This is a genomic window from Ruegeria sp. D4 (genome assembly GCF_056534475.1).
On sequence record NZ_JBQFPJ010000003.1, the window covers coordinates 227,498 to 284,981 of the forward strand.

At 59.0% G+C, this 57,484-nt stretch carries 50 protein-coding genes (2 of these 50 cut by a window edge); 13 read left to right on the plus strand and 37 right to left on the minus strand.

Annotated elements, in window-relative coordinates:
* The 4 genes in view from ccoP to ccoN are tightly spaced (at most 14 nt apart) and all read right to left on the minus strand, a layout consistent with a single transcriptional unit that may run on beyond the window.
* Positions 1-247, minus strand: partial view of a cytochrome-c oxidase, cbb3-type subunit III gene (gene ccoP / locus ACR0MI_RS07005; RefSeq protein ID WP_170613587.1) — the start only. It extends 617 nt beyond the left edge of the window; only the first 247 of its 864 coding nucleotides appear in the window; its start codon is at positions 245-247; its stop codon lies beyond the left edge, outside the window.
* A complete protein-coding gene (locus ACR0MI_RS07010; RefSeq protein ID WP_170613588.1) occupies positions 244-429 on the minus strand; it encodes a cbb3-type cytochrome c oxidase subunit 3 in 186 nt (61 codons plus the stop codon). The genes ccoP and ACR0MI_RS07010 overlap by 4 nt, the downstream gene beginning before the upstream one ends.
* 12 nt (positions 430-441) lie before the next feature.
* Positions 442-1,170: a cytochrome-c oxidase, cbb3-type subunit II gene (gene ccoO, locus ACR0MI_RS07015; RefSeq protein WP_170613590.1), complete on the minus strand. Its 729-nt coding sequence runs from the start codon at positions 1,168-1,170 to the stop codon at positions 442-444.
* Positions 1,171-1,184: 14 nt separating this feature from the next.
* Complete coding sequence (gene ccoN, locus ACR0MI_RS07020) at positions 1,185-2,792, minus strand: cytochrome-c oxidase, cbb3-type subunit I (protein WP_170613592.1); 1,608 nt, start codon at positions 2,790-2,792, stop codon at positions 1,185-1,187.
* A gap of 197 nt (positions 2,793-2,989) precedes the next feature.
* On the opposite strand from ccoN, the gene ACR0MI_RS07025 reads away from it, so the two are divergent.
* Positions 2,990-3,829, plus strand: a complete 840-nt coding sequence (locus tag ACR0MI_RS07025; RefSeq protein WP_170613594.1) for a universal stress protein — start codon at positions 2,990-2,992, stop codon at positions 3,827-3,829.
* 57 nt (positions 3,830-3,886) lie between these two features.
* Here the strand turns inward: ACR0MI_RS07025 and ACR0MI_RS07030 are convergent, their stop codons facing one another.
* Positions 3,887-4,141: a GlsB/YeaQ/YmgE family stress response membrane protein gene (locus ACR0MI_RS07030; protein ID WP_170613596.1), complete on the minus strand. Its 255-nt coding sequence runs from the start codon at positions 4,139-4,141 to the stop codon at positions 3,887-3,889.
* A 26-nt stretch (positions 4,142-4,167) separates the two neighbouring features.
* A complete protein-coding gene (fnrL, locus tag ACR0MI_RS07035) occupies positions 4,168-4,911 on the minus strand; it encodes a transcriptional regulator FnrL (protein ID WP_170613598.1) in 744 nt (247 codons plus the stop codon).
* A 61-nt stretch (positions 4,912-4,972) separates the two neighbouring features.
* On the opposite strand from fnrL, the gene hemN reads away from it, so the two are divergent.
* Both hemN and ACR0MI_RS07045 read left to right on the plus strand, forming a co-directional pair.
* A complete protein-coding gene (gene hemN, locus ACR0MI_RS07040; RefSeq protein WP_170613600.1) occupies positions 4,973-6,328 on the plus strand; it encodes an oxygen-independent coproporphyrinogen III oxidase in 1,356 nt (451 codons plus the stop codon).
* 181 nt (positions 6,329-6,509) lie between these two features.
* Entirely contained in the window at positions 6,510-8,438 is a 1,929-nt protein-coding gene (locus tag ACR0MI_RS07045; RefSeq protein ID WP_170613602.1) for an elongation factor G, read from the plus strand.
* Between the two features lie 20 nt (positions 8,439-8,458).
* Here ACR0MI_RS07045 and ACR0MI_RS07050 read toward each other — a convergent pair whose 3' ends face one another.
* The 5 genes from ACR0MI_RS07050 to ACR0MI_RS07070 all read right to left on the minus strand — a co-directional run bounded on the left by ACR0MI_RS07050 (position 8,459) and on the right by ACR0MI_RS07070 (position 14,830).
* Positions 8,459-10,036, minus strand: a complete 1,578-nt coding sequence (locus ACR0MI_RS07050; RefSeq protein WP_170613604.1) for an ABC transporter ATP-binding protein — start codon at positions 10,034-10,036, stop codon at positions 8,459-8,461.
* Entirely contained in the window at positions 10,033-11,139 is a 1,107-nt protein-coding gene (locus tag ACR0MI_RS07055; RefSeq protein WP_170613606.1) for an ABC transporter permease, read from the minus strand. The genes ACR0MI_RS07050 and ACR0MI_RS07055 overlap by 4 nt, the downstream gene beginning before the upstream one ends.
* Positions 11,140-12,234: a microcin C ABC transporter permease YejB gene (locus tag ACR0MI_RS07060; RefSeq protein ID WP_170613608.1), complete on the minus strand. Its 1,095-nt coding sequence runs from the start codon at positions 12,232-12,234 to the stop codon at positions 11,140-11,142.
* Position 12,235: 1 nt separating this feature from the next.
* Positions 12,236-14,146 carry an extracellular solute-binding protein gene (locus tag ACR0MI_RS07065; RefSeq protein ID WP_170613610.1) on the minus strand — a complete coding sequence of 637 codons (1,911 nt, stop codon included), beginning with the start codon at positions 14,144-14,146 and terminating at the stop codon, positions 12,236-12,238.
* Positions 14,147-14,320: 174 nt separating this feature from the next.
* Positions 14,321-14,830, minus strand: a complete 510-nt coding sequence (locus ACR0MI_RS07070; RefSeq protein WP_170613798.1) for a c-type cytochrome — start codon at positions 14,828-14,830, stop codon at positions 14,321-14,323.
* Between the two features lie 119 nt (positions 14,831-14,949).
* On the opposite strand from ACR0MI_RS07070, the gene ACR0MI_RS07075 reads away from it, so the two are divergent.
* The gene (locus ACR0MI_RS07075) at positions 14,950-15,783 is read left to right on the plus strand and encodes a prephenate dehydratase (protein WP_170816766.1); all 834 of its coding nucleotides are present in this window, start codon (positions 14,950-14,952) and stop codon (positions 15,781-15,783) included.
* Between the two features lie 18 nt (positions 15,784-15,801).
* Here the strand turns inward: ACR0MI_RS07075 and ACR0MI_RS07080 are convergent, their stop codons facing one another.
* Genes ACR0MI_RS07080 through ACR0MI_RS07120 form a run of 9 tightly spaced genes read right to left on the minus strand, consistent with a single transcriptional unit; the run spans position 15,802 to position 25,195 of the window.
* Positions 15,802-16,182 carry a phosphotransferase-like protein gene (locus ACR0MI_RS07080; protein WP_170613614.1) on the minus strand — a complete coding sequence of 127 codons (381 nt, stop codon included), beginning with the start codon at positions 16,180-16,182 and terminating at the stop codon, positions 15,802-15,804.
* A 42-nt stretch (positions 16,183-16,224) separates the two neighbouring features.
* Positions 16,225-17,496 carry an aminotransferase class III-fold pyridoxal phosphate-dependent enzyme gene (locus tag ACR0MI_RS07085; protein WP_170613616.1) on the minus strand — a complete coding sequence of 424 codons (1,272 nt, stop codon included), beginning with the start codon at positions 17,494-17,496 and terminating at the stop codon, positions 16,225-16,227.
* 1 nt (position 17,497) lies between these two features.
* A complete protein-coding gene (locus tag ACR0MI_RS07090) occupies positions 17,498-18,601 on the minus strand; it encodes an enolase C-terminal domain-like protein (protein WP_170613618.1) in 1,104 nt (367 codons plus the stop codon).
* Entirely contained in the window at positions 18,598-19,704 is a 1,107-nt protein-coding gene (locus ACR0MI_RS07095) for an enolase C-terminal domain-like protein (RefSeq protein ID WP_170613620.1), read from the minus strand. The genes ACR0MI_RS07090 and ACR0MI_RS07095 overlap by 4 nt, the downstream gene beginning before the upstream one ends.
* The gene (locus tag ACR0MI_RS07100; protein WP_170613622.1) at positions 19,701-19,985 is read right to left on the minus strand and encodes a cupin domain-containing protein; all 285 of its coding nucleotides are present in this window, start codon (positions 19,983-19,985) and stop codon (positions 19,701-19,703) included. Before ACR0MI_RS07100 ends, ACR0MI_RS07095 begins: the two co-directional genes overlap by 4 nt.
* The gene (locus ACR0MI_RS07105; RefSeq protein WP_170619175.1) at positions 19,982-21,088 is read right to left on the minus strand and encodes an enolase C-terminal domain-like protein; all 1,107 of its coding nucleotides are present in this window, start codon (positions 21,086-21,088) and stop codon (positions 19,982-19,984) included. Before ACR0MI_RS07105 ends, ACR0MI_RS07100 begins: the two co-directional genes overlap by 4 nt.
* Positions 21,085-21,663, minus strand: a complete 579-nt coding sequence (locus tag ACR0MI_RS07110) for a dimethylsulfonioproprionate lyase family protein (RefSeq protein ID WP_170613626.1) — start codon at positions 21,661-21,663, stop codon at positions 21,085-21,087. Before ACR0MI_RS07110 ends, ACR0MI_RS07105 begins: the two co-directional genes overlap by 4 nt.
* Positions 21,660-22,742 carry an alcohol dehydrogenase family protein gene (locus ACR0MI_RS07115; protein WP_480440651.1) on the minus strand — a complete coding sequence of 361 codons (1,083 nt, stop codon included), beginning with the start codon at positions 22,740-22,742 and terminating at the stop codon, positions 21,660-21,662. Before ACR0MI_RS07115 ends, ACR0MI_RS07110 begins: the two co-directional genes overlap by 4 nt.
* Complete coding sequence (locus tag ACR0MI_RS07120) at positions 22,742-25,195, minus strand: FAD-dependent oxidoreductase (protein WP_480853992.1); 2,454 nt, start codon at positions 25,193-25,195, stop codon at positions 22,742-22,744. The genes ACR0MI_RS07115 and ACR0MI_RS07120 overlap by 1 nt, the downstream gene beginning before the upstream one ends.
* 68 nt (positions 25,196-25,263) lie before the next feature.
* On the opposite strand from ACR0MI_RS07120, the gene ACR0MI_RS07125 reads away from it, so the two are divergent.
* The 5 genes from ACR0MI_RS07125 to ACR0MI_RS07145 all read left to right on the plus strand — a co-directional run bounded on the left by ACR0MI_RS07125 (position 25,264) and on the right by ACR0MI_RS07145 (position 29,324).
* Positions 25,264-26,151 (plus strand): MurR/RpiR family transcriptional regulator, encoded by an 888-nt coding sequence (locus ACR0MI_RS07125; protein ID WP_170613630.1) that lies wholly within the window; start codon positions 25,264-25,266, stop codon positions 26,149-26,151.
* Positions 26,148-27,236, plus strand: coding sequence for an aromatic ring-hydroxylating oxygenase subunit alpha (locus ACR0MI_RS07130; protein ID WP_170613632.1), 1,089 nt, complete (start codon positions 26,148-26,150; stop codon positions 27,234-27,236). Before ACR0MI_RS07125 ends, ACR0MI_RS07130 begins: the two co-directional genes overlap by 4 nt.
* Before the next feature lie 64 nt (positions 27,237-27,300).
* Positions 27,301-28,119 carry an aspartate racemase/maleate isomerase family protein gene (locus ACR0MI_RS07135; protein WP_170613634.1) on the plus strand — a complete coding sequence of 273 codons (819 nt, stop codon included), beginning with the start codon at positions 27,301-27,303 and terminating at the stop codon, positions 28,117-28,119.
* A 52-nt stretch (positions 28,120-28,171) separates the two neighbouring features.
* Entirely contained in the window at positions 28,172-28,912 is a 741-nt protein-coding gene (locus ACR0MI_RS07140) for a sulfotransferase-like domain-containing protein (RefSeq protein WP_170619176.1), read from the plus strand.
* Between the two features lie 28 nt (positions 28,913-28,940).
* Positions 28,941-29,324: a carboxymuconolactone decarboxylase family protein gene (locus tag ACR0MI_RS07145; RefSeq protein WP_170613638.1), complete on the plus strand. Its 384-nt coding sequence runs from the start codon at positions 28,941-28,943 to the stop codon at positions 29,322-29,324.
* 52 nt (positions 29,325-29,376) lie between these two features.
* On the opposite strand, the gene ACR0MI_RS07150 is transcribed toward ACR0MI_RS07145, so the two are convergent.
* The 4 genes from ACR0MI_RS07150 to ACR0MI_RS07165 all read right to left on the minus strand — a co-directional run bounded on the left by ACR0MI_RS07150 (position 29,377) and on the right by ACR0MI_RS07165 (position 37,048).
* Positions 29,377-31,023 carry a tetratricopeptide repeat protein gene (locus tag ACR0MI_RS07150; RefSeq protein WP_170613640.1) on the minus strand — a complete coding sequence of 549 codons (1,647 nt, stop codon included), beginning with the start codon at positions 31,021-31,023 and terminating at the stop codon, positions 29,377-29,379.
* Positions 31,024-31,100: 77 nt separating this feature from the next.
* Entirely contained in the window at positions 31,101-35,519 is a 4,419-nt protein-coding gene (locus tag ACR0MI_RS07155) for a serine/threonine-protein kinase (RefSeq protein WP_480440648.1), read from the minus strand.
* 15 nt (positions 35,520-35,534) lie between these two features.
* Positions 35,535-35,999: a hypothetical protein gene (locus ACR0MI_RS07160; RefSeq protein WP_170619178.1), complete on the minus strand. Its 465-nt coding sequence runs from the start codon at positions 35,997-35,999 to the stop codon at positions 35,535-35,537.
* Between the two features lie 113 nt (positions 36,000-36,112).
* Positions 36,113-37,048 carry an adenylate/guanylate cyclase domain-containing protein gene (locus tag ACR0MI_RS07165; RefSeq protein ID WP_170816764.1) on the minus strand — a complete coding sequence of 312 codons (936 nt, stop codon included), beginning with the start codon at positions 37,046-37,048 and terminating at the stop codon, positions 36,113-36,115.
* A 423-nt stretch (positions 37,049-37,471) separates the two neighbouring features.
* Between ACR0MI_RS07165 and ACR0MI_RS07170 the strand changes: the two genes are divergently transcribed.
* Positions 37,472-39,295: a BCCT family transporter gene (locus tag ACR0MI_RS07170; RefSeq protein WP_170816763.1), complete on the plus strand. Its 1,824-nt coding sequence runs from the start codon at positions 37,472-37,474 to the stop codon at positions 39,293-39,295.
* Between the two features lie 213 nt (positions 39,296-39,508).
* Here ACR0MI_RS07170 and ACR0MI_RS07175 read toward each other — a convergent pair whose 3' ends face one another.
* From ACR0MI_RS07175 to ACR0MI_RS07205, 7 genes are all read right to left on the minus strand, one after another.
* Complete coding sequence (locus ACR0MI_RS07175) at positions 39,509-41,077, minus strand: trimethylamine methyltransferase family protein (protein WP_170613654.1); 1,569 nt, start codon at positions 41,075-41,077, stop codon at positions 39,509-39,511.
* A 25-nt stretch (positions 41,078-41,102) separates the two neighbouring features.
* Positions 41,103-42,278 carry an aromatic ring-hydroxylating oxygenase subunit alpha gene (locus tag ACR0MI_RS07180; protein WP_480440645.1) on the minus strand — a complete coding sequence of 392 codons (1,176 nt, stop codon included), beginning with the start codon at positions 42,276-42,278 and terminating at the stop codon, positions 41,103-41,105.
* Positions 42,279-42,310: 32 nt separating this feature from the next.
* Complete coding sequence (locus ACR0MI_RS07185) at positions 42,311-44,377, minus strand: oxidoreductase (RefSeq protein ID WP_170816761.1); 2,067 nt, start codon at positions 44,375-44,377, stop codon at positions 42,311-42,313.
* Positions 44,378-44,467: 90 nt separating this feature from the next.
* On the minus strand, positions 44,468-45,523 hold the full coding sequence (locus tag ACR0MI_RS07190; RefSeq protein WP_170816760.1) for an extracellular solute-binding protein: 1,056 nt from the start codon (positions 45,521-45,523) through the stop codon (positions 44,468-44,470).
* Positions 45,520-46,635 (minus strand): ABC transporter ATP-binding protein, encoded by a 1,116-nt coding sequence (locus ACR0MI_RS07195; RefSeq protein ID WP_170806013.1) that lies wholly within the window; start codon positions 46,633-46,635, stop codon positions 45,520-45,522. Before ACR0MI_RS07195 ends, ACR0MI_RS07190 begins: the two co-directional genes overlap by 4 nt.
* Positions 46,636-46,654: 19 nt before the next feature.
* Positions 46,655-47,449 carry an ABC transporter permease gene (locus ACR0MI_RS07200; protein WP_170613663.1) on the minus strand — a complete coding sequence of 265 codons (795 nt, stop codon included), beginning with the start codon at positions 47,447-47,449 and terminating at the stop codon, positions 46,655-46,657.
* Complete coding sequence (locus tag ACR0MI_RS07205) at positions 47,446-48,309, minus strand: ABC transporter permease (RefSeq protein ID WP_170613665.1); 864 nt, start codon at positions 48,307-48,309, stop codon at positions 47,446-47,448. The genes ACR0MI_RS07200 and ACR0MI_RS07205 overlap by 4 nt, the downstream gene beginning before the upstream one ends.
* Before the next feature lie 190 nt (positions 48,310-48,499).
* Here ACR0MI_RS07205 and ACR0MI_RS07210 point away from each other — a divergent pair, with 190 nt between their 5' ends.
* A complete protein-coding gene (locus tag ACR0MI_RS07210; protein WP_170613667.1) occupies positions 48,500-49,141 on the plus strand; it encodes a TetR family transcriptional regulator C-terminal domain-containing protein in 642 nt (213 codons plus the stop codon).
* Positions 49,142-49,421: 280 nt separating this feature from the next.
* Here ACR0MI_RS07210 and ACR0MI_RS07215 read toward each other — a convergent pair whose 3' ends face one another.
* Positions 49,422-49,895: a cupin domain-containing protein gene (locus ACR0MI_RS07215; protein WP_170613669.1), complete on the minus strand. Its 474-nt coding sequence runs from the start codon at positions 49,893-49,895 to the stop codon at positions 49,422-49,424.
* An 86-nt stretch (positions 49,896-49,981) separates the two neighbouring features.
* Here ACR0MI_RS07215 and ACR0MI_RS07220 point away from each other — a divergent pair, with 86 nt between their 5' ends.
* On the plus strand, positions 49,982-50,560 hold the full coding sequence (locus ACR0MI_RS07220; protein ID WP_170613671.1) for a TetR/AcrR family transcriptional regulator: 579 nt from the start codon (positions 49,982-49,984) through the stop codon (positions 50,558-50,560).
* Between the two features lie 119 nt (positions 50,561-50,679).
* On the opposite strand, the gene ACR0MI_RS07225 is transcribed toward ACR0MI_RS07220, so the two are convergent.
* The 5 genes from ACR0MI_RS07225 to ACR0MI_RS07245 are packed head-to-tail and all read right to left on the minus strand — an operon-like array spanning position 50,680 to position 57,004.
* Positions 50,680-51,762, minus strand: coding sequence for a sn-glycerol-3-phosphate ABC transporter ATP-binding protein UgpC (locus tag ACR0MI_RS07225; RefSeq protein WP_170613673.1), 1,083 nt, complete (start codon positions 51,760-51,762; stop codon positions 50,680-50,682).
* A 3-nt stretch (positions 51,763-51,765) separates the two neighbouring features.
* On the minus strand, positions 51,766-53,421 hold the full coding sequence (locus tag ACR0MI_RS07230; RefSeq protein ID WP_170613676.1) for an alpha-amylase family glycosyl hydrolase: 1,656 nt from the start codon (positions 53,419-53,421) through the stop codon (positions 51,766-51,768).
* Between the two features lie 9 nt (positions 53,422-53,430).
* Positions 53,431-54,579, minus strand: a complete 1,149-nt coding sequence (locus ACR0MI_RS07235; protein WP_170613678.1) for a carbohydrate ABC transporter permease — start codon at positions 54,577-54,579, stop codon at positions 53,431-53,433.
* A 3-nt stretch (positions 54,580-54,582) separates the two neighbouring features.
* A complete protein-coding gene (locus ACR0MI_RS07240) occupies positions 54,583-55,590 on the minus strand; it encodes a carbohydrate ABC transporter permease (protein WP_170613680.1) in 1,008 nt (335 codons plus the stop codon).
* 55 nt (positions 55,591-55,645) lie between these two features.
* Positions 55,646-57,004 carry an ABC transporter substrate-binding protein gene (locus ACR0MI_RS07245; protein WP_170816759.1) on the minus strand — a complete coding sequence of 453 codons (1,359 nt, stop codon included), beginning with the start codon at positions 57,002-57,004 and terminating at the stop codon, positions 55,646-55,648.
* A gap of 209 nt (positions 57,005-57,213) precedes the next feature.
* Here ACR0MI_RS07245 and ACR0MI_RS07250 point away from each other — a divergent pair, with 209 nt between their 5' ends.
* Positions 57,214-57,484 carry the 5' end (the start) of a substrate-binding domain-containing protein gene (locus ACR0MI_RS07250; RefSeq protein WP_170613684.1) on the plus strand. The gene runs 761 nt beyond the window's last position, so the window shows 271 of its 1,032 coding nt (coding positions 1-271); the start codon lies at positions 57,214-57,216; the stop codon falls past the right edge of the window.

Genomic DNA, 57,484 nt, shown 5'->3' on the forward strand with positions numbered 1-57,484 from the left:
CTTCTTCGAACGCAACCATCTCCTGCTGAACCAGCGCCCGAGAAGACCAGCCCATGACACCGGCGGTTGCCGACTGTACCAGAGGCCATGCCGGATACATGATCGTGTAGATCACACCCCAGACGATGGTGGCGTAGAAGGTCCACAGCCACCAGCGCGGCATCGGATTGTCGAATTCCTCAATCCCGTCCCAGCTGTGGCCGGTGGTGTTCGGATCACCCGGCTGTTTTTCAGGTGTCTTGCTCATTGCCGCGCCTCCTTGGATGTGGCGGGTTTGTCTTGATGCCGGAAGGGGATGTTGGCGGTGTCATTGTATTCCTTGCTGGCACCGGGGCGGAAAACCCAGATGATGATGCCCACAAAGAAGACAAACAGCACAAGCAGCATCCAGCTGTCCGCGAACTGCCTGAGAAGGGTGTACTCTTCCATCACGATCCTCCCTTAGCGGCTTGCGTCCGGGGTGAAGGTCGAGAAATCGACCAGCGTTCCCAGCATCTGCAGATAGGCGACCAGCGCATCGGCTTCGGTCAGTTCGGGCTGACCGTCGAAGTTCCGCACGTTGACCTTGTCGCCATAGCGTTCCAGCAGCCCGTCATAGTCGCTGTCCGGATCGGCCTGAGCGCGGAAGTCCGCCACGGCGTTTTCCAACATCTCGTCGGTGTAGGGCGTGCCGACCATCGCGTTCGCTTTCATGATGTCGCCAATGTATTTGCCATCGATCTTGCGATGCTCGAGGAAGCCGTATTTCGGCATCACCGATTCCGGCACCACCGACTGCGGATCACGCAGGTGGTCCACCTGCCACTGATCCGAATACCGGCCGCCGACACGGGCCAGATCGGGCCCGGTGCGCTTCGACCCCCACTGGAAGGGATGGTCATACATCGATTCAGCCGCCAGCGAGTAGTGGCCATAGCGTTCGACCTCGTCCCGCATCGGACGGATCATCTGGCTGTGGCAGGTATAGCAGCCTTCGCGGATGTAGATCTCACGCCCCGCCATCTCGAGAGGGGTGTAAGGACGCATGCCCTCCACCTTCTCGATGGTGTTCTCAAGGTAGAACAGGGGCGCGATCTGCACGATGCCGCCGATGGTCACGACCAGAAAGCTGAAGATCAGCAGGAGGGTCGCGTTGGTCTCGAGGATCTTGTGTTTGTCGAGAATTGCCATAGCTCCGGCCCTCCTTATTCAGCCGGGACCGAGACGGTCAGGCTGGCCTCTTTGGCCGGCGCTTTCCGCACAGTCATCCACAGGTTGTAGCACATGATCACAGCGCCAGCGACGAACAGAACGCCACCCAGAGCACGAACCACATACATCGGGAACTTGGCGGCCACGGTGTCGGCGAACGAGTTCACTAGGAAGCCGTTGGCATCCACTTCACGCCACATCAGGCCTTCCATGATACCGGTCACCCACATCGACGCGGCGTAGAGCACGATGCCGATAGTCGCGAGCCAGAAGTGCCAGCTGACCATCTGCAGCGAGTACAGGCGTTCCCGCTTCCACAGAACAGGCACCAGGAAGTACAGCGCACCAAAGGTGATCATGCCGTTCCAACCCAGCGCACCCGAGTGCACGTGACCAATGGTCCAGTCGGTATAGTGAGACAGGCTGTTCACGGCGCGGATCGACATCATCGGGCCTTCAAAGGTGGACATGCCGTAGAAACCGACCGAGATCACCATCATGCGGATCACCGGGTCTGTACGCAACTTGTCCCATGCACCCGACAGGGTCATCAGACCGTTGATCATGCCACCCCAGGACGGCATCCACAGGATCACCGAGAACACCATACCCAGCGTCGACGCCCAGTCAGGCAGCGCCGTATAGTGCAGGTGGTGCGGACCGGCCCAGATATACAGGAAGATCAGCGCCCAGAAGTGGATGATCGACAGCTTGTACGAGAACACGGGGCGCTCGGCCTGTTTCGGGATGAAGTAGTACATCATGCCCAGGAAGCCCGCAGTCAGGAAGAAGCCCACGGCGTTGTGGCCATACCACCACTGGATCATGGCGTCCTGAACACCCGACCAGACGATGACCGATTTCGAACCCCAGATGCTGACAGGGATGGTCATGTTGTTCACCAGGTGCAGCATTGCGACAGTGACGATGAACGCCAGATAGAACCAGTTGGCCACGTAGATATGGGGCTCTTTCCGCTTGATGATCGTGCCCAGATAAACGGCCAGATAGGCGACCCAGACAATTGTCAGCCACAGGTCAACATACCACTCGGGTTCGGCGTATTCCTTGGATTGCGTACCGCCAAGGACATAGCCGGTTGCCGCCAGCACGATGAACAGCTGATAGCCCCAGAAGACGAACCACGCCAGATTGCCACCCCACAGGCGCGCGGCGCTGGTGCGCTGCACAACATAGAACGAGGTTGCGATCAAGGCGTTGCCACCAAAGGCAAAAATCACCGCCGATGTGTGCAGCGGACGCAAACGGCCGAAGTTCAGATATCCTTGGGCCCATTCGAAATTCAGTGCCGGAAAGGCCAACTGAAACGCAATGAAAGTTCCTGCAATAAACCCGACCACGCCCCAGAAGGCAGTTGCGATCACGCCATAGCGGATCACGTCATCCATGTACTCGGCCGAGCGGTCTACGAGAATATCTGGCTCATCTGTGTTTCGAAGCGTCCAGATGAACAATCCAACGGCGATCAGCATCACCAGAATCGCGTGCACCTGATACGCCAAATCCCGTGCATAGTTGGACCCGATCGCGGCAAAAATCACGATCAGACCAAGCACGATCAGCTTGATGTAATTTGACATATTGCGTCCCTTTGCATGCCCCGTGCGATTCTTGACGCCGCACGAAACCCATTTGACTGGCCGCTGTTCTGTCTGACAAGGGCCATAGCTGCTTTGATCTGTGTCAAGACAATAGCCTGTTTTCCGTGGCAGTGATAAACAATTGAGTGGGTTAACTGGTCGCAGCTTGCCCCCCGCGCACATCGAGTGAGGTCAAAATGGCTTACAAATCCCTTCTAACAGTCATGACAGAGACAAAGCAGGCGAACGCGGCACTGGCCCAGCTTGTAGCTCTGGCAAACGCGCAGGACGCGCATGTCGAAGCGCTGTGTCTCGGCGTTGATCGTAGCCAGACCGGCTACTATTACGCTGGCGCAAACGCCTTGATCCTTCAGGAGACGCTCAGCCGCGCCAATGCCGATTCCGACGCTGTTCTGGAGTATGCAAAGAACTACCTGGGCAAAACCGGGATCCGCTGGTCCGCGGAAAACGGCGTGGCCCAGATTGCCGATATCGGCCGCCACGTGGCCCATCGCGCACGGTTTTCCGATCTGGTTGTGCTGCCGCAGCCTTATGGCGAAGATCGCGCGGCCGAGGCCGAGCCCATCATAGAAGCCGCCATGTTCGAAGGCCACGCACCGGTTCTGGTTGTGCCCGATGATGTGACGCCGTTCGAGAAACCCAAAACCGTTCTGATCGGATGGAATGAAAGCGTCGAGGCCATGCGGGCCATCCGCCGCGCCCTGCCCTTCCTGAAACAGGCGGACCTGGTGCGCATCGTCGTCATCGATCCGCCGCGCCACGGACCAGACCGCTCGGACCCGGGCGGATTGTTGTCACAAATGCTGGCCCGGCACGGGGTGAAATGCGAAATTGACGTGCTGAGCAAAACCATGACCCGCGTCTCGGACATCCTCAACCGCCATGCTGGCGATACCGAGGCTGACCTGATCGTCATGGGCGCTTATGGCCATTCGCGGTTCCGCGAGGCCATTTTGGGCGGTGCCACCCGCAACATGCTGGAACAATCCGTTGTGCCGGTCTTTTTGGCCCATTGATCCGAAGGGACGTGCGGCTTGCAGATACTGCCCCTTTCATTGGGGCAGTATTCTAAACTAGTTGCGCCGGATCAGGCCGATCACGAACAGCAGGATCACCGCACCGATGGTTGCGAAAAAGATCGACGAGAATAGCCCACCGCCAACCGAAAAGCCCAAGGCCGGGAAAATCGCGCCCGCAAGAAACGCGCCGACGATCCCGATGATGATATTGCCGAACAGGCCAAAACCCCGGCCTTCCATGATCTTGCCTGAAAGCCATCCGGCGATTGCGCCGATGAACAGCATTGCAAGCAGGCTGGTGAACTCCATCCGAATCTCCTTTTGCGTATCGGGTGTCAGACCAGAAAACCGCCGTCCGCATCATCGCCGGCCTCATCCATGAGGCGCGCCATGTCCGGAATGGTCACGTGGCGTTTTCCGTCCAGTGTAATGACGCCGTCTTTTTTCAGCGCCGACATCTGACGGCTGACCGTTTCCAGTGTAAGCCCCAGATAGTCCGCCATCGCCTCACGCGTGAGCGGCAGATCAAACACCATTGGACCGGAGTTGCTTTTCTGGGCCACCGAAGCATCGCGCCGCGCGATGATCGACAACAGGCTGGCAATCTTCTCGCGCGCGGTTTTGCGCCCAAGGACAAGCATCCACTCGCGGGCCGCGTCCAGCTCATCCAGCGTCATCTGCAGCAGCCGGTGCGCGATATGCGGGGTTGTGCTCATCAATTCTTCGAACGGTTTCTTGCGGAAACAGCACATCACCAGATCAGTTGTGGCCTGAACGTCATAGGGCGCAGTTTCGCGTCCCGGACGGCCCACAAAGTCGCTGGGCAGCAACAGGCCCACCATCTGGGTCCGGCCATCTTCCATCGTCTGCGTCAGCGAGGCGATGCCCGAAACCACGGAGCCGACAAAATTCATCTGATCGCCGGACCAGATGATTGTCTGCCCGGCCTCGAAACTGCGGTAGAACTTGATCTCTTCCAGTTCCACAAGCTCGTCGGGTTCGCAATGGGCACACACGGCACGGTGCCGGATCGGGCAGTCCGCACAATTCGAGTGGTCAAATTGGGAATTCAGGTTCATTCGCGTTTCCACTTGATCTCAGTCAAGGTCTTGTTGAAGGCCGTCCCTTAACGGTATCGCCATGATAGTGAAACCACAATTAGCACAGCTTGGACTATTTGACGCTAAAGTTCCGCGTTACACAAGCTACCCGACAGCGCCCCACTTCAGCAACGATGTGGGATCAGGCATGTTTGGCGACTGGATTTCGGGCATTCAGCCCGGAAGCGCCGTGTCCCTTTACATCCATGTCCCCTTTTGCCGCAGACTGTGCTGGTTCTGCGCCTGCCGAACCCAGGGAACACAGACCGACAACCCCGTCATCGCTTATGTTGACGTTCTGAAGGCCGAGCTTGATCTGCTGGCCGCGCGCCTGCCCGAGGGCGTCACCCTGTCGCGGCTGCACTGGGGCGGCGGCACGCCAACCCTGCTGAACGCCGATTTGATGCGCGATCTGGCAGCGCGGATTCTGGACATCGTGCCGCTGGGCCCGGACGCCGAGTACTCGGTCGAGATCGACCCGAACGAAATCGACGAAGCACGGCTGGACGCCCTGGCCGAGGCCGGCATGAATCGCGCCTCGATCGGGGTGCAGGATTTCGACGACGAAATCCAGAAAACCATCGGCCGCATCCAAAGCTATGACACCACGCGCAAGGCAATCGACATGATCCGCGCACGCGGCATCACCAGCCTGAACGCCGATATCCTGTATGGGCTGCCGCATCAGACCAAGACCCGGATGACCGAAAGCGTACAAAAGCTGCTGTCGCTCAGCCCGGACCGCGTGGCGCTCTATGGCTATGCCCATGTGCCTTGGATGGCCAAACGCCAGCAGCTTATCCCCTCGGACGCGCTGCCGACGCCGGAACAGCGGCTTGACCTGTTCGATACCGCGCGCCGGCTGTTCATGTGGGACGATTACGCCGAGATTGGTATCGACCATTTCGCGACGCAGGATGACGGGCTGACCCGTGCACTGCAGACCGGAAAGCTCAAACGGAACTTTCAAGGCTATACCGACGATCAGGCCGAGGTTCTGATCGGCGTTGGTGCCAGCTCGATCTCAAAGTTTCCGCAAGGGTACGCCCAGAACGCGCCAGCGACGTCAGCGCATACCAAGGCCATCCGGAACGGCCAGTTCTCGACCTCGCGCGGGCACCTGTTCAAGGGGCAGGACATCCTGCGCGCCCGCCTGATCGAGGCGCTGATGTGTGATTTCCGGATCGATTCGGCTGAAATCCTGCGTGACCACGACATCTCGGTCGGGGAACTGCAGGGCATGTTCAACACGGCCAACGATGCGTTCGACGGGTTGCTGCAGGTGACCGGGGACGGTCTTTTCATCCCGCCCGAGGCCCGTGCCCTGACCCGGATGATCGCCCGCAGCTTTGACGCCTATGACCTCAGCAAGGCAGGCCACAGTTCGGCCATCTGATTGACTTCGGACAGAGGGGGGGTTGACGCAGACAGGGGGTATTCCGCAAACTTAAGAACGCGGGCGGCAAGCCGCCCCAACCCCGAGGCAGATCCGTTTTCAGGCAATTGACCCCTGCGCGTCAGCGCAAGGCAGCCGATATCGCGCAGTCGTTCTTAAACCTGAAAGAGGGACAGCACTCATGCGCGTTTTCACCGTCCTCGGCCCCAGTCAATCGGGCAAATCCACCCTGGTCGAGGCCATCAGCCGCCTTGATGGTCGGCCAACGACATTCGACGTATCCGGAACCGTGCATCTGCACGGTTTTTCTTATTTGGACGAGCCGTGGTGCGCCATCGACGTGGATGGCGGCGGGGATTCCCTGGCCTATGTCGGTCCTGCCATGGCAATCTCGGACGCGGCGGTTGTGGTGGTTCCGCCTGACCCGGACGCCGCGGTGCTGTGCGCCCCCTATCTCAGACTGGTCGAAGAAGCAGGGATTCCCTGCTTCCTGTTCATCAACCGGATGGACAACCCCAACGGCCGCATCCGCGATATCATCGCGGCCCTGCAAACCTATTGCACCCATCATATCGCGCTACGGCAGGTGCCCATTCGCGACGGCGAGGCCATCATCGGCGCGGTTGATCTGATATCCGAGCGGGCGTGGAAATATCAGGAAGGCCAGCCCTCGGCCCTGATCGAACTGCCTCAATCGGTCGAGGACCGCGAACAGGAAGCGCGCACGGAATTGCTAGAAACCCTGTCCGACTTCGACGACAAGCTGCTGGAACAGCTGATTGAGGACAAGCAGCCCCCCAACGAAGAGGTTTTTGAACTGGCCGCACAGGTTCTGCAGAACCACCAGCTGATCCCCGCTTGCCTGGGCGCCGCCAGCCACGGCAACGGCCTGACCCGCCTGATGAAAGCCCTGCGCCACGAAGCGCCCGAGTTCGACATCGCCGCCGGGCGGGATGAGGCCGCAGACAATGCCCGCGCCATTGCCGGGTTCGCCGACGTGAAAAAACACATTGGCAAGATCATCGTGCTGCGCGGCCTTGGCGAAGGCGTCACCGCGCATGAGGCGTTGGGCGGCGAAACCGTCGGCAACCTGACCACGCTGGACGCCAAGACCCAGATCGGCGCGCTTGAGGCCGGTCAGATCGGTCTCGCCGTCAAGTCCGATCACCTCAATCCGGGCAACATTTACGACAGTTCCTCCGCCACGCCTCTGCCGGACTGGGCCACCTCGCGTCCCGCGGCGCATCGGCAGATCGTCTCACCGGCGCATGAACGGGACGACGTACGCCTGTCCAACGCGCTGAGCCGCCTGGTCGAAATCGACCCCGGCCTGACCCTCGAACAGGACGAACTGAGCGGTCACGCGATTCTAGGCTCGCAGGGCCCTCAGCATATGCGGCGCGTCACCGCCAAGCTGGCAGAAGACTTCGGGATCGAAATCGAGGCGGATCAGGTCGAAACTGCCTATCGCGAAACCATCCGGACACCGGTTGAACATCGTCACAGACACCGCAAGCAATCGGGCGGTGCCGGTCAGTTCGCTGACGTCGTGATCACGGTCGCGCCCATGCCGCGCGGATCGGGCTTTCAGTTCGAAGAGGTTGTCAAAGGCGGCGCGGTCCCAAAGAACTACATTCCGTCGGTTGAACACGGCGCGAAAGACGCGCTGGTTGAAGGCCCCGAAGGCTTTCCCGTTGTCGATGTCAAAGTCACGCTGAGCGATGGCAAGCACCACAACGTGGACAGTTCGGACTATGCCTTCCGCACTGCGGGCAAGAATGCCGTGCGCGAGGCACTGCCGCAGGGCAAACCCGTTGTCCTGCAACCGATCCTGAACGCCGAGATCCACCTGCCGTCGGATTTTGTGGGCGACCTGGTGCCGACGATCAGCTCGCTCCAGGGGCAGGTTCTGGGTTTCGAAGGCAACCCAAATGCCTCGGGCTGGGAGATCTTCAACGCCCAGCTTCCCGCCGTGGCCGAGGATGAGCTGCACCGCACCCTTGCCAGTGCCACGCGCGGTACCGGCTGGGTCAAACTCAGCTTCGATCACTATCAGGAACTGCGCGGACCGGTGCCGAAATCGGCATCGCGTGAAACGGCCAACGCCTGACGCACCTTTGCGGGCTGCTCTCAGCCCGCCGCCGCGATCAGTTCTCGGGTGTAATCGGTCTGGGCATTCTCGAACAGGTCCTCGGCCCGGCCCATCTCGACCACGTCGCCATTTCGCATAACGATAACGTTGTGCGACATGGCGCGCACCACCTTCAGGTCGTGACTGATGAACAGATAGGCCAGCCCGTATTTCTTTTGCAGATCGCGCAGCAGATCGACGATCTGCACCTGCACCGTCATGTCCAGCGCGCTGGTCGGCTCATCCAGCACCAGCAGTTTGGGCCGCAGCACCATGGCCCGCGCGATGGCGATGCGCTGACGCTGACCGCCGGAAAACTCGTGCGGATACCGGTCCATCGCCGCCGGGTCCAGACCGACTTCGGTCATCACTTCGGCCACCAGTTCGCGCGGCGCGCGGTGCGGGTCAACGTTGTGGATCGCCAAGCCCTCGGCAATGATCTGCTGGCAGGTCATGCGGGGGCTGAGGCTGCCGAACGGGTCCTGAAACACGATCTGCATATCCTTGCGCAGACGGCGCAATTCACGCGTGGACCAGCGGCGCACGTCCTGATCGCGGAATGTAATCCCGCCTTCAGAGGCAATCAGCCGCATGATCGCCAGTGCCAGCGTGGTCTTGCCCGACCCGCTTTCGCCCACGATCCCCAGCGTCTCACCCGCGCGCACCGACAGCGTCGCATCGTTGACGGCCTTCACATGGCCCACCGTCCGCTTGAAGAACCCGCGCTGAATCGGAAACCACACTTTCAGGTGGTTCGTCCGCGCCACTTCCTCGGCATCGGCGGCCACCGGATCGGGTTCGCCCGACGGTTCCGCCGCCAGCAGCTTGCGCGTGTAGGGGTGCTGCGGGTTGTCGAAGATTTCGGCGGTCACGCCGGTTTCGACAATCTCGCCGTCCTTCATCACGCACACCCGGTCGGCGATCCGCCGCACGATACCCAGATCGTGGGTGATGAACAGCATCCCCATGTTTTCGGACTTCTGCAGGTCAGCCAGCAACTCCAGGATCTGCGCCTGAATTGTGACATCCAGCGCGGTTGTCGGCTCATCCGCAATCAGGATGTCCGGCTTGTTGGCCAGCGCCATCGCGATCATCACCCGCTGGCGCTGTCCGCCGGACAACTGGTGCGGATAACTGTCCAGCCGATCCCTCGGGTCGCGGATGCCAACCTTGATCAGCAGTTCCACAATCCGTTCGCGCGCTTCGTCGCCGGTTACACCCTGATGCAGGGCCAGCGACTCGGCCATCTGCTTCTGGATCGTGTGCAGCGGGTTGAGCGAGGTCATCGGCTCCTGAAAGATGAAACTGATATCGTTGCCGCGCACATCCATCAGCCTGTCCTCGGACGCGCCGATCATTTCCTGACCTTCATACGTGACCGAACCTTCGACAATCGCGCTGTCACCCAAAAGTGAAACCGTGCTCAGCGCCGTTACAGACTTGCCCGACCCCGATTCCCCAACCAGCGCGACCGTTTCGCCCCGGTCGACGGTGAAGGACACACCCCTGACCGCCGCGGAAACCTGCCCGTCCTGCCGGAACGAGACCCTGAGGTTATTCACATCCAACAAGCTCATGAAAACGTCTTTCTGGGGTCAAACGCATCCCGCACGCCTTCAAAGATGAAAACCAGCAGCGACAGCATGATGGCAAAGGTGAAGAACGCGGTGAAGGCCAGCCACGGCGCCTGCAGGTTCTGTTTTGCCTGCAAGGTCAGTTCGCCCAGTGACGGGGCCGAGGACGGCAGGCCGAAACCCAGAAAATCAAGGCTGGCCAGCCCCGCGATGGTGCCGGTCACGATAAATGGCATGAAGGTCAGCATGGCCACCATCGCGTTGGGCAACATGTGCCGGAACATGATCGTCATGTTGCCGACGCCGAGCGCCTTGGCCGCGCGGACATATTCAAGGTTGCGCGCACGCAGGAATTCCGCCCGCACAACCCCGACCAGCCCGGTCCAGCTGAACAGGATCATCAGGATGACCAGCAACCAGAAACTTCGCCCGAGAACCGCAAACATGATTATGATGACATAGAGCGACGGTGTCGCGGACCAGATTTCGATGATCCGCTGAAAGATCAGATCCAGCCAGCCGCCGAAATAGCCCTGGATGGCCCCTGCAAACACCCCGATCAGGCTGGCCGCGCCGGTGACGACCAGCGTGAACAGGATAGACAGCCGGAACCCGTAGATTACGCGCGCCAGAACATCACGTTTGGTGTCGTCGGTGCCCAGCAGATTCTGCCCGTTCGGCGGCAGCGGTGCCGCACCCGGCCGGTCGACACTGGTATTGTAGGAGTACGGAATTGGCGGCCAGATCGCCCAGCCCCGCTCGAACCCGTCCGCCTGAAAAGTGCCGGCATCGATTTCTTCGATGATCCGCTCGGGATCGTCAAAACACTGATCAAGACCACCGCTGTCGATCAGGCATCTCACCTCGGGGTCGCGATAAATGGCTTCGGTCTGGAAATCCCCGCCAAATTCGGTTTCGGCGTAGAAATTGAACACCGGCGTGAAGAACTCGCCCCGGTATTTCACCAGAATCGGTTTGTCGTTGGCGATGAACTCGGCGAACAGCGACAGGCCGAACAGAACCGAGAAGATGATCAGCGACCAGAACGCGCGACCATTGCGCCGGAAGTTGCGCCAGCGGCGCTGGTTGAGTGGGGACAGCGCCATTTACCCCTCCCGCTTTTCGAAATCGATGCGCGGGTCGACCACCACGTACATCAGATCGCTGATGATGCCGACCACCAGCCCCATCAGACCAAAGATGAACAGCGTGCCGAATATTACCGGGTAATCACGCGCCACCGCGGCCTCGAACCCCAACCGTCCCAGCCCGTCCAGCGAGAATATGGTCTCAATGATGATCGAGCCGCCAAAGAACACCCCGATGAACACCGCCGGAAAGCCCGCAATCACGATAAGCATCGCATTGCGGAACACATGACCGTACAGAACCTTGCGCTCGCTCAGGCCCTTGGCGCGGGCGGTCATCACATATTGCTTCTTGATTTCATCCAGGAACGAGTTCTTGGTCAGCAGCGTCAGCGTTGCAAACGCCGAAATCGTCAGCGCAATGATCGGCAGGGCAATGTGCCAGAAATAGTCCGCAATCTTGCCAATCAGGCTGAGGCTGTCCCAATTGTCCGATGTCAGCCCCCGCAGCGGGAAAATCTGCCAGTAGGATCCGCCCGCAAACAGCACCAGCAGCAGGATGGCGAACAGGAAACCGGGAATGGCGTAGGCCACAATGATGGTTCCGCTGGTCCAGGTATCAAAGGTCGATCCGTCCTTGATGGCTTTGCGGATGCCCAGCGGGATCGACACCAGATAGGCGATCAGGGTCGACCAAAGACCCAGCGAGATCGAAACCGGCATCTTTTCCAGCACCAGATCGATGACGCTGATGGACCGGAAATAGCTCTCGCCGAAATCCAGCGTCAGGTAGTTGCCCATCATGCTCAGAAAGCGCTGGAGCGGAGGCTTGTCGAAGCCGAACTCTTTCTCCAGTTCGGCAATGAATTCAGGCGGCAGCCCCCGCGCGCCGACATATTTGTCGTCAAAGGCGCCCCCGGCAGGTTCCGAGGCCGCCCCGGAATCGCCACCGCCTGCAAATCCGGCAAACACATCGCCCTGCCCTTCGATCTGGGCGATGATCTGTTCAACCGGCCCGCCCGGCACGAACTGCACCAGCGTGAAGTTAACAATCATGATGCCCAGAAGGGTCGGAATGACCAGCAACAGGCGTCTTAGAATATACGCGCCCATGTTATCGCAGCGCGCCTTTCGCTTTCAGAGCCGCCTCTTTTTCCGGATTGATCCACCACAAATCCAGATAACCAAGGCTGAACGGAGGCAGGTTTTCCGGGTATTCATACATGTCGTAGTAAGCCGTCCAATAGTCCGCAACGTATCCATCCGGGATCACGAAAAACTCATACCGCAACACGCGGTCAAGCGCCATCAACGCCGCGTCCTGTTCTGCCTGATTCGTGGTATCGAACGAGGCTTCGATCACCGCATCCACCAATGGGCTGGCCAGACCGGCCGGATTGAAAAGGCTGAACGCAGCCTCTTTCGAGCCGTACATCTGGCTGAGCCCGCCACCCGTGGACAGGAATGCCCCGTACTGGGTGGAATGGATCATGTCATAGTCCCGCTCGCGCCGGCGCAGCGTGTATTGCGACGGATCCACCTTTTCCGCCGTTGCATCCACACCAATGGCCTGCAGGTTCTGAACAAAGGTCTCGATCATCGTCGCGGTCGAGGTCGGAATGCTGGAAGAATAAGGAATGTTCACCTTCAGCGTCTGACCCTGTTCGTTTCGGCGCAGATTGCCATCTCCAACCGGCCAGCCAGCCTCATCCAGCAGCTTCGAGGCCGCCCGCATGTTTCGCCGATCGTTCAGGCGCGCCGAACTGGACTCGTGCATTACCAGGGCCGGTTCGCTCAGAACCTCATCCGGCACGATATCGCCAAGGTTTTCCAGAAAGGCCAGTTCAGCCCCCTCCGGCGGCCCCTTGGCCTCAATATGGGTGTCCTGAACAAAGGAATTGCGCGGTGCGTTCAAGCCGAACATCAGCGATTCATTGGCCCATTCAAAGTTAAAGGCCAGCGCCAGCGCCTGCCGCACCTTTTTGTCTTCGAATTGCGGTTTACCCAGATTGAACACAAACCCGGAAGGCGTCGGAGGGCTGCCATCCGCAATCTCATCGCGGACGACCGTTCCTTGGGTCAGCTTCGGAAAATCATAGCTCGAGGCCCAAAGCTTGGGGTCACTTTCGATCCGCATGGTGTATTCACCAGCCTTGAACCCCTCGAACGCGGCAGTCTGATCGGCGAAATACTCGATACGAATGGTGTCGTAGTTGTTGCGGCCAACGTTGATCGGCAGATCCTTGCCCCAGTAATCGTCCCGGCGTTTGTAGACGATGCGCCGGTTGATGTCGTAACTGTCCAGTTTGTAAGGCCCGGACCCCACGGCAACCTCAAGCCGGGGCTCGTCCAGACGGCGGGATTCGTCAGCCTCGAACCAGGCTTTCGAGAATACCGGCGTCGACCCGACCGTTTCGATCAGCCCGCGGCGCGTCACTTCCGGGCTAAAGGAAAATTTCACCGTGTAATCGTCCAGCGCTTCGGCCCCTGTCACCATGCGACCGACGGCCTGCGCATAAGATGGCAACCCCTGCTCGATGAACAGGCGATGGCTGTAGACCACATCCTCGGCTGTCACCGGTGTTCCATCCCAAAACGTCGCCTCCGGTCGCATGTGGAAAATCACGTAATTGCGCCCTTCATCATACTCCATGCTGTGTGCAAGCAGACCGTAATACTGCCCCACACTGTCTGACGCGCTGTCGATCAGCGCATCATACTGGATCGACGTCAGCGCCCCGGCGCGGCCCTTGCGCGAATAAGGATTAAGCGAGTCGAAGGTGCCAGACCCCGCCAGCGACAGCTCGCCCCCCTTGGGGGCTTCGGGATTGACATAGTTCAGATGCGGATAATCGGGCGGGTAGTCGAGATTGCCAAAATAGGAATACCCGTGGCTGCGCGTCACGCCCTCCTCAACGGCCCCGGCCAGATTCGCGGCCCCCACGACCAGAGCGGCAGAAACCCCCACAACGGCAGCCCAGGACCGGGCGTGCAATTTGAGATTACTGGACAGAAGGGATTTCATGGTGCTCATCCTCTTGGTCGTTTCCGTCTTCATTGTTGTGACCGACAGCTAAAAGGCCAGAACTGTAAGTTGCAAGTTTAGAACGCGTGAACGGATTGTGAAGTTGTCCTTAGACAAAAAATAAAGCCGCTGCACGGGGCAGCGGCTTTGAATTCGGTTCATCCGATCGGCCGATCAGTTGCCGATGGTCTGCAGATAGGCAATCAGGTCGGCACGTTCCTGCGGCTTCTTCAGGCCGGCAAAGCTCATCGAGGTGCCGGAAATGTAGCTGCTGGGTCTTGTCAGGAAGGCATCCAGCGCCTCTGGCGTCCAGTTGCCGCCATGGGCCTGCATGGATGCGGAATAGCCGGTAAAGCCCTTGGCGGACGCAACCGGACGATCCACAATCGCGTACAGATATGGGCCAGTGCCGTTGGCGCCGTCTTCCAGCTTGTGGCAGGCGGTGCACTTGCGGAATACCTTCGCACCCTTTTCAGGATCGGCCGCTGCCAGCATGTCCTCGAATACCACTTCTTCGCCGTCGGCGCTTTCGCCCGAGCTTTCGGTTTCGATGACATAGGCGGCTTCGGCGCCATGGGCATCTACACTATAGAGAACATCTGCCCCCCATTTGGCCAGAAGAAGCACCAGGAAGGTGCCGAACAGGCCTGCGGCGGCCTTGGTAACTGTCATCGTGTCGAACATTGATCGCGAGTCCATTTCAGCTGTCTGCGGGGTGTCTAAGGCTTCCCCTTGCAAGAGGCAAGGTATAGACACCGCGACTAAACGCCCAAATCAAGAACTTGTTGCACGGAATCGACCAAATGACCAATCGCATCGCATTTCAGGGTGAGCCCGGCGCCTACAGCCACGAAGCTTGCCGCAACGCGCGCCCCGATATGGAGGCCCTGCCTTGCCGCACTTTCGAGGATGTGATCGAATCGGTTCGCGCCGGTGACGCGGATCTGGCGATGTTGCCGGTCGAGAACACGACCTATGGCCGGGTGGCCGACATTCACCGGCTGCTGCCGCACAGCGGGCTGCACATCATCGATGAGGCCTTCGTGCGCGTCCACATCAACCTTTTGGGCGTTCCGGGCGCAAAGCTTGAAGACATCACCGAGGCGCATTCGCATCTGGTGCTGCTTCCGCAATGCGCGGAATTTCTGAAGGAACATGGCATTCGCGGCCGCGTCAGCCCCGACAACGCCCGTGCCGCGCGCGAGGTTTCAGAACAGGCCGAGCTGCATTCGGCGGCCCTTGCCAGCGAGCTTGCGGCAGAAATCTACGGCCTGAACGTGCTGGCCCGCCATATCGAGGACCGCGACAACAACACCACCCGGTTTCTGGTCATGTCTCGGCAGTCCGACCTGACGCCACGCGGGGATCACGGCATGATCACCAGCTTCGTGTTTCAGGTGCGCAACATCCCGGCCGCCCTTTACAAGGCGATGGGCGGTTTTGCGACAAACGGCATCAACATGACCAAGCTGGAAAGCTATATGATCGACGGCTCGTTCACCGCGACCCAGTTCTACGCCGACATCGTTGGGCACCCCGAGGACCGCAACGTGCAATTGGCCATGGACGAGCTGGAACACTTCACGACCAACGTTGAAATTCTGGGCGTCTACCCGGCGGCACAGCCGCGCGGCTAAACGTCAAGCCCCCCAACGCTAGATCGCGAATTCTGATTTGCGCGTGCCGCTGCGCCACGCCGCAAGGATCGCGTCCACGTTGGCATCCACCCCGTCCATCGCGTCGACCTCCAGATCGTATTGCCGGCCTTTGTGAATTGTCCGCTGGTCCTGTTCCGCGCTGCCGGGCGGACGGTCACCGCGGGCTGCCTCTCTGCGGATCAGCTCAGGCACCGGGCAGTGCACGCCGACAAACAGCATGTCATGGTGTCTCAGCCCCTGTTTCATGGCTTCGGCCCAGTCCGGCGGGTGCAGAATATGATCTGCGACATTTCTGGGGACCAAGCTTGTTGGGTTCGATCCTGAAGAGCGGTATCCCGGGACACCACTCAGATGCGACTTGCGCAGAACACCGGCCATTGCGCAAGCCCGGGCAAACCTGATCGCAGGACGCCAAAACCCTTAGACGATGGCCGCAACCGCCTTTGCCACCGCCGCACGTGTGTGTTCCAGATCAGCCTCGGTCACGGCCAGCGACGGGTACAGCTTGCCCGGCGCCTTGAAGATACCCGCCTCGCGCAAGGCGGCGTTGTAGACGACGTTGCGCTGGGGATCATCATGTTTCGCGCTGCGGTAGTCCCGGCAAGTGTTGGCGGTGAAATAGATGTCGAACAGTGTCTCATCGCCGCAAATCCGGTGTGGGATACCGGCGGCGCTCAGCGCTTCAGACTGCATGGTCTGTAGCGCCTTTCCGGTTGCGCGCAGCTTGTCATAGACACCGTCGCGGCGCAGAACCTCCATGGTTTTCAAACCGGCCACGGACGCGATCGGATTGCCGGACAGCGTGCCCAACTGCATGAGCCAGCCCTCTTCGCCCACCTTCGCCTTGTCGAAATGCTTCATGATCTCGGCGCTGGCACCAAGAGCCGCCAGGGGAAAACCGCCACCGGTGATCTTGCCCAGCGTGCAGATATCGGGCGTCACACCGTATTTCTCCTGCGCACCGCCATAGGCCAGACGAAACCCGGTCACGATCTCATCGAAGATCAGCAGAACACTGTGCTTGTCGCACAGATCGCGCAGCCCCTGCAGATATCCCGGTTCAGGCGGGATGATCCGCTGCAGCGGCTCGACCATGATGGCCGCAATGTCGTCATGTTCATTCAACAGGTTCGACACCGCCTCCAGATCATTGAAAGGCGCGATCAGCATCTGGTCGGCCACGCCCTGCGGGATACCGGCGCTGTCGGGCACGGCCTGTGGGAAGTTGACCTCGCGGCTGGGTGCCAGGCTCATCTGCGCCTCGGCGCTCATACCGTGATAACCGCCTTCGAATTTCAGGATCTTGTCGCGACCGGTATAGGCGCGGGCCAGCCGGATCGCATACATATCCGCCTCACCGCCCGAGGCGACAAAGCGGATCTGCTCGCAACACGGCACCGCATCGACAATCGCTTCGGCCAGCTCGACACCCTTTGCATTGTTGGCAAAAAAGGTCATACCCTTGGGCAATTGCTCCAGCACCGCCTCCATCACCTCGGGGTGGCCATGGCCCAGCAGCATCGGCCCCGAGCCGATCAGGTAATCGACATATTCCTTGCCATCCTCATCCCAGACGCGGCTGCCTTCGCCGCGGGCGATGATGATACCCGGATCGAAATTGCCAAACCCGCCGGCGGGAAGAACCTCGTTCGCGCGGGCGATCCATTCGGATTGCGTATTGATTTTCAGCATCTCAAACGATCTCCAATATTGGGGAGCCAAGAACCTCCGGGTCCGGTGTAACACCTAACCCCGGACCCTCAGGCGGGGCAATCCGGCCATTTTCACGGTTTGGTGCGTCCGGGCAGACGCGCGGGGAGACATAGGAAGACAGGTCGCAGGTATTCATCAGCGACGCAGCCGGTGTCGACGCCGCGAAATGCAGCGCTGCCGCCGTCACGATATCCGACCCCCAGGTGCATTCGGCGCAAATCTCGGCCCCCAGATGCACGGTCAGATCCCGCGCCCGGCGCATGGCCGACAGCCCGCCGAATTTCGAGATTTTCAAAGCGACGGCATCCATGCAGCCCAGCGCATGCGCCTGCAACAGCGAGGCCAGATCATGAGCGTTTTCGTCGATCTTCATCGGCAGGCCGGTGGCCTGGCGCACCGCCGCGCAGTCCTCTAGCGTTTTGCAGGGCTGTTCCAGCATCACATCCAGATGCGCCACCGCCCGGCCCGTGCGCGTCGCCTGCAGCCGCGATGCCCCGCAATTCCAGTCGCCATAAACCAGCGGTCCCGACCCCACGGCCTCGCGCACCTTGATCAGCCGCTCGGCGTCAGCCTGCCAGTCGCCTTCGACGCCCAGCTTGACCTGAAACTGGCGAATGCCGGTCTGGTAAGCGGTCTTGGCGATCCGCGCCATGTCATCTGGCGCGATGCAGGTAATCGAGTGGTACAGCGGCATATCCGCCTGTGTCCGCCCGCCCAGCAGCGCATAGACCGGCTGACCCGAGGCCTTGCCAAACAGGTCCCACAGCGCCAGATCCACGATGGATTTGGCATAGAGATGCCCCTGCAGAAACCCATCCAGCTTGCGCATGGGCGCATCGACCCCGAAAGGAGACATGCCAAGAATTTCCGACCCCATCTCGGCCACAGCTGCGGGAACCCCATCGGCATAGGCGGGAAGGTAATGCGGGATCGGGCAGACCTCGCCCCAGCCTTTCAAGCCGGTATCCGTTTCCAGACACAGGATATGACTTTTGACTGTCGCGCAGGTCTTGCCCTCGGCCATGTGATAGGTTTCGTGACTTGTCAGGTCGACAGACCAGAGCGTTATCTTGGTGATCCTCATTGGTAGGCTCCGACCGGATCGCCTAGCGCATCCTCGTCCGGCGAAACACCAAGGCCGGGCGTTTCGGGCAGATGCAGGTAGCCATCAATGTTACGCGGACCGCGCCCGCCAGCGATGTCGAGGGTGATCATATCCTGACAGGCCCAGACCGCGTGGCAGTTGTCATCCGGGATGGTCGCGGCCAGATGCAGCGCTTCGGTGTCCGCCAGAACCGACCCGCCCGTGGCCATCACGAACATGTCGATACCATGGGCCAGCGCGATATCACGAATCCGCGCCGCCTTGGTCAGGCCGCCGACACGGTTCAGCTTGATCCCGAACACCTCGGCCAGGCCATCGCGGGCAATGCGGGCGGCGTCCTGCAGGGTGACGAGGCTTTCGTCGACTGACACGGGCGAGGCATGACGGCCCGAGATAGCGGCGATATCATCCAGCGTCTCGCCGGGTTGTTCGAACGTGACGTTCAGGTCCTCGCAGGCACTCATCACCCGCAGCGCCTGTTGCCGGGTCCAACCCCGGTTGACGTCATAAAGGATGATCTCACCCGGTCGCCGGATGCTTTCGACATCGCGAACACGGGCAATGTCGCGTTCGACATCTCCACCAATTTTCACCGAATGGGCGATGTAGCCCCGGCTGCGATAGCGCTCGATCACCGCGCGGGTTTCCTCCACGGTCTTCGCACCCACGGACGAAGCAATCGGACGCGGTGTTCGTGATCCGCCGCCCATAAGGTCGGCAATGGGCAGGCCCGCCGCCTGACCGGCGATGTCCCAGCAGGCCATGTCGATCGGGCTTTTTGCATAGAGATGTCCGGGTAAGGCAAGATCCATGGCACGTTCCACATCCAACACTTTGCGCGGATCCAGGCCCAGAACGAAGGGCGCCATCGTCTCGATTCCCGCGCGGATACCCGGCCCGTGCGCGGGCACGTACGTGTGGCCCCAGGGCGTGCCCTCGCCCCAGCCGGTCAGGCCCTCATCCGTTTCGACTTTGACCAGCGTTGCATCCAGCACCTCGAACTTGAGCCGCCCGCCGGACAACCAATAGGGATGCTCCAACGGCAGATCGACGTGATAGACCGATATCCGGGTGATCTTCATTTCAGTTCCACTTCGACAAAGGACATGGGGCTGTCCCCGATATTGATAACGTTATGCTCGACCCCTTCATCGCGCCGATACGCGGATCCGGCCGGGACCGTCACGTCATTGACCGAGCCATCGGGCAATTCCAGCCGCATGTGGCAATCGGAGATGGCGGTGATGACATAATCCATCTCGTGCCGATGCCATCCGGTTTCCCCACCGGGCGCAAAGTCAAATCGCGTCACCCGAACACGGGCGTCGTCAATCATTTGAGTAGCCGTTGCTTGTGGTCTCATAGGCGGAACTCCTCTATCGGCGCGCCGAGGCTTTCGAAATCAGGGGTTACGCCCAGTCCTGGCGTATCAGAGGCGTAAAGCTTGCCATCCCGCGACGCCGGACCGCCGATTCCGGTCGACCTGGTGTTGTAATTCATCAGATCGGTGGTGTTCTGCAGATACTCTGCCGGGGTCGAGGCCGCGAAATGCGCCAGGACCGAGGATGTGATCTCGCCACCCCAGGTATCCTCACTGACCACCGGAATTCGGTTATCGACCAGATAATCCCGCACGCGCCGCGCCTTGCTGAGCCCCCCGAGGTTCGAGATCTTCAGACAGCAGATCTCGGCCCCGCGATCCGCCACGATCCGCTGCGCCATGTGGATGCCGGTCAGACATTCGTCCAGCTTCATCGGCTGTTCGGCGACACGGCGCACCTGCTGGCATTCTTCATAGGTGCGGCAGGGCTGTTCCAGAATGAAATCCAGATCACGCGTGGCACGCGCCACCCGGATCGCATTGTCCACGCGCCAGCCTTGGTTGGCATCGGCCATGGCCTTTTCGCCCGGTTTCAGCAAAGGCACTGTACTGCGTATGCGGTCGATGTCGCTGGCCCAATCGCCCCCGACTTTGACCTGAAACTGGCGATAGCCCTGATCCCGGTAGCGAGCCATCTCGGCCACGGTCTCGTCCACCGCCTTTTGTGGGGCCACCCGGTACATCGGCGCACCGTCGGTTAGCTTACCGCCCAGCAGCATCCACACCGGTTGATCACAGGCCTGCCCCAGAATATCCCAGCATGCGGCATCGAACGGGGCCTTGGCATAGCCGTGCCCCTGCACCAGATGATCCAGAAGCCGTTCGATCCGCCCGACCTGACGCGGGTCTTCCCCCAGCAGCTTTGGTGCCACCAGACGTGCGAGTGCAGGAACACCTTCGGAATGCGCCACCATGTAGTTCTCGCCACAGGGCGTGAACTCCCCACAGCCCTGCAATCCGGCATCGGTGTCGATCACGACCACCGACGCAATAGCGGTTTCAATCGCGTTGCCCGCACCCCAGACATACGTGCCACCTACATAGGGCAGCCCGGTCTGGAAGACGCGGATACGGTTGATCTTCATGCAGCGTCCATTCTGGGCAGATCGCCCATCCCGTCGCCGCGCCACAGGACAAAGGTCAGGATCGGCTGTTCTGTCGTGGTCATGGCGTGGCTTTGCCAGCTTTCGTGATGCCGCGTTTCGTTAGAGCCGACGAAGGCCTCGTTTCCGTCGACCCGGAACACCGCCCCGCCCGCCAGGGTCAGATACAGCTCCTCAGCCTGATGGCTATGCCAGTCATAGTTCAGGCCGGCACCCCAATACGCGACGTAGCCCCGCAGCTGAGTCGAGTGGAAATGCCCTGTCGGACCAAAGAGTTCGTAGTACCCAAAGCGGTTCAGGAAATCCGCGCCGACCTCCTCTTCGGTATAGGTCAGCTTCCACTGCGCCAGATGCGCCGTCGCCTTGATCGCCGCGACCAGATCGCGGGTCGGCTCCCCGACGTCCTCGGCAAAGTCACGCACCAGATCGGTCGCCGGTATCGGCGCAGGCTGCAGACCTGTGGGAGTCAGATCATCGGGCCAGGCCCCGAAAGCGGCAAGATCAGGATGCGCCTGATGCTCCAACCGGGCCGCTTCCAGTACGTCATCAAGCGTCATGGGATCACCACAATATTGCCGGTGTGTTGTTTGGCGATGAAGGCGGCCTGCGCCTCGCGCAACTTTTCCAGCGGAAAGGTCGCGGCCAGCGCGGGCTTGATCTCTCCGGCTTCGATATACTTCACGAGGTTCCGCATTACCTGCGGGTCGATCACGGTCGAGCCGGTAAAGGTCAGGTCGCGCAAATAGAAAGTCCGCAGGTCAAACTCGACCATCGGGCCCGCAATGGCGCCGGAACAGGTATACCGACCACCTCGTTCCAAAATGTCGATCAGGGTCGGCCAGTAGGGCCCGCCCACCACATCGGCAACCACGGTGATCTTCTCGTCGCCCAGCGCCGCCCGCAGGTTTTCCGGCGCGCGCGGCAGGATCACATCGGGCCCCAGTTCGGCCACATCGGCATGCTTCGCCTCGGACGCCAGCGCGATCACGCGCGCACCGCGGCGCTTGGCCAACTGGACCAAAGCGCCCCCAACACCGCCGGACGCGCCGGGCACCAGCACCGTGTCTTTTTCGGTCACGTTGGCGCGGGTCAGCATGCCTTCGGCGGTGGAGTAAGAACACGAGAACGTCGCCAATTCGGCATCCGAAAGGCCCGAGTTGATCGGCACAGCGTTAACCGCAAGCGTGGTCGCGTATTCGGCAAATCCGCCATCGCGTTCCGAACCGAAATAGCCGGTTTTGTCCATGTTTTCCGGGTCGGCAGGGTCCCGCAACCAGCCATCGGTGATGACACGTTGGCCAATACGGGCAGGGTCAACGCCTTCACCGACGGCCACGATTTCACCGCAGATATCGGCCCCTTGAATGCGGGGGAAGGTGATCGGCGCGCCGCCCCATGTCGGGTCGTCCTCACTGACTTCTTCGAAAGCACCTCCGGTGGTCGCCTCAGAGACGGTTTTGGAGTACCAGCCGGATCGCGTGTTCACGTCAGTGTTGTTCAGACCGCAGGCGGCGACCTTGATCAGAACTTCTCCGGCGGCGGGGTCCGGGCGCGGCCAGTCCGTGTGCAGCACCATCTGCTCCAGCCCGCCGTGACCCATCGTGACCATGGCTTTCATCGTATCGGGCAGGCTCATCACGCGGTCTCCATTATTGCGTCTGTGCGGGGCAACAGGCTTTCGGGGTCATAGGCCGGCTGACCAAGAATCCGGCCCGCGCGGGGCTTGCCGTGGATCACGACCTCTACTGCGGTTCCGGGCGCGGCCGCGTCGGGTTTGACATAGGCAAAGGCCAGGATCTTACCGACTGTGTGACCATAGACCACCGAAGCGGTCGACCCCACGACACGCCCGTCCAGCACCACAGCTTCTCCACCATGGCCATCCGCAACACCATCCGGCTCGATTTCGAGATATGCACACACCCAGGGCAGGTCAGTGTTCAGGGTCTTGTCCTTACCCAGATAGTCCTTGTCCGTCTGGGCAAAGCGCAGCACGCCTGCCTCGGCCAACGTGACCTCGTTGGTCAGTTCACCCGCGCCCTTGAAGGCCTTCTCCATCCGCATCACGTTCATGGCAAAGCTGCCATAATCGGTGATGCCATGGGCCTCGCCTGCCACCCACAACGCGTTGTAGACATCCAGGCAGGCGGCGTTGGGCATGTGCAGTTCCCAGCCCAGCTCACCGGCATAGGACATACGGAAGGCCCAGACCTTGTGGCCCGCTATGGTGATTTCCTGCGCGGACAGCCAGCGGAACCCGGCATTGGACAGATCGGCGTCGGTGCAACGCGCCAACACGTCCCGCGAGCGGGGGCCGTTCAGCGACAGGGCCGACCAGTCTGCGGACAATGCGGTGATCTGCACATCCTCAACTGCGCGCTGTTGCGCCAGATGATCCAGCAGGCGCTGTTCGAAGAACGCCGCGCAGACCAGATAGAACCGATCCTCGGCCATACGGACAATAGTCGTCTCCAACTCGATCCGCCCACGCCGGTTCAACATATGGGTCAACGTGATCGAGCCGACCTTCTGCGGCATCCGGTTGGCGGTCAGCCGGTCCAGCAGGGCGTAGGCATCTGGCCCCGAAACCTCGACCTTGGTGAAGGCGGTGACATCCATGATACCCACGCGTTCGCGCACCGCTTTGACTTCAGCCGCGACCATGTCATCGGCAGGTGTACGGCGGAAGGAATAGTGATCGCGCTGCTCCACGCCGTCCCGCGCGAACCAGCGGGGGCGTTCGAAACCATAGACCTCCTCGTGCACCGCGCCTTTGGATTTCAGCAACTCATACAAAGGGGACGGCTTGATCGGGCGCCCCGCCAGACGGTTGAAATGCGGAAAGGGTACTTCGTGACGCAGGCAATAGTCCTCTTCCGCCTTGATCACCTGCCAGTCCTTGTTGGCATAGCTGCCAAACCGTCGCGGGTCATACTCGCGCATCGAAATATCAGCAGCGCCATGCACCATCCAGCGCGCCAGTTCGCGGGTCAGACCCGGCCCCCAGCCGATCCCGATCTGGGTCCCGCAGCAACACCAGTAGTTCCGAACACCGGGCGCGGGCCCGATCAGAGGGTTGCCATCCGGCGGATGCGAGATCGCCCCATGCACATCGCGCTGAATACCCAGCTCGGCAAAAATCGGCATCCGGTTCAGGCTTTCCTCTAGCCACGGCATCACCCGGTCGTAATCCGCGTCGAACAGCCAGTTCTCGTATTCCCACGGGCAATGATCGTGCCAGACCGAGTTCGGGTTTTCCTTCTCATAGATCCCGATCAGCCCGCGCTGCTGCTCCATCCGGATATAGCCCGAGACCTTGCGGTCATCGCGGATCACCGGCAGCTCCTTATCCAGGTTCTGGAACTCCGGCACCGGCTCGGTCACGAAGTAATGGTGGGTCATCGAGGTCATCGGCAGTTGCAAACCGGACCATTCACCCATCTGCCGGGCATAGGTACCGCCCGCGTTCACCACATGCTCGCAGGTGATTGCGCCCAACTCGGTCTCGACCACCCACTCGCCATTTTCGGCCTGCGTGATGTTGGTGGCGCGGCAATTGCGGAAGATTCGCACGCCTTTCTGACGCGCGCCGGTCGCCATCGCCATTGTTACATTGGTCGGATCCACATGCCCGTCATCTGGCGTATAGAGCGCACCCAGAACGCCCTCGAGATTATAGAACGGATGCAGCTCGGCGACCTTCTCGGGGCCGACCAGCTCGATGTTGAACCCCAGCGACCGGCCCACCGACAACGTGTGGCGCAACCAGTCCATCTCGTCCTCGGTATAGGCCAGCCGGAACGAGCCGCAGCCATGCCATGTGACGGGTTGGCCGGCCTCAGCCTCCAGCTGGCCGGAATACAGGCCGATGTTGTAGTCCACGCATTTGCCCAGCCCAAAGCTCGAGGTCGAATGCGTGATCTGGCCCGCCGCATGCCAGGTGCTGCCGCTGGTCAGTTCAGCCTTCTCCAGCAGGACGGTATCACCGCCCCACCCTTCATGCGCCAGATGATAGGCCAGACCGACCCCCATAACACCGCCTCCGACGATGACCACACGGGCCTGTGACGGCAATTCATTCCCGGACATGATTTTTCCTCTTCCCGAGTCGCGTTTCTGCTCGACAGGCTAATTCCACAAATGTACCATCGTCAATCATGAATGACACAAATGTATCATCAATCGTTCTGAACCGCCTGAGTCAGGAGTGGGACGCCCTCACCCCCGAGGCGCAGAAAGCCGCGCGTTATGTGCTGGAAAACCCAAGCGACGTTGGGGTCTCGACCGTGCGCGAGATTGCCGAAGCGGCAAAAGTGAAGCCCAACACCTTTGTCCGCATGGCGCGTCAGGTCGGCTTCGATGGGTACGAGGATTTCCGCGCGCCCTTCCGCGAAGCGATTCGCAAGGGCAGCGTGTCGTTTCCCGACCGTGCCCGCTGGTTGCAGGACATTGGCAAGTCGGGCGAACTGGGCGGGCTTTACGCCGATATGGTCGGCGCCGCGATTCGCAACATCGAAGAAACCTTTGCCGGTATCGACGCCACAAAGCTGAAAGCTGCCGCAGAAGACATCTGGAACAGCCGCCAGATCTTCACGCTGGGCGTCGGCGTCAACAACTCGAACGCGCGCAATTTCACCTATCTGGCCTCGACAGGGATGAAACAGTTCCACGCCATCCCGCGACCCGGCTCGACCCCGGTGGATGATCTGGCCTGGGCCGATGAACAGGACGTTTTGATCGCGATCACCTGCCGCCCCTACCGGACCGAGGTGATCGAAGCGATCAAGCTGGCCCGCCAGCAAGGCCTGACCGTCGTTGGCATCTCGGACAGCCCGGCCAGCCCGGTGATCCTGAACGCACATCACGGTTTTGTCGTCGCCGCCGACACACCACAGTTCTTCCCGTCCTCCGTTTCAACCATCGCGCTTCTGGAAACGCTGCTGTCCTTCGTGATCGCGGTGTCCAGCGATGAGATCGTTGAACGGGTGGAACGGTTTCACCAACGCAGACACCAACTTGGCCTCTACGCGGAGGAGCCCGAATGAACGCCCCCCTGACCCATTCCCTTGACGCCCGATACTATACCGATCCCGCCATATTCGGGCAGGAGTTGCAGGGTCTGCTGGCCCGAACGTGGCAGTTCGCGGGCCACATCGCGCAGGTCCGCGAGACCGGGGATTACTTCGCCTTCGAGATCGCCGGGCAAAACCTGTTCTGCATCCGCGGCCGCGATGGCGAAATCCGCACCTTTTACAACGTCTGCCAGCATCGTGCGCACGAGATGGTCACCGGAGCGGGCAACACCCGCGTCGTTGTCTGCCCCTATCACGCCTGGACCTATGAGCTGTCCGGCCAGTTGCGCGCGGGCCCCAACATCAAATCCGTCCCCGGCTTTGACCGCAGCGCCATCTGCCTGACCTCTGTCCGGACCGAGGTGTTTAACGGTTTCATCTTCGTCAACCTCGATGATGACGCCGCGCCTATGGATGAATGGTATCCCGGTGTGCGCGAAGAAATCCGCGCCTTTGTTCCGAACATCGACAATCTGGAACCACTGGAATGGGTGGAAATTCCGGAAAACTGCAACTGGAAGGTCAGCATCGAAAACTACTCGGAATGCTATCACTGCCCGACCAATCACCCGACCTTTGCGGAAGGCGTGGTCAAGCCCGAGACCTATGACATCCAGCCCGACGCAAGCGACGGCTATGTGCTGCGTCACACGACCGAATGTCAGAGCCTGGAAAAGATGACCTACCCTATTGACCTGTCAGTACCGCATGCGGGCGATTACCAGTCATGGTTTCTGTGGCCGATGTTCTCGTTCCAGTGCTACCCGGGCAACGTGCTGAACACCTATCACTGGCGCGCCAACGATGCCGATCACTGCACCGTCTGGCGGGGCTGGTATACCGAGGGCGGTTCGGAAAGCGCAGTGATCCGACAACTGGCCGTACAGGACCGGGAAACTACGGTCGAGGAAGACATCCGCCTTGTCGAATCCGTGCACCGCGGGCTCAAGTCGCGCGGCTATCGTCCCGGCCCGCTGGTGCTGGACCCGGGTTGCGGCGTGATGTCGGAACATTCGATCGCCAAATTGCAACAATGGATGCGCGAGGCCGTCGAATGACGCCGGTGCCTCTGTCCCAGGGAAGGCGTCAAATTTTCTCAGTCTTCGAAAGGAAAGGCCGATTATGCTGATGCCCGGAGAATGGCGGCCTGAACACAAGCTTTTTCCTTATCAGGTCGGCTTCACCTCTCCGCCGTTCGATTTCGATGCCGCGCCATCGGACTTCCTGCGCATGTGCCCCGAAACCGTCGGCGTTCATGGCTGGATGCTGCATGTCCCGGATTACGTCCACGGGCTGGATCAGCGGAAAAAGAACTTCGGCATGCTCGAAGATTTCGTGCATTGCATGTCACGCAATGGCGTGGATGTCTGCGGTCAGGTCGGGTCGAACTGGGTCCATGCCTGCGGGCTGGGCGCCGACGGGGTGCGGCAGCACTGTGCTGATTTGTCCGACAAACACGGCACGGAGTTTCACATGGCAGGCTATGCCATGGTCGAAGCGCTTCGGGACATGAACATCGAGAAGGTCGCCCTTAACGCGGCCTATCACTGGCCCGAATGGTGGCAGGGCACTGTCGGCTTCCTGCGCGAGGCCGGGTTTGACGTGGTCTGGGCCGGCAATTTTCACGATCAGGGTTGGTTTTCCAGCCAGGAAGAGGTCAACAGCCATCGCTGGGTGTTCGACGGCGATCTGGCCCGCCGCAGTTTCGAATATGTTGCCGACAAAGCCCCGAAGGCCGACGCGATCCTGATCAACGGCATGTGCAATTTCCGAACCGGTCCGGGCGGTCTTCCGCAACGTCCCTTGCATCTGGCCGATGATCTCGAGGCCGCAATCGGCAAGCCCGTGATCGGCCACGACATCGCGCTGTACTGGCGCATCTTCAAATCGCTTGGCATCGCACCCCAAACACCTCACGGGCAGCTTCTGCGGCGTCTGTAGCCGGGACTTTGCCTTGTACAAAGACAAGAATGGCAGTCGAAAGGTCGTTCAAATGCACCAAATCTTCGCGCTCTGGGCTGTACCCCGGTCAACCTCGACGGCCTTCGAGTGGATGATGCGCCAGCGCGGCGATCTTGATTGCCTGCACGAACCCTTCGGTGAAGCGTGGTATCAGGGCGAAGAACCGCTTTGGCATCGCTTTCGGCCGGGCGAAAAGACCACGCCGGGCCTGACCCTTGAAAGTGTCTGGGAAGTCATCCAGACGCGCGCGCGCAAGGGGCCGGTGTTCCTCAAGGATTTTCCGCATTATATCAACCACATGTGGGATGCTGAGCTGCTGTCTCATTTCACTCACGCTTTCCTGATCCGCGATCCTGCCAAAACGATCACTTCCATGTACCGGCAATGGCCAGACTTTGCCGAAGGCGAAGTCGGCTTCCCCGAACAACGCGCCCTTTTTGATCTGCTGACAGCGCTGAACGGCACCCCGCCGCCCGTGATCGACAGCGACGACTTGCTGGAAGATCCGCATAGCATGACGCAAAAGTTTTGCGATTCCATAGGCATACCATTCATTGAAGACGCTCTGACCTGGGAAGCTGGCGGCGATCCGTCTGCCCACAGCTGGTGGGATGGCGGATCGTTTCACGCCAATCTGGCCAACTCCACCGGCCTTGCGCCACAGCCACGCAAGCACATCTCGATCGAAGATGCACCCGAAAGGGTCCGGCAGGTTCATCGCCGGATGAAGCCGCATTATGATCACCTGTACAGGCATCGCTTGAAGCCCTGAATTCACCCAAACCAACCGGAGGTTCCGAATGGCGAACATCTTTGACGAAGACCTTTTTCTGATAGGATTGGAACAGCGAAAAGCAACGCTGGGCGCTGAATATGTCGAGAAAAATCTGGCAGCCGCCGACGATTTCACCCGCCCTTTTCAGGAAGCCATGACCGCGTGGTGCTGGGGGTTTGGTTGGGGCGATGACGTCATCGACGCAAAGACGCGTTCGATGATGAACCTGTCAATGATCGGCGCGCTCGGCAAGATGCATGAATGGGAAATCCACTGCCGGGGCGCCATCAACAACGGAGTCACCACCGAAGAAATCCGGGCAATCATTCACGTGATCGGCATCTATTGCGGCGTACCGCAGGCGCTGGAGTGTTTCCGGGTGGCCCGCAAAGTCATTGAACAAGGCTAAGGCCGTCAACGGTGTGGGGCCGGTTTGCCCCGCGCCTTCGACACTGGGGCATTTACGCTGCGGCCAGGTTTTTCTGACGACAGTAGCAGGACGCGCGGATCGGAACGTCCGCACGCGCAACCGCCTTGTCGAGTTGCAGCTTGATATGCGCTGCCTCCACCGTTTCACCACGCCGCGTCAAACATTCATGCAAACCATGCAGGCTCCAGACATTGCCCGGATGCTGACAGGCCCGGCTGAGCGTTGCATCAAGCCCCAAATCGGCACGATAAACCGCCTCGGCTTCTTCGACCTGCCCCTGTTCAAGTAACAGCGCGCCCAGCGCATGGCGGGTCGGCTGCATCCAGCCCCACGGCTCGTCGTATGGCAGGTTATCGTCGATCCCGACCGATTTGCGCAGGTGTTCAAAGGCCGTTTCAAACTGACCCTGATGATAGGCCAACTCGCCCAGCATCATCTGTTCGGCCACCTTCAGGATATCGCGGCAGGTGTTGTTGAACAGCATCCGGCTGTCCGGCACCCGATGCAGCGCCTGATAGAACAGATCGCGTTCGGTCTCTGCTTCGTCCAGACGCTGAGTATTGGCCAGCGCCACCGTTCGCGCGTACCGCATCATAGCGCGCGTGACGCTGTACAGCTCTTCATCGTCGGGCAAAGACTGATCCAGAATATCCTGCCATCGCCCGAACCGGATCAACACGTGCTGTTTCATCGGGATGAAACCCTCGAACCAGTCTGCCATCGGGCGCAGCGTTTCTGACGGCAGGGTCGCGATCAGTTCATCGGCCGCTTCCAGCGCGGCAGAGGGCTGACCCAGAAACATCGCGCCGTAGATTTTAAAATGGTAGTTGTGACACCGGTAGACCGAATAGAAATTGTCCGCTCCTTCGCGTTTCAGAAACTTCCGGTCCGCCACAATTGCCGCTTCGTTGCGCAGCACCACATTCATGTAATCCCCGCAAAGCACGTCCACGTGGGTCGGCATATGCAGCAGATGGCCCGCATCAGGCACCAAAGTGCTCAGCGCATCGCCATGGCGCAATGCCCGCTCGGGGTGCGGGGACATCTCCATAAGGTGAATATACATGTGCAACAGCCCGGCATGTGCCCAGGCACCCGGAAGCGTTTCGAATGCCTTGTCGAGAACGGCGATGGCCTCTTCGGTGTCTGCACCCTCGGCCGGTTGTCCTGTCGGCAAATCCCAAAGCTGCCAGGGTGTGCGGTTCATGATCGCCTCGGCAAAAATCGCGCAGATATCCGGATCGTTTGGGTGTTTTGCATGGACCTCGCGCATGGCATTGGCAAAGGCGTCATTCCAAGGCGCAAAGTCCGCAATCTCTGCCGTCTCGGGATAGCGCACCGACAACGCTTCGATCAGGGCACGTTCGGCCGGAGTAACGTCATCCAGCAACGCCAAGGCGGTCTTGACCGAGGCACCGGCCACATCGATGCAGTCAGGCTTTTCCTCTTCCTCGAAAGCCTCCCAGGGTTTGTTGTAGTTGGGGCCGATACAATAGGCGATGCCCCAATGTGCCATGGCGCAACCGGGATCAGCGCCCACGGCTTTACGAAAACACGCGATTGCTTCTTCGTGATTGTAGGCATACGTCCAGGCCAGGCCCCGGTCGAACCAAAGTTGCGCCTCGTTTGACGTGGTCGAAACCGGCCGGGAGTAGTTTCCAAGGTCGTAGTAGTCCATTGCAGCGGCCTCCTTCTTCCCATTGGCGCAGACTACTACATCGGGCGTTTTGAAGAAAGTGAGCCGCCAGACGCGCGCTAACGCTCCGGTCGATCGCAACTTGTCGATGGTTCCGCGCTGCCCAGATACTGTCCCCTGCGCCTCTTGTCGAAAGTCGGGCCGCCCAGCGCACAGGCAATCTCCAGGCTCAGCCTGTCCCAGATACGGACGGTTCCCTCTTCACCCGATGTCGCAAAGGTCTGGCCGCCGGGCGCCAGAGCGATACGCCAGCTTGGTCCCTTATGTACCCTTTGGACAGGCATGAGCCGCCAATTGGCAACCGTATCCCACCAATGAAGCTCACCGGATCTGTCGATGGCGACCAATGTTGCGCCATCCGCCAGAAAGGCAAGATCGGTCGCGCCGCCCTTATGGCCACCAAATGATGCCAGTTCAGCGCCGGTTTGCACGTCCCAGATCTTGACCACCTCGTCGCTCGAGGCGGATGCGATCCGCGCGCTGTCGGCACTGAAAGCAACGCTCCACACGGTATTATCGTCCGCTTCGATAACCCGTTCCAACTGATTACTGGCCGTTATCCAGATGTAGAGTTTTCCGTCCGGTGACGCGGCAGCAACGCGGGTTTCGTCGGGCGAAACCGCGACGCGGTTCAGGGCGATTTCGCCCGGTTCAACCGGGTTGACGGCGATGCTCTCAGACACATCCAAGCGAAACAGTCCGGACCCAGTTGCCGCGAAGAACGCAGAAGGTCCCGCAGCCGCTACCGACCAGACCGGCGTCTTGCCCAGATTAAAACGCTGCTTTGACTGCATGGTCGCAGTGTCCCAGACACGAATGTCGCCGTCTCTGTCACCTGTCACAAGCATTTGGCCATCAGCTGAAAACGCCGCGGCCCAGACCTGATTGCCGTGCTCCCTTAGCAACATGGGTTTCATCGCCGACCCGACATGCCAGATCCAGACTTTGCCGTTGTCGTCGCCCACGGCAATCGACGTGCCATTCGGGCTGTACGCTACCCCCAGCGCTTTCGTCCCGTCCGGCAAGGCCAGCATATCGCCATCGCCCGGTTCCGGGTTGACCCGCCACAGACGAACCTGCTGATCCCGGCCTAGTGTCGCCAACACCGGCATTTCGCGCGCCACTCCGATATCCAAGATACTCTGACTGTGCGCCTGCACCACGTCACCCAATGGCGACAGGGCCGCACTTTCCATGCGCAGGGTTCCATCGGCACTGGCGCCAATCAAAACGTTTTCAGGACCCGAGAAAGTGGCTGCAACTATGGGTCCCGCATCTGGGAACCGTTCGATGATCGGCGCGCCTTGCGGAAACCCGATTGTCGAAACCTTGCCGTTGGTGTGTGATACGGCGAAGGAACTTCCGGTGCTGTCAAAGGACAGATGATCCGGATCAGGTCCAAGCGGGCCGCCCGGGATGGGCAGAAACGCCGGGGCACCTTCCTGGTCCACCCAGCCGAAAATGGCACCATCCACATTACCCGCGACCAACCCGTCGGACACAGGCGAAAACGCCACCCTTTTGAACCCCAGCGGCATTTTTGCCAGCGGTGCGCCGATCTGCATCCCCGTCAAGACATCCCACAGCCGGACAGTGCCGTCGCCGGTGGCCGAGGCGACCCGTTGGCCGCTTGCATCGAAAGCCACGCCAAATGCCACGTCATCGCCGGAAAACAGTGTCGTGACCGGGCCGGTCCGGGATGGGGTGACATTCCACAGGCGGACATCCCCATCGGTCGCCGCAGAAACAAGCAACGTTCCGTCGGGTGAAAAGGCGAGGTCTCTGATTCCACCCGAATGCCCCACAAGTTCCGCCAGAACACCCTCGTCTGCGCTGGAACTGTGGAGAACGATACGCCCGTCGCGCAGCCCCACGGCAACTCTCAGGCCCGAAGGGTCAAAGGCCATGGTCTGAGCATCGCCAACTGTCAGCGGGCTGCCCAACGGGATCAGGCCGGGTCTTTCAAGTTGCTGCCGCGCCATCAGCATTGCGGTCCACGCCTCGGACGTGGAACCGGCGGATTTGGCGCGGGCGATGGCCTCGGCGCTTAGGGAAAGGGCAAGCAGCGGATCGGTTTGCGACAAGCCGTTCGCGGCCGCACCCAACGCGCGGGCAAACCGCTCGTTGGCTTCGGCGGTGGCTGCAACGGCCATCTCACGATTGCTTTCTGCAAGCTGCGAGGCGCGAAGCGCCAGAAAAGAAGCTGCCGTCGCGCCTGCGGCGAGCAAGGCAAGAGCGCCCACCGCAATCTGGTTGATACGCCGCCGCCGCATCCTGCGCTGGTTGGAGACGGCCAGAGCCCGTTCGCGCGCCTCCCGCGCCGCGTCCAGAAAATCGCGTTCCTGACCGCCCAGCACGTTTTCATGGCTTTCGGACCATTCCAGCGAAGCCAGCAACCGGGTTCCGCGATACAGCAGATCCGGTTCTCGGTCTTCCGCCTGCCACTCTGCCGCGTCGTGCTGAATCCTTTGGCGCATGCGCAGATCGTCGCGGCTGTCCTCGATCCACGACTCCAATCGTGGCCAGGTTCGAAGCAGCGCTTCATGCGCGATCTGCACGGACTTTTCATCCACCGTCAAAAGCCGTGCATCCGTCAAAGCCTCGACAACCCGCCGCGTCGTGTCCGGATCAATGTCACGCTCGACATCGTCTATCGGCAGCAACCGGCGCGTATCGGGTGTGCCTTCGCCCGGAGTGACCAAACGCAGAAACAGCCGTTGCGTTGCCGCCTGCTGTTTCTTGTCAAAACTGTTCGAATAAAGCGTCTCGGCCGTCTGGCTGATCGCGCCCGTGACCCCGCCAGACTGCCGATAGCCGTCCAGTGACATAACCGCGCCTTTGCGCCTGCTCCACGTTTCATAGAGGGAATGCGCCACCAGTGGCAGCGAACCGGCCTCTCGCCCGGCCTCATCAACAATGGCGTCGATCAGAGATCTGTCCATATGCAACCCGGCCGCGCGCGCAGGTTCGCTGATCGCCCTGCGCAACTCGGGGCGCGTCATGGGGCCGACCAGCAACTGGTTGTCGGAAATGCGATCAGCAAGCCAGGGGATTTCAGCGCAGGACGCATAGAAGTCCGCCCGGATTGTCAGCACGATGCGCACGCGGCTGTCGGCTGGATCGGTCATCGCCGACAGGGCTTCGATGAACTTGCCTCTGCGCTCTTGCGTGACCAGCGTGAACAGTTCTTCAAACTGGTCGATACAAATCAGTAGCTCGCCCTTGTTGGCGGTTGCCAGACGGCGCGCGGCGCTGGGATAGGCGACAAAATCGTTCAGGGAAATCTGGGCCGTCAGATGCGAATTGTCCCCGATCAGCTGAAAATACAGATCAGTCATCGGATCCCGACCTGGCGTAAAGATGCAAACCCGCCAGTTTTCACTGCCCGGCATCGCATTTGCAGCAACCGCCGGCAGCAGACCAGCCCGCAGGACCGAGGATTTGCCACTGCCCGACGAACCGCCCAACACCAGAATGCGACTTTTTTGAAGCCGACTGACGAGGTCCTCGACCAGATCCTCTCGCCCGAAGAAGTAACCTGAATCTTCGGGCTGAAAGGCAGCAAGCCCTTTATAGGGGCATTCCACCCGGCTTTCCGAAATCTGGGTCACAGCTTCGGATGCGGCCTCGCGCCGGTCGCGATCCAGCGCATCGTTCATTGCACTGCGCCAGGATAACATTTCCTGAAACCGGGCTTCGGGGTCCATCGCCATGCCGTGTTCAATGCAGTCGCGCCACATGTCCGGCAGCCCGGAAATGTGTTCAGAAACACGATGGAACGGCGGCGGCGGCCTGCCGGTCAAGACATGCCACATCAACGCGCTGGCGGAATAGATATCCGTCATCGGCGTGACAGGATGCCCATGTTCAGCCTGTTCCGGGGCCTGATACAACGGGGTGCCGGCCATCATGGTCGCGCCGGTCACATCGATCGCAAGATCCTTGGCGATGCCGAGATCGGCTAAAAAGACGCGTTCGTCCGGCTCTACCAGTGCTTCAAACGAGGCTGAGTTGCCGTTGTCCCTGCTGCGTTTGACCCTTTGCAGCAAAACATTCGCGGGTTTGACATCACGATGAACGACATTCGCCTCGTGAACCGCCGATAAGCCATCCGCCAGTGCATCGATCAGAGTGCCCAGACCCTCGCGCCTTGCCAGCACGGCGGGGTCCAATTGCTTAAGCCGCTCGGCCAGAGTCCCACGGTCCGCATAATCCATAACAAAATAAGGACGACCGTCTTCCAGCCGCCCTACGTCATGAACCGACACGACACGCGGTGACCGGATGCGCCGCAGCAAGCGCGCCTCCTCAAGAAAATGCGCTATGACGCTTTCATTGGCGGCCAGATTCGAATGGAGGATCTTGAGGGTTACAGGAACCTCCAGCTCCTCGTCCCGCGCCAGGACAACTGCCGCAAAACCTCCGCTGGCTATTTCCCTTTCGACGGCATATCGGCCAATGAACGCAGGAAAACTCATGTTGCGGTCTGCGTCTTAGAGATGCTCTTTCACGTCAACGCAATGGAACTTGGTCGCATCCAGGATATTGTGGTCCCGATCGGCGGCAGTCACGCACATCATCGTGCCTCCGTCGCGCGCTGCCGTGGAAGCCGCCTCTTTGGTGACATAGCTCGGGTATTCGTCATGCCGGTGCCAGCGGCCCTGTTCAACTTTGAAATCGCTCTGGGCATTGCGGCCAACCTGTTCGACCGAATAGCTGTCACCCCACCAGGCGTGAAAGTGGTTCTTTGACACATCAGGCGTGAAATTCGCCTCGTAGGTAACCACCAGTTCTTCACCGTTTTTTTCGACCGAAACAATCTGAACCTCGCACCCGTCCACCGGGCAGGCGTTGGGCATCGTGGACTGCGCATAGGCGGTCATGCTGCCGAACAAGGTGATCGCCCCAAAGATAAGACAGCCCCGGCGCACTTGGTTTCCAGAAGAATTCAAATACATCTTTCCCTCCTGAAGTTTGCTGAGAACAACCTTTCGCGCCGATCCTAACATAAATGCAGGTTTCCTTCTGAGACTTTCGCGACACAAGCGGGAATACGGTACACAGATCATATTCAGCGGCGGACGATTTCAAACTCCAACGGGCGCGCATCGGTGTGCAGGACAGGTAGCGCCGGCGATATCAGCCCGCTGTCAGCCAGCATGACGGTCTCTCGCTTCAGCTGGATTTCCCTTGCGTTTTCGATCTGAACAAAGGTTCCGGACGAACTTCGGTCGGTCAGCGTAAGCTTGCCGCTTTTGACGCTGAATACGGCATGCAGCCGCGAAACCCAGGGCTGAGGCAATATCACGTCGCACTGGTTGGACCTTCCGATGCTAAGCTCTTCGCCCTCCCTGCACCTCCAGGACTGGTCGTCGTGATACAGCACAAGCGTGAAACTCTCGCCCTGTTGTCCCAGCGGAACATCGCCGGATCGGGTTGGCGAATGCACGACCGTACTCAGACCGTCTGTAGCTGCAACCAGGGAATAAGCCCTGACCGGATCGCTGACGCCTTTCAGGCGCAGCGCTCCAATCGGGATCAACTGCTTTCGGATGTTCGATCGCAATCCGGTCACAACGGTTTCGCTCAGACAGGCCTCGCCCGGGTTGGCCGCCGCCGCCAGCCGCGCCGTCAGGTTTACGGTTTCGCCGAATATATCATTCTCGGCAATGACGATGGGGCCCTTGTGGACCCCTGCATGAACGGACAGCACCGTTCCCGGGGGCTTGCTGACCATCTCAAGCGCCGCGTGAACGGCAGCGTCGTGATCGAAGAAGTAGCAAAGGACGTCATCCCCTTTCTGCCCCACGTCAATTCCGCCAAATTTTCTTGTCACATCGCGCAGCCTGTCGATCTCGAATTGAATCAGCTTCCGCGCCTGATCATCCTCCATCGACTCATAGAACGGAGTGCTGTCCGAGATATCGGCGATAATCGTAGTGGCGAGCTTGGTATCCAATGTGTTGATCGCATCTGAGTGACTGTGGTCCGAGATATTATGGCACATGGCGGCCTGAACCGAGCGGGTTTGTTACGCACCCGATCGATTTGATTATGAGGCGTACACGTTCCGCCTTCCCATGGCGTTTGATTTGATCCCCAATGGTCATTTCAGATTGGAGTTTGGCCGCGTGTGTTCACACACGCCAAGCTGACAACGGCACGCTGCGTGCAACTGATGAACCAACACAAAAAACTGCGCCACCCGGAACCTGCCACGATCAACACCAGGATGTTTGGCACAATACCCAACCAACAGAATTACCGAGACTTTCTGTGAGACATCTGACCAACCAGAAAACGTGAAGGTGGAAACCAGTTGTTGTTCGGGTCTATTCTTTGGTTGTCGAAAGCGTCGCGCGTTCTTGCAAAGGGATTAGCGCTGCGGCGCCATAAGTGAAACAGTCAACCTATGTGAGACCGTTAGAATATGGCGCTTGAGGACCCCTTCACAGACCTCAAAATAGAAACGCAGCGGACCGGGTTTTACAAAGGATATAACCTGCCGATTGCGCTGTTCAGCAAATTCTCGGTTTCGCTGCTGGTCCTGTGGGCGTTGGTTTGGCCGCTATCTGCAAACGACACGTTGCGTTCTTGGAAGTCAGGGTTGCTGGCCGAATTCAACGCCTTTTACAACATTTCGGTCGGTCTGTTTGTATTCTTCCTTTTTCTTGTTGCGCTTGTTCCGGCGACCGGGCGAATGCGGCTTGGGGCAGAAGTTGAGACGCCGGAATTTTCAAACTTTTCATGGTTTTCGATGATGTTTGGCGCGGGTCTCGGCGTGGGTCTTATGGTCTACGCAACCGCTGAACCACTGGGTTTGTGGGAGACAAATCCACTGACCGTTTCCGGGCAAGTTGCTCCAAAAAGTGAGGAGGCAATTGAAGGCGCTTACCGCCATACGTTTTTGCACACCGGCTTTCACGCTTGGGCAATTTACGTGGTCACCGGCCTGAGCCTCGCTTACTACGCCAATACCCGGGGCATGCCGCTGACAATTCGGACGGCGCTGACACCGTTGCTCGGAGAATACTCCAACGGAATTGCAGGCCATGTGATCGATATACTCGGCGTCGTGGCGACGATACTCGGCGTGGCTGTGACGATCGGTTATGGCGTTTCTCAACTGGTCGATGGCGCGTTTCTGATTACCGGCGCGAATTGGCTTGTGGAAAGTGCGCCGACCGCAATGAAGCCGTCGACCGCCGGACTGATCACGGCGCTGGTTCTGGTCATGATGATGTCGACACTCTCGGCCGTTTCTGGTGTGGGGCGCGGCGTCAAATACCTGTCGAACATCAACCTGCTGTTGTCCCTGGTATTGCTGGCAGTGTTCATTGTTTTTGGCTCGTTTGCGTTTGCCGCAACGACTTATGCAACGGCGCTGGTCGACTACGTCAAGAACTTCATCTCGCTGAGTTTTCAGGCTTATCGCCCAATATCGGAGATCGAGTACGCGTCCGTACTGCCGGCCGAGGCGGCTCCCTTTGTCGAAGAGCTGTTTGCGGGCGCAACAGATGCCTGGGGTACAAAAGCTGCCTTCCTGGAAGGGTTGAGAAACGATACCGCCAATCTTTCCGACGCAACCAAGACTGCGGCTTATGACGCGGGCACACAGGGGCGCTTGTTTGAATGGCAGGCCGGATGGACGACCTTCTATTGGGCGTGGTGGATTGCGTTCTCGCCTTTCGTGGGTCTTTTTCTGGCGCGTATCTCGAAGGGGCGCACAGTGCGCGAATTCATACTTGGCGCGGTTATTGCTCCATCCCTTGTGTGCTTCGCCTGGATGGCCATTCTGGGTGGGGCCGCTATCGATATGGAACTGAATGGGGACGCCAACGGGGCAATCCTTGCCGCATCAACAACAGCGACACTGTTTGTCACCTTGGGCGAAATGATTTCGGGCGACTTCCTCATCATCATAAGCGTCATGTGTGTGGTGTTGACCATGACCTTCCTCGTCACGTCCGCCGACTCCGGCATTCTCGTGATGAACACGATCATGTCCGGTGGGTCTGAAGACACCGGTTTGCTTCATCGCGTTATCTGGGGGGCGCTGCTGACGCTTGTCATTGGAACCTTGCTGATTGCCGGTGGCGGCGGGTTAGAGGCTTTGACCAATTCGATGATCATTGGCGCGCTACCGTTCAGCGTAGTGTTGCTGCTCATGTGCATCTCGCTGGCCAAAGCAATGATAAACGACCTGCGCCGCTTGAACCACGAAACGCAACAGGAGGGGCCGGCGGGTTCCTGATTGCCTTGCCTAGCGGTTTCAGAACCCGAAAAAGGGTGGTTGGATTTGGCAAGTCAGCAGGCGAGTTGAACCAGACGGTCGGCCTTCTTGAAATTGGAGGCCGTCTGGCAATCAAAGACCTGACGCACAAGGGCGCGTTTTGGACTTAGGCACTACAACAGCGCGGCATCGCAATCCTGCACGTTGCGATGCCTTTGCTGTTAACCGCAGAGTTCACCCCGCCCGCATCGCCTCGGGCGGCAGTTTGATCGGGAACCTCGAACGCACTTCTGCATCGGCCTTGCTGCCAAAGTAATTCGGGTAGTGATTGGACAGAATGTCATCCACCACCGAGCGGCTGCGTTCAAACATGTCCTGACGCCCGGCTTTTTCCCAGGTATCGGTCAATTCCCGGTCTAACAGGGTCGGATAGACATATTCGGTCTCCATGTATTGCAAGGTCTGTGCGTTGCCGAGGAAGTGGCCAGGATCAATCGCGCATTCATGGATGACGTCCACAGAAAGCGTCTCGTCACTCACCTCGATACCACGGAGCGTTCGCGAGATCATTCCGGCGGCCTCATTGTCAATGACCATGGACTCGAAGCTGCACCCCATCAGACTGCCGACCATCCCGCCAAATTCGCAGAGTCGGTTGGCCCCGGCATGGGCCGCCAAGGCGAAGGTCAGCGCCTTTTCCAGACCGTATTGCGCGTCGGGGATCTTTGAATCCGTCATGCCACATCCGACGCTGGTCGGCAGGTTGTAGAAATTGCCCATCTGAATGGCTGCGGCCGAAATCAACGCCTGTTCACCGCTGCCGCCCGTGAACGACCCGGTGCGCAGGTCGGTGATGAAGGGCCAGGCCGCGAAGACGACCGGTGTGCCCGGGTTGATCAGGTTGGCAATGGCGACGCATGACAGGGTCTCGGCCACCGCCTGCGCCAAGGTCCCCGCCAGCGGCGCGGGTGATGTCGCCCCAGCTTGCGGCGGAACTGCAAGATCGCAGACGAGACCCATTTTCGCGGTATCGATCAGGATTTCCAGATTTTCACGCCCAAAGCGAAGGGGAGAAACGATTGGGCAGCCACCAAAGATAACCGAGGGCTTTTCAAGGAACTTGCCCTCCCCGCCCGAAGCCAGATCGAACAGATGGATCGCGTCCTGAATATGCTCGCGCGTGCGGAAGGTCAGGCAGGACGGTTTTTCGCTACCCGCCAGGATGGCATAGAGCATGCTCATGTCATGCTCATAATCCTGCGGAACATCCGTTGCCAGAACCGTGTCGCCGGTCATGTGAATATTGTCGAGCCGATCCACCAGACGGGTGAAATCATAAATATCCTTGAGGGTTGATGGCCTGTAACTGCGCGTTTCGGCGTCGAACGTTGTCACAGCGGTGCCGGAGTTTGCGTAATACACCTTGTCCTTAGTGCAATGCATGTCGTCCTTGCCGGCTCGCGATCCGCGTGCGTGGACATAGAATTCACTGGCCGCCTTGGCCAACAGGTCCTCCATCAGGGCGCGCGGAAAGCACAGCCTGCCGTGCTCGTTCACTGTCGCCCCCTTGGGCATCACAAGATCAAGGACTTCCTGCGTGGGATCGCCGACGCCTGTGCGTTCCAGAATGCCGAGCGCGGCTTCGTGGATGCGTGCCATATCGGCGTCTGACAGCGGCTTGTACCGGCCACCGGGGATGCCGGGCCAGATCGCCTGCGAGGCGGTATTGCTGGTCCGCACGGCCGCGCGTGCTTCACGCCCGCCCCCGCGCCGTCGTGATCTGCGCTGCGTAATTTCTGTCATCGTTCTTCTCCGAATTTTGCGCGTCTCAGATCATGCTGAAGTAGTTGCGATAGAAGCCGGGAATGCTCCATTCCATCTCGGACAGCGGCCCCGGGATGAAATGGTGTGAATTCACACCTTCCTGATTGTGGCGGATGATCCGTTCGTCATCGAGCGACGTGACATGCCAAAGCCATGTCAGTGCATCCTTGTCATAGTCGCGACCTTCTTCAGCGTCGCCGCGCACGTACCAGACGATCTGAATGTCCGTTTCCTGAAGAGCGCGTGGGACGAACCGATAACCAACTACGTGATCTGCGTAGACGAGGAAGTAGTTGAGCATCCCAACCCCCAGATCGGTGGCGCCGCCATCGTGAGTTTTCAGATCACCCAAGGGTGGCGCCAGAGGTGCGCCATCCTTGCTGCCCGTCATGTAGCCGGGGAACAGCGGGTAGCGCCGCCAATAGACATCTGCGCCGGGCGCAACTGCATTTTCCCCGGTGAGGTCCAGTTGTTCAGCGGGAATTCCGGCTTCTTCCATCCGCTCGTGAAGTGCCCCGCTGAATTCCAGAACTTGCGCCGGGTCTTTCAGGGAATGGCTGCGGGAATAATCCTGGTGGGATGGTGCGCAGTGATAGCATTCCAGATAGTTCTCCAAGGCCAGCTTCCAATTTGCCGGAACCGGATATGAGGCTTCATGCGCGACCTTCAGGTTCTCTAGGTCGAATGGCTTTGAAAGCGGGGCCAGCCTTTCCAGCGCTGCATCCAAAGGCGGGGCGTCTTCAGCGACACAGACAAAAATCAGGCCCTGGAAAATCTTCACCTGAACCGGGAACAACCCGTACTGGCCGGGATCAAAGTCCGGGCCCATTGATCGCCCGTTTCGCAGCTTGCCGTTCAGGTCGAAGGTCCACGCGTGATAGGGGCAAATGAAACTGCGCGCCTTGCCTTTCTGTTCAATGCAAACCCGCGATCCCCGGTGACGGCAGACATTCAGATGCGCGCGCACCTCGCCCTCGCGATCCCGAACGATGATCACGGACTCGGGGCCGTAATCGAACAGGAAATAGTCACCCGGTTCAGCGATCTGGCTGACATGCCCGACCCAGATCCAGTTGCGGTTCCAGAACGTACTGATGTCGTTGTCATAAACCGCCTGAGAGGTATAGAAATGGCGCGGCAAGGCGAACCCTTCCCGCTGCGCCTCCATCAGTTCGCGCATTACTTGCAAGTCATCTTTTGGCATGGCGCACCTCATTCAGCTTCAAGGGAAACTATTTCCCGGCGGAAATACTCGCGGTCGATGTCGCCCGCGTCGCGTTCGAAATTCCTGGCAGCCATGTGACCCGAGAATACAGCGTCCGCGATCAAACCGGGGTTTGCCGCGTCGCCGATCAGTTCCAGCTTTGTCATCGGGCTGTCGGTCAAACCACGAAGTTCATCATAGAGGCCGGTTTCTCGCGTTCGCTGCGTGATCAAAACCACAGAACTGCATTCGATGGATTGTTCTCGGCCGGTATAGGCGCATTGTACTTTTGCCTGACCGGGCGCGATGCTGGCCAAGGTCTTGGACAGAACCAATCGAACGCCCTTTTCCAACAGACTGCGCTGAACTTTGATCTGTTCCAACGTCAATTCGGTAAATGGCGAAACCATCGAGGCCGGGGTCACAAAGACAACCTCACGCCCGGCCTGAGCCAGATGATCCGCCAGCACGCCACCAAGATAGGCCTGATCATCGTCATAGATCAGAACAGGACCGCCCTGCGGCACCTGCCCTGACATGATGTCGTCCGGAGTGAAAACCCGGGTGCCAGCCTCTATTGCTATGCCGCGAAATGCGGATTTCCCGCGACCATCCCGCCGCCAAGTTGAACCGGTTGCCAGAAAGACGTTGGGAATGCCTAGCTCAACAACCTCATTCGCCGACAAGCGGCTGTCGGTGAACAGTTGAACGTTCCCGCGTTGTTGCAGGTCGTAGATCCTGTGATCTGCCACGCGTTTCCAGGCAGACAGGCCGGTCAGGCCGGACTCCTGCAATACGCGGCCGCCAAGCTCTCGCTTTGCTTCGGCCAGAGTTACGTCGTAGCCACGCCGCGCCAGTTGCATAGCGCATTCCAGCCCAGCTGGCCCGCTGCCAACAACAAGCGCGGCTTCCTCTTTTCCCCGGCGCTCTATGATTTCAGGATGCCAACCACGCCGCCACTCTTCGCCCATAGTCGGGTTCTGAGTACACCGGATAGGCACTCCCAAGGAATCCGCTGAAACGCAGATATTGCATCCAATGCACTCGCGGATTTCTTCGATGCGACCTTCCTTGATTTTGTTGGGCAGAAAAGGATCGGCAATGGACGGTCGTGCCGCGCCGATGAAATCAAGGATACCTTTCCTGACCAGCGACACCATCAGGTCCGGAGACGTAAAGCGCCCGACACCAACAACCGGCTTGGACGTGACCTGTTTGACGAACTCGATATACGAGGTTTGAAAACCGTCGCGGGGTTCAAAACGGGTTGTCGCAGAATCATTGCTCCAATTCGCGACGTTGACGTCCCAGAGATCCGGCAGCTCTGCCAGCAGTTCAACAACGGCACGGCCTTCTTCCTGCGCCTGCATCCCGTCGGGTCCCAGCATTTCGTCGACCGCGAACCGAAGGGCGATGGCACAATCATCGCCGACCTCTTCTTTGGTTTCTTCCAGAAGCTCCCGGGTCAGGCGCACCCGGTTTTCCAACGAACCGCCATATTCATCGGTCCGGTCGTTGAACTGCGGCAACAGAAAGTGATGCGGCAGGGTCATGTGATGACCGGCATAGATATAAACAATATCGAAACCCGCCTCACGCGAGCGTCGCGCCGCCGCACGGTGCCACTTGCGAAACTCGCGAATGTCAGACTTGTCCATCGCGCGGGCCTGCTTGGGATACGCGGTTTGCAGGGCGAGCTCTGATGGGGCCAGCAAGGGCGCGCGGCTCAGGTGGTTTTGCGCATGGTGGCCGTTGTGCGCCAGTTCGATGGCCGCCAGCGAGCCCTTCTCGTGCACCGCCTCGGTCGTCAGGCGCAGGGCGGGAATATCCCGCTCATCCCAGAGCCGGTTTTCGGCGAAAGGCGACAGGTCGGACGTCGGATGGATTTCCGTCTCTTGATTGGACACGACAGCCCAACCACCCTCGGCCTTCATCGCCCGCATGGCAGCCTCGGCCTGAGGTCTGAGATGCCCCATGCCGTTGCAGTGGGGCACCTGATAGAACCGGTTTCGGGCCGTTACTGGCCCGATCCGAACCGGTTCGAAAAGAACAGAATATCCGTCAGCGCCTGACATTGCCGCGCTTCCTCCAGAAAATTGGAAATGTTGCCTTGGGAATGGAGGGACCTTTGTCCCGCCATTCCCGGTTGTGTTTTTAAGGTCTGCTTAGAAGCCTGCTTTGATGCGCTCGAACTCTTTCAGCATCTTGGCTTCCAGCTCGGGGTTGACCGCGTCGAAGAACAGGCTGCCCTCAAAGAAGCTGTCCACGTCCGAGAAGCCGTAGGTTTCGATCAGCTCCGGGTCTGCTTGTGCGAAAGCGTCCTCGTTTGCATGGGCATACCCCCAGCTTTCGATGATGTACTTGCCGCTGGCGGCAGAGCTGAGCGCGTTCAGCATGTCATAGACCTGCTCATCCGACTGCTTGGCGGATTTCAGATGCACATAGCCGCAGACCCAGGTGGCGATGCCCTTGTCCACATCACGCATCATGACGGCCGGGGTTTCGTTCCAGATCAGGTTCAGTTCCGACTGGTTCCAGCCCCAACCCAGTGTCACCTCGCCACTGGCAATCGCCTGGTCCAATTGTCCCGCATCGGACCAGTAGAAGCGCACATTGGGATGAATCGCACGCAGGTAATCCGCCGCCTTCTGGAATTCCTCGTCGCTCATATCGGTATAGCTTGAGGCACCGGTCGCCAATGCGGCCATGGCAAATGCGCTGGAGGCGGCATCCGGAATGGCAACCTTGCCCTGATAGGCAGGATCCGCGAGCAGTTGCAGCGACACATCATCCGCCGAAATCATGTCGGTGCGATAGATCAGGCCGGTGTTGCCCCATTCGAACGGCACCATATAGGTCTGCCCGTCGATCGTGATGCCATCGACTTCCTTGATCTTGGGCATCAGCTTGTCCCAGTTTTCAATCTTACTGGTGTCGATCGGCTTTAGCATATCCGCCGCGACCCATTTCCTCAGCGCATCCGTGCAGGGATGGGCCAGATCAGCTTCAAACCCGGACTGAAGCTTGGTGAACGCTTCTTCCACGCTGCCGAAATAGGTATAGCTGGGCGCGCCGCCGTACTTTTCGACATAGTCGCCGTAGAACCCCTGATCCTCGTATCCGGACCAGTCGAAGACGGTCAGGTCCGCCGCGTTGGCCAGCGCTTGGCTGGCGGTAAAGGTGGCAACCACTGCTGCGGCGATTGATGCTGCTTTATTCATTTCTCTCCTCCCAAAGATTCACGTTTGCCCAAGTCGATCACTGAGGCGCTTTGAACGCCAAGCCAGACAGTATCGCCCCGGTTGTGATCGACTGTGTGAAAGTAGTTTGGCACTGCAACGGCGATGCTATCGGCCAGACCATCAACACGGACGTAGTAGTGGACGCTTTCACCGTAGAAGGCGACGTCCGTCACCTCGCCCAGGGCGCAGGCGTCATATCCATCCGGTTTCCCGGCTGCGATTTCCAGTTGTTCTGGCCGAATCCCGACCAGCAGGTCTTTGTCATGCACCTGAACGTTGGGGTTCACCCCAATCGTCAATTTTCCGAACCCCTGGACATTGACCTCAAGCGTTTCAGCGTTCTCGGCCGTAACCTCGGCGTTCAGAAAGTTCATACCGCCGATGAAAGCGGCCACTTCCCGGTTGCATGGCTGCGAGTACAGCACCTCGGGCCTGTCGACCTGCTTGAGCTGACCGGCGAACATCACACCGATGCGGTCGGACATGGTCATGGCTTCGTATTGATCATGCGTCACCATCACGAAGGTAATGCCAAGCTTCTGCTGCAGGCGGCGCATTTCCAACTGCATCGCTTCGCGCAGGTTTTTGTCCAGCGCGGACAGTGGTTCATCCAGCAACAGTACCTTTGGCCGCATGACCAGCGCCCGTGCAAGCGCCACACGTTGACGCTGACCGCCCGACAACTCATTGGCCTTGCGGTCCTGCAAGCCGCCAAGTTCCACCATCTCAAGCGCTTCGGCAACGCGTTCCTTGATTTCCTTCCGCGACAGCTTTGTCTTGCGCAAACCGAACCCGACATTGTCGCCCACATTCAGATGCGGAAAGATCGCATAGCTTTGGAACACCATATTTGTCGGGCGTTTGTTTGCGGGCACCTCGCCCATGGTGCGTCCATCGATCCGGACTTCACCTTCTTCGTGATCCTGAAATCCCGCGATAATGCGTAAAGCCGTCGTCTTTCCGCAACCCGATGGCCCCAGCAGCGAAAAGAACTCACCCTCTTTCAAAGTCAGGTTCAGATCGGACACCGCCACAAAGGACCCAAAGCGTTTTTCGACGCCCTTAATCTCGATGATGTTCTGTTCGCTCATCTTGTTTGTTCCTTTGGCTTCAATCCGAAGATTGCGTGGATCGGCGGCGGAAGTATTCGGCAATCAGCAGCAGCAGGACCGACGAGAGCAAAAGCAGCGATCCCAGGGCCAGCGTGTTGGGCAGCTTTGCGGGGAACCGGATCTGGCTCCAGATATAGACCGGCAGTGTCGGGCTGTTGCCGGACAGGAAGAAGGCCAGCACGAATTCGTCAAAGGACACGGTGAACGTAACCAGCAAGCTGGCGATGATGCCCGGAGCAACAATTGGCAGAGTGACGCGCCGAAACGTCCCTACAACGCTTTCGCCAAGGTCGAAGGCGGCCTCCTCCAAAGACTGGTCGAAATCGTCGAAGGCGGATTTCATGATCGACACTGCGAAGGGCAGAGCCACGAAAACATGGCCAAGAATTACGGTCGTCAGCGATGGTTTCAGCCCGATGCTGATGAACAGAACCAGCATCGAACTGGCAACGATGATGCCGGGGATGACCAAAGGAAGCATGACCAATCCCTCGGACAACTCCCGCCCCGTGAAGCGATACCGGACATAAGCGCGCGCGGCGAACAGGCCCAGCGACGTTGCCAGCAGGGCGGTCACGCTGCCCACGATCAGCGAGTTCACCATCGCCTGCAACAGCGTGTCCTGCTGACCCAACTGCGCGTACCACTTCAACGTGAAGCCCTTTAGCGGGAAGGCCACGATGGTTCCGTCATTGAACGAAAACAGCGGCAAAAGCAGAACCGGCAGGTAGAGAAATACCAGGTAGGCGATGGCATAGACAAGCAACCACGGGATACGAAATGCCTTGGTCATCGAATCCTCCGCCCCAAGGCGGTGACGACCACCACGAACAGGATCGCGACGCAGCCGACCGAAAGCATGGCCAGCAGAGACAGGGTTGCGCCCAATGGCCAGTTATTGGCGGCGCCAAACTGTACCTGGATCAGGTTCGCCACCATTTTGCCCTGCGATCCACCGACCAGAGCCGGGGTGACATAGTCGCCCACAGTCGGGATGAAAATGATCAGGCAAGCCGCGATGATCCCCGGCACCGTCAGGGGCAGTGTCACGCGAACAAACCTTTCAAGTTTGCTGCAACCCAGGTCGGTCGCGGCCTCCAACAGGCTGCGGTCGATCTTTTGGAGCGACACATAAATCGGCAGGATCGCAAACGGCGCCCAGGCATGCGCAAGCGTGAGCACAACGGCAAACTCGTTGTAGAGCAGGAATGTCAGCGGTTCCTCTATCAACCCCAGCGAAATCAAGGCCGAGTTCATCACGCCGTTAAAACCAAGGACCAGTTTCCAGCTGAACACCCGCAGCAGGTAACTGCTCCAAAAGGGGATGGTGATCAGCAATAGCCACAGGGTCTTCTTCTGCGTCCGAAACGCGATGAAATAGGCGATGGGATAGGCCAAACACACCGTCGCCAGCGTCACCGCCCCCGCTATTGCAACCGACCGGATCATCAGGTGCCGCACCAAGGGGTCGGTAAACGCCTCTTGGTAGTTCGCCCAAGTCAGGGTGCGGTCAATCTCGACATAGGTCTGGGCCCAAAAGCTGTAGGCCACCAGAATGCAAAGAGGCACAGCGACAAGCAGGCCGACATAGAGCGTCGCAGGCGCGCTCAGTGCCAGGCCCTTGCCCGTTTCGCTTCTTATGACTCCAGACATGCTTCCCTGCTGAGTTTTGCTTGCGGTGGTGCGACGACATACATCACAAAATGGACAATCGTCCATTTAAATCTGGAATTTTCAGGCCAGCTGTGTCAACAGATAATTTCACAACTAGGGCTGGCCAAATTCACAATGGCCGCTAAAAGGCACCGCAATAGGCTGAAAACAAACAGAACCGCCTGACCAAATGACCGGAAGACGACAAGAAATACGCGAACGAAATCGCCTGTCCCTGATCGAAGCGGTGCTCGACTCGGTCGCAGAGAAGGGTATTTCAGAGACATCCGTAAGCGAAATCATCCAGCGCGCCGAGCTGTCCCGCGGCATGATTCACCTTCATTTCGGCGGCAAGGACAACCTGGTTAACGAAGCCGCCCGTTATTCGTCCGAGCAATACTACAATGGCATTTATGCCTTGCTGGAAACGACCGGGCAAACTGGCCAGGAGCATATCGAGATGATTGTTCGGGGTGATTTGGGTGAAACCATCCTCAACAAAAAAAGCGTTTCAATTTGGTACGCGTTTCGCGGTGAAGCCAGAAACCGAGCGGCAATAGCCGCCTTCTCCGACACGCGCGACGCGAAGCTACGGAACCTTGTTTTCAACGCGTTCGCCCGGATTGCAAAGGAAGCTGAAATCGAACACCCCAATCAGGTTGCACGTGACGCAACTCATGGCACGCTTGCTATGCTGGAAGGGATGTGGACCGATTACCTGCTGCACCCGGATTCTTTTGACCGAACCGAGGCAATAAGGATCATCTTCCGCTTCTTGAGCTCAATGTTTCCAAACCACTTCGACCTTGGCGGCGCATTGTCGCCAAAATGACTGTTGCGACCAAATGTGTCAGCTTGCAGTCGATAGGAATAGTCCCCGACTGGCAAGTCAGAGCGTGAACCGGGTGCAGAAGGTCAATCTAAGCAAAATTGGATTCAATTTTGGCTCATCTAACGACGACCTTTCCCCTTGAGAAATGACCCTCCGCAAGGCAATGCGTAGCAGAAGCTCACGCATGGCGAGGCGAGCGAGCATCTAGAGACCAATGCATGCGCGAGTTTGGACCCGGAAGCATCTGATAAGCTCCTTCCAGGTCCAAACTGAAATTCTGTTAGCTGGGGACTTCGGTGGGCACCAGAATCGTCATTCCAACCCTGTCGGCTACGGCCATGATTGCGGGAATATCCGGTGGTCCATCCGGGGCAGGAATGTCTGTTGTTCCGTCGGGCATGGCTTCACCAGCTTCAGTGAAGAACGTGTCATGCATAGCGCCAGGCGCATTAATGCAGAGCAATCGACCGGGCCTCGCTCCGGTACATGTAAAGGCGTGAACGGCCCCGTCCGGCACTTTTACAAAATCACCACTTACTACACTGTGGGTTTCGCCGTTCACAAGAAACTCGAATTCCCCATCAAGCACATAAAAGCTTTCATCTTCACCAGCATGATGGTTGGGCGGTGCGCCGGCCCCCGGCGCCGTTTTGATCTCGACAATTGTACATCGATTTCCTGTTTCGCTGGGAAAAGCATGGAATGTCAGAAGATTTCCAAGAAGATGATAAACCCGAGGGCGAGGTTCAGTCATTGCAGCTACTCCCTTTACTCGAAAGTTAATACCATTATGATACATAAATCCACTTATGAGACAAGTGTATTATAAAAGGAGTTAACTTGGCGCGCCGAACAAACCAAATTAAACGAACTCGTGATGCGCTTCTTTCGGCCGCCCGTGAACTGATGTCGGAGGGACAGGAAGTGACGCTGGCAAAAGTGGCTGAACATGCCAAAATCAGTCGTGCGACGGTCTACCGATACTTTTCCGATCCGGGCGTATTGGCTTTGGATGCGACTCTGGACATTGAAGTCAAACCAACGTCTGAGCTGCTTCAGGGGGTTCATGATGTCCGGGTTCGAGTACACGCAGTCGCGCGTTACTATCTGGATTTCTCACGCGAACATGAAGCTTATTTCCGGCAGTTTCTTGCAGAGTCTCTGAAAGCATCGCTTGAGCAGGGTACGACCAAAATGCGGGGCGCGAGACGGGTTGCTGCTTTTGCTGAGGCACTTGAACCAGCGCAAAAATCTATGAAACCCAAGGAAATTAAAGACTTGGCGATGCGGTTGTCCATGACGACTGGCATGGAGCAATTTATAATCATTGAAGACATTCTGCGTGTTGACCAGGCGACAGGCTACCGCCTTCAAGAAGGGCTGGTAGATGCTCTGCTTGAACGATATTTGCCAGACTAGAAAATTCTCGACTTTTCTCTGTGCTTTGATGATGGATGCATTGGCCAAGCCAAGTGGGCAACGTCAGGCCCAGATGAATTGCGCTCCCATTCTCACAACATTGATTGGGTGGCCGATCATTATTTCCGCAAAGATAAGCCATTGTGAAATAGATGCACCTTGCCCGGATCAGCGTTCAGTTTGACATTTTGTCCACGCAGACTTCGTTCGACACCCGGAAACTTGGCGACGATGCCTTCGGCCCCTGCCCTGCTGGCCAAATACAGCAGGGTGACTTCTCCCAAGGCTTCGATGAAACCGACATTGCCGTCCAGAAACCCAGAGGCATCGTCGGCGAAAAAGTCTTCGGGGCGTACGCCAACGTTTACCGGCAGACCCATTTGATCGGGATTGGTTGGAATGGATGAAACTGCCGTGCCGCCCGCATCAAGTTTGACCGATGTCTGTGCCCCGGTCCCGGATATTTTGCCGGGCATCAAGTTCATGGACGGCGAGCCGATAAACTGCGCCACGAATTCGTTGTCCGGTGTTTCGTACAGTTCCAGCGGTGTGCCCACCTGCGCAATGCCCTTGTTGGCCAGAACCACGATCCGACTGGCCAGGGTCATCGCTTCGACCTGATCATGGGTCACGTAGATCATGGTGCTGTCGGGCATTGCCTCTTTCAGCCGCGCGATCTCGATACGGGTTGCAACGCGCAACGCAGCGTCAAGATTTGAGAGCGGCTCGTCGAACAGATAGACCTTGGGGTCCCGTACAATGGCCCGCCCGATGGCGACACGCTGGCGTTGACCTCCCGACAGGGCCTTGGGCAGTCGATCCAGAAGCGGATCCAGCTGAAGGGTCTGTGCGGCGCGTTCGACGGCGGCATCGATCTCGGCGGCGGGCATCTTGGCGATCTTGAGCGCAAACGCCATGTTCTCGCGCACGGTCAAATGTGGATAGAGCGCGTAGGACTGAAACACCATCGCTATGCCTCGCTGGGCGGGCGGCACATCGTTCATGACCTGCCCTTCGATTTCCAGCGTTCCTCCAGTAATCTTTTCCAACCCGGCAATCATCCGCAACAAGGTAGATTTGCCGCACCCCGAAGGGCCGACGAAGACGATCAACTCGCCTTTCTCGATGTCCAGATCGATATGCTTCAGTACATCGACCGGACCATAGGACTTCGCCACATCTGTAAGCTTGAGTTCCGACATGGTTTACCCCTTGTCCTTAACCATCAGGCAGAATTGCGAAGGTTGCAGCGTCACGACGCGTTCGCCATCAACACCGCCCAGGTCTTGCCCGATGACCCGCCAGTTGCCTTCTGGCAGTTCGATCTGTCTTGCTTCTGTTCCAAGGTTGAACGCGCAATACACCGTTTCAGAAGCGTCTTCGCGGTAGAACGTCAGGGCCGGACCGACCTGGTTCATATCGGATTGCGTGCCCGAGGCGAGCGCAGGATGAGCATGGCGCAACGCAATTGCGCGGCGATAATGGTGGAGCATCGATTGGTCGTCCACCTCCAGCCGGTCCACGGCCCGTTCGGATTGCATGGTACTGACCGGTAGCCACGGCTCACCCGTACTAAAGCCCGACTGTTCGTCTTGCGCCGTCCAGACCATCGGCGTACGGCAGCCATCCCGGCCCTTGAATTCGGGCCAGAACTCGATGCCGTAAGGGTCTTGCAGTTTTTCAAACGGAACATCGGCCTCGTGCAGGCCCAGCTCCTCACCCTGATATAGACAGGCGGAACCGCGCAGGCACATCATCAAGACTGCGTGCTGTCGAATGGCCGCATCGTCCAGGCCCCAGCGCGAGGCGTGGCGTGGCACGTCGTGGTTCGAGAACGCCCAGCACGGCCACGCATCCCCGGCTTTGGCCTGTAGCTGATCAAAAACCTGTTTCGCATAATCAGCCGACAGTGCGCGTTTTTCGAGAAACTCAAAGGCGTAACACATGTGCATCCGCTTGTCGCCGGACGTGTACTCACCCATGATTTCCAACCCACGCTGCGCGTCGCCGACCTCGCCCAGGCAGGCGCGACCATCATATTCGTCTGTCAGCGCCCGCAAGCGTTCAAGGAAGGCAATGTTTTCAGGCCGACTTTTGGAATACAGGTGGTTTTGGTGGTTATAGGGGTTCACCGCTGGCGCGATCGACGCGTTGCGCTCTTCGATCGGAAGCGCCGGGTTGTCGCGCAACTGTTTGTCGTGGAAATAGAAATTGATCGTGTCCAGACGAAACCCGTCCACGCCCATCTCAAGCCAGAACCGGGCAACATCCAGCAAGGCGTCCTGAACGTGTGCATTGTGGAAGTTCAGGTCCGGCTGCGACGTGAGGAAATTGTGAAAATAGTATTGCAGGCGGCGCGGGTCCCACTGCCACGCTGATCCGCCAAAGATCGACAGCCAGTTGTTGGGCGGTGTGCCATCCGGCCTCGGATCGGCCCAAACATACCAGTCGGATTTCGGGTTTTCCCGGCTTGCACGGCTTTCGATGAACCACGGGTGCTGGTCTGATGTGTGTGAAAGCACCAGATCGATCATCACTTTCAGCCCCTTGGCATGGGCCTGATCGAGCAGTTCGCGAAAATCCTGCAATGACCCGAACATCGGATCAACGTCGCGGTAATCGCTGACGTCATAGCCGAAATCCTTCATCGGAGACTTGAAGAAGGGCGAAATCCAGATCGCGTCAACACCTAGCGAAGCGATGTAATCCAGACGCCGGGTGATACCTTTCAGGTCTCCGATGCCGTCGCCATTGCTGTCCTGAAAACTGCGCGGATAGATCTGATAGATCACTCCGCCGCGCCACCAGTCTGACGTGGCCTTTGTTGATTTGGAAAGTTCCACAGTGTTCTGCACGTTCATCAGACGCCTCTATTTAACGGACCCGGCCAGCAGGCCCCGGACCAGGTATTTTTGCATTGCGAAGAAAACGACCAATGGCACAAAGATCGACACAAAGGCTGCGGTCGCCAGAATTTCCCAGTTGCCGCCACGGGTGCCCAAAAGCTCTACAATGCGGTTGGTCATCACCGTGGTCTGGCCGGTTGCGTCGATCAGGAAGACCTTGGCCACCAGAAGATCGTTCCACGTCCACAAGAACTGGAAGATTGCGAAGGACGCGAGCGCCGGGAAGCTAAGCGGCAGGATCAGCTTGGTGAAGATCTGGAACTCGGTCGCCCCGTCGACCCGCGCATTCTCGATCAGATCACGTGGCAATCCAGCCATGTAGTTGCGCAGTAGGTAGATCGCCAGCGGCATGCCAAAGCCCGTATGCGCCAACCAAACGCCCAGATAACCTTTCCCAACCCCGATACTCAGGTGGAATTTCAACAGCGGAATCAACGCCAGTTGCAACGGAACCACCAACAGGCCAACCACAGCGGCGATCAGCAAGGCCCGGCCCGGAAACTCCATCCACGCCAGGGCATAAGCTGCAAAGGCTGCAACAAGGATTGGAATGATCGTCGCGGGAATTGTGACTGTCAGCGTGTTGAAGAACGCCTTTGCCATACTGTCCGTACTGCTTTGGTCCAACAGAACTTTTTTGTAGTTGTCCAATGTAAACTCAGGCGGCAATTCAGCCGTCACAAATACACGCGCGCCGCGCTTGCCGCTGAATTCTTCGGTATTCTCCATCCGATAGTTGCCGTCTGCATCGACTGTGATTGTGCCGCCTCCGCGCAGCTCGGCGGTTTCACCGGGGGCGAAGGCGTCAATTTCGCGTGCGCTGATGCCCCAGCCTGAAATCCTGATTTGCTCTTCATCGCCAAACAGCTGCCCCTGGATTACGTAAAGCTCATTCTCCAACACCTGCGTTTCGGGTGCCGCGCTGCGCAGTGTCAGATTCTGCTCGGACGGAAAGAGAGACCGCCACCAACCGCTGCTGGAAATCTGGTCCGCCGTCCGGAAGGATGAGATCAGCAGACCAAGCGTCGGAATGATCCACAGGACCACCAGAAAGACGACCGAGGCATGAACGACCCAGCGCAGCGCCGGTCTGGTTCCCGCAATATCGTTCATGGCCTACTCCATCTCCTTGCGCGCATTGCGCACGTTCCAGATCAGGATCGGTGTGACCAGCAACATGATCACCATGGCCGAGGCCGAGCCCACCCCCCAGTCGTTGGCGCGAAACAGCTTGTCATACATGTAGTTGGCCAGAACCTGTGTCTCCCACTGGCCGTTGGTCATGGCAAAGACGATGTCGAAGACTTTCAGCACGGTAATGGTGATCGTCGTCCAGACGACCAGAATCGTGGTTTTGATCTGCGGCACCTTGATCTTGAAAAAAATCTGAAACGGGTTCGCGCCATCCAGGATGGCGGCCTCGACAGTTTCTTCGGGGATGCCGCGAAGGGCGGCCGACAGGATCACCATGGCAAACCCGGTCTGAATCCAAACCAGAACAATCATCAGGAAGAAACTGTTCCAGAACGGAACCGTCAGCCATGTCTGCGGTTCGGTGCCGCCAAAGAAGATATAAAGCGCGTTCAGGATGCCGATCTGGTCCTGTTCCGCCGGGCGCGCGTCATAGACGAGTTTCCAGATCACCGAAGCGCCGACGAATGAAATCGCCATTGGCATAAAGATCAGCGATTTGGCAAAATTACCCCATCGGATGCGGTCGGTCAGTTGTGCAACCAGCAGGCCGAAAGCGGTGGACATGGCCGGCACAACGATCAGCCAGAACATGTTGTTGCGCATGGCCTCCCAGAATTTCGGCTCTTTGGCCATCTGGGTGTAGTTATCAAGGCCTACCCATCTGTACCCACCGCCGGGCACGCGTTCAGTGAGCGACAGGCGCAGCGTCTCGACCACCGGGTATGCCAGGTACAAGCCCAGCGCAGCAAGTGCCGGGAACAGGAACAACCAGGGCCGGATCATGTTCGCCCGGTTGATGTTGCGCCCTGCGTTGGGCCCGCGCGGCGGGAACAGGACTTTGTCCAGAAACTGGTTGGAGAGGTAGAAGTAGCCCACGCAACCCGACACACCGATGGCGATGGTCAGCAGGCCCTGAAGTGCCGGTGTCATGATGCCCTCGTTGGTTTGGAAATTGGGGCGGCGTCAGGGCCGCCCCAGCCGTCACTTACTTCGCAGCATCCCACGAAGACTGGATTTCTCCGGCAATTGTGGCTGCGTCCTTCGCACCCGAGGAATAGTCGACCATACCGGTCCAGAACGTACCCGCGCCGACCGCGCCCGGCATCAGGTCCGACCCGTCAAAGCGGAACGTGGTTGCGTTGGTCAGGATTTCACCCTGTCCCCGCTGGGTATCATTGGCGTAATTCTCGGGATTTGCCCCCAGATGCGGCGTCAGGAATCCGTCCTGAGACATCATGATCTCATGCGCGAAGGGCGTTTTGAGGAACTCCATGAACACCTCGGCCGCCGGGTTCGGGTTCGTGATCGTGAACAACGTGCCCGCACCCAGAACCGGAGTTCCCAGATCTTTCTCGGCATAGGCCGGGAAGTAGAAGAAATCGGCATCTACACCCAATTTGGTCCCTTCCGGGAAATAGGCGGGAATGAACGACGCCTGACGGTGCATCATGCAGGCAGGCGGGCTGTCGAACAGACCCTTGGGGCTGTCGCGGAAGTCAATCGCGGCGGTGTCGTCGGCGTTGCCCACGACATAGTCGTCGTTGCGGGTAAAGCTGCCGTATTCCTCAATCGCCGCGATCACGCGCGGATCATCGAACTTCATCTCATTCGAGACCCACTGGTCGTAGACTTCGGGCGGCTGTGTACGCAACATCAGGTCCTCGACCCAGTCGGTCGCGGGCCACCCGGTCGCACCGCCGGATGCAAGCCCCACGCAAAGCGGCGTCTCGCCATCCTCGACCATCTGATCCATCAGCGCCTTGAACTCTTCCATGGTCTGCGGGACGTCGTACCCGAAGTCTTCGAAGTTTTCCGGGATGTACCAGACCAGCGACTTCACGTTGACGTTGAAGAAAAAGCCGTAGAAATCTTTGGCGCCATCGGCGTTTTCAAAGGTTCCCAAATCGACCCAGGACTGGCCGGCAGCGAAATTGTCCTTGATCCAGTCCGCCGACCCTTCGGCAAGCGGCGTCAGGTATCCGTTCTTGGCCATGTTCGCGGCGAGACCCGGCTGCGGGAAAACCGTCAAGTTCGGAGCGGAGCCAGCGGCCGCATCAATCAGGATCTGCTGCTCCAGCGAGTCCGATCCGACATAGCTGGAATTCGCTCCGGTGGCCTCATCAAAATAGGCGACCAGATTTTCGAATGACTTCCCTTCGCCCGCAAGCCACGGCCCGAAAATGGTAAGGTCCTGACCGGCCAGGTCATGGGCGTCCGCAAAGGCCTGAAAGCCGTCCCAGTCAAAGCCGCCCTCGCCCACGGCGTGGATCATCTCGCCCTGCGCCTGGACGCCTCCGGACAGCAAAGCAAATGTGGCCACACCTGCATAAAGCGCGTTTCTCATGAATTTTCCTCCCAACAGTTCCTTGCGCCACAGAGACTCAGCATCCAAAGCGCTTTGGATATGCAGTTTATCCGCTAACATTTCCCGCCTGTCAATATTCGCGTTGCAAAACGCTAATAATCAAAAGGCTGATTGAAACGGGTTGACGGAACGAGCATTTGACCACACAACAGGTAACAGCCAAAACTTGAAGGCGCTTTGAAACAATCATGAACCTGAAGCAGCTCTCGGAAATTCTTGCCCTTTCGCAAACGACGGTCAGCCGCGCTCTGAACGGCTACCCCGAAGTGAGCGAGGAAACCCGGATGCGCGTTCAGGCTGCTGCTGCCAAACATGGCTATCGCCCGAACATCCGCGCCAAGGGGCTGGCGACCGGCAAATCCATGGTGATCGGGCATGTCATCCCCAGTTCGTCCCAGCACGAGATGGTGAACCCAATCTTCGGTGACTTTGTTGCTGGTGCCGCTCGGACATACGCGG

Bases quoted from the DNA above. Each gene is read 5' to 3' on its own strand.
- ACR0MI_RS07010 (WP_170613588.1), bottom strand. From the start codon at position 429: ATGGAAGAGTACACCCTTCTCAGGCAGTTCGCGGACAGCTGGATGCTG.
- ccoO (WP_170613590.1), bottom strand. From the start codon at position 1,170: ATGGCAATTCTCGACAAACACAAGATCCTCGAGACCAACGCGACCCTC.
- ccoN (WP_170613592.1), bottom strand. From the start codon at position 2,792: ATGTCAAATTACATCAAGCTGATCGTGCTTGGTCTGATCGTGATTTTT.
- ACR0MI_RS07025 (WP_170613594.1), top strand. From the start codon at position 2,990: ATGGCTTACAAATCCCTTCTAACAGTCATGACAGAGACAAAGCAGGCG.
- ACR0MI_RS07030 (WP_170613596.1), bottom strand. From the start codon at position 4,141: ATGGAGTTCACCAGCCTGCTTGCAATGCTGTTCATCGGCGCAATCGCC.
- fnrL (WP_170613598.1), bottom strand. From the start codon at position 4,911: ATGAACCTGAATTCCCAATTTGACCACTCGAATTGTGCGGACTGCCCG.
- hemN (WP_170613600.1), top strand. From the start codon at position 4,973: ATGATAGTGAAACCACAATTAGCACAGCTTGGACTATTTGACGCTAAA.
- ACR0MI_RS07045 (WP_170613602.1), top strand. From the start codon at position 6,510: ATGCGCGTTTTCACCGTCCTCGGCCCCAGTCAATCGGGCAAATCCACC.
- ACR0MI_RS07050 (WP_170613604.1), bottom strand. From the start codon at position 10,036: ATGAGCTTGTTGGATGTGAATAACCTCAGGGTCTCGTTCCGGCAGGAC.
- ACR0MI_RS07055 (WP_170613606.1), bottom strand. From the start codon at position 11,139: ATGGCGCTGTCCCCACTCAACCAGCGCCGCTGGCGCAACTTCCGGCGC.
- ACR0MI_RS07060 (WP_170613608.1), bottom strand. From the start codon at position 12,234: ATGGGCGCGTATATTCTAAGACGCCTGTTGCTGGTCATTCCGACCCTT.
- ACR0MI_RS07065 (WP_170613610.1), bottom strand. From the start codon at position 14,146: ATGAAATCCCTTCTGTCCAGTAATCTCAAATTGCACGCCCGGTCCTGG.
- ACR0MI_RS07070 (WP_170613798.1), bottom strand. From the start codon at position 14,830: ATGTTCGACACGATGACAGTTACCAAGGCCGCCGCAGGCCTGTTCGGC.
- ACR0MI_RS07075 (WP_170816766.1), top strand. From the start codon at position 14,950: ATGACCAATCGCATCGCATTTCAGGGTGAGCCCGGCGCCTACAGCCAC.
- ACR0MI_RS07080 (WP_170613614.1), bottom strand. From the start codon at position 16,182: ATGGCCGGTGTTCTGCGCAAGTCGCATCTGAGTGGTGTCCCGGGATAC.
- ACR0MI_RS07085 (WP_170613616.1), bottom strand. From the start codon at position 17,496: ATGCTGAAAATCAATACGCAATCCGAATGGATCGCCCGCGCGAACGAG.
- ACR0MI_RS07090 (WP_170613618.1), bottom strand. From the start codon at position 18,601: ATGAGGATCACCAAGATAACGCTCTGGTCTGTCGACCTGACAAGTCAC.
- ACR0MI_RS07095 (WP_170613620.1), bottom strand. From the start codon at position 19,704: ATGAAGATCACCCGGATATCGGTCTATCACGTCGATCTGCCGTTGGAG.
- ACR0MI_RS07100 (WP_170613622.1), bottom strand. From the start codon at position 19,985: ATGAGACCACAAGCAACGGCTACTCAAATGATTGACGACGCCCGTGTT.
- ACR0MI_RS07105 (WP_170619175.1), bottom strand. From the start codon at position 21,088: ATGAAGATCAACCGTATCCGCGTCTTCCAGACCGGGCTGCCCTATGTA.
- ACR0MI_RS07110 (WP_170613626.1), bottom strand. From the start codon at position 21,663: ATGACGCTTGATGACGTACTGGAAGCGGCCCGGTTGGAGCATCAGGCG.
- ACR0MI_RS07115 (WP_480440651.1), bottom strand. From the start codon at position 22,742: ATGAGCCTGCCCGATACGATGAAAGCCATGGTCACGATGGGTCACGGC.
- ACR0MI_RS07120 (WP_480853992.1), bottom strand. From the start codon at position 25,195: ATGTCCGGGAATGAATTGCCGTCACAGGCCCGTGTGGTCATCGTCGGA.
- ACR0MI_RS07125 (WP_170613630.1), top strand. From the start codon at position 25,264: ATGAATGACACAAATGTATCATCAATCGTTCTGAACCGCCTGAGTCAG.
- ACR0MI_RS07130 (WP_170613632.1), top strand. From the start codon at position 26,148: ATGAACGCCCCCCTGACCCATTCCCTTGACGCCCGATACTATACCGAT.
- ACR0MI_RS07135 (WP_170613634.1), top strand. From the start codon at position 27,301: ATGCTGATGCCCGGAGAATGGCGGCCTGAACACAAGCTTTTTCCTTAT.
- ACR0MI_RS07140 (WP_170619176.1), top strand. From the start codon at position 28,172: ATGCACCAAATCTTCGCGCTCTGGGCTGTACCCCGGTCAACCTCGACG.
- ACR0MI_RS07145 (WP_170613638.1), top strand. From the start codon at position 28,941: ATGGCGAACATCTTTGACGAAGACCTTTTTCTGATAGGATTGGAACAG.
- ACR0MI_RS07150 (WP_170613640.1), bottom strand. From the start codon at position 31,023: ATGGACTACTACGACCTTGGAAACTACTCCCGGCCGGTTTCGACCACG.
- ACR0MI_RS07155 (WP_480440648.1), bottom strand. From the start codon at position 35,519: ATGAGTTTTCCTGCGTTCATTGGCCGATATGCCGTCGAAAGGGAAATA.
- ACR0MI_RS07160 (WP_170619178.1), bottom strand. From the start codon at position 35,999: ATGTATTTGAATTCTTCTGGAAACCAAGTGCGCCGGGGCTGTCTTATC.
- ACR0MI_RS07165 (WP_170816764.1), bottom strand. From the start codon at position 37,048: ATGTGCCATAATATCTCGGACCACAGTCACTCAGATGCGATCAACACA.
- ACR0MI_RS07170 (WP_170816763.1), top strand. From the start codon at position 37,472: ATGGCGCTTGAGGACCCCTTCACAGACCTCAAAATAGAAACGCAGCGG.
- ACR0MI_RS07175 (WP_170613654.1), bottom strand. From the start codon at position 41,077: ATGACAGAAATTACGCAGCGCAGATCACGACGGCGCGGGGGCGGGCGT.
- ACR0MI_RS07180 (WP_480440645.1), bottom strand. From the start codon at position 42,278: ATGCGCGAACTGATGGAGGCGCAGCGGGAAGGGTTCGCCTTGCCGCGC.
- ACR0MI_RS07185 (WP_170816761.1), bottom strand. From the start codon at position 44,377: ATGTCAGGCGCTGACGGATATTCTGTTCTTTTCGAACCGGTTCGGATC.
- ACR0MI_RS07190 (WP_170816760.1), bottom strand. From the start codon at position 45,523: ATGAATAAAGCAGCATCAATCGCCGCAGCAGTGGTTGCCACCTTTACC.
- ACR0MI_RS07195 (WP_170806013.1), bottom strand. From the start codon at position 46,635: ATGAGCGAACAGAACATCATCGAGATTAAGGGCGTCGAAAAACGCTTT.
- ACR0MI_RS07200 (WP_170613663.1), bottom strand. From the start codon at position 47,449: ATGACCAAGGCATTTCGTATCCCGTGGTTGCTTGTCTATGCCATCGCC.
- ACR0MI_RS07205 (WP_170613665.1), bottom strand. From the start codon at position 48,309: ATGTCTGGAGTCATAAGAAGCGAAACGGGCAAGGGCCTGGCACTGAGC.
- ACR0MI_RS07210 (WP_170613667.1), top strand. From the start codon at position 48,500: ATGACCGGAAGACGACAAGAAATACGCGAACGAAATCGCCTGTCCCTG.
- ACR0MI_RS07215 (WP_170613669.1), bottom strand. From the start codon at position 49,895: ATGACTGAACCTCGCCCTCGGGTTTATCATCTTCTTGGAAATCTTCTG.
- ACR0MI_RS07225 (WP_170613673.1), bottom strand. From the start codon at position 51,762: ATGTCGGAACTCAAGCTTACAGATGTGGCGAAGTCCTATGGTCCGGTC.
- ACR0MI_RS07230 (WP_170613676.1), bottom strand. From the start codon at position 53,421: ATGAACGTGCAGAACACTGTGGAACTTTCCAAATCAACAAAGGCCACG.
- ACR0MI_RS07235 (WP_170613678.1), bottom strand. From the start codon at position 54,579: ATGAACGATATTGCGGGAACCAGACCGGCGCTGCGCTGGGTCGTTCAT.
- ACR0MI_RS07240 (WP_170613680.1), bottom strand. From the start codon at position 55,590: ATGACACCGGCACTTCAGGGCCTGCTGACCATCGCCATCGGTGTGTCG.
- ACR0MI_RS07245 (WP_170816759.1), bottom strand. From the start codon at position 57,004: ATGAGAAACGCGCTTTATGCAGGTGTGGCCACATTTGCTTTGCTGTCC.